Here is a 52640-nt window from a genome sequence, read left to right on the forward strand (position 1 = left end):
CTGCGGATTCCCGTATGCCTGTCCCGCAAAAATGCCCGGTGATGGGGGTTTAAACGCTACAGTCGTCGGATGCTCATCGGATATGCCCGCGTCTCGACCTCAGGACAAGACCTCGCAGCACAGCGCGACGGTCTTGCAGCACTCGGTGTTGACGATCAACAGGTGCATGTTGACCACGGCTTGTCGGGGACGACTCGAGCCCGGCCAGGCCTTCGCGAAGCTCTCGCTGCGTGCCGCGCCGGCGACGTCCTCGTAGTGACGAAGCTCGACCGTCTCGCGCGATCGCTGCGAGACGCGACTGACATCGCGGACGAGCTGACGAAGAAGGGTGTCGCGCTGAACCTCGGGGGAGCGGTCTACGACCCCACCGACCCCGTGGGCCGGCTGCTGTTCAACGTCCTCGGAATGGTGGCCGAGTTCGAAGCCGACCTCATCCGTGCCCGCACCCGGGAGGGCATGGCGATCGCCAAGGCCGCCGGCAAGCTCCGCGGCCGCAAGCCCAAACTCACCGCCTCGCAGGAGAAGCACCTGGTGCAGCTGCACCGCACCGGCGCCCACACGACGAGCGAGATCGCCGAGCTCTTCGGCGTCGCCCGATCGACGGTCTACCGAGCTATCCAGCGCGGTGGTTGAGGCCGACGGTAGTGGGCATGAACGTTCGTCGCCGAAGAGACAGAACCGCGCGAGGCATGTCTAGATGGGCAAGCTGTCGATGAAGTCCGTGACCTGGCTCGACACAATGCTGCCTAGCGCTCCGCCAGCGCCGCTCACGAGAATTTGCTGAGCAGCTTCCGCGATGGCTCGCAGGCGTTGGGGTCGAGCGGCGCCCGCGACTTCCTCTTCCAGTTGACTCGCCGCAGCAGACAGCTCTTCGTGCTCGATTCCAGTGGACAGAAGAGAAAGCTGGCGCAAAGCAGCTGCAATTTCACCTGCCCGAGCACCCACGTCGCCCATGTTCTGAGTTTGCGTGAAGTGGCTACTCCCGCTCGCAAATTGCGTTTGTCCGTTGAAGGTGTAGGACGTTGACTCATTGCCCTGAGGAGGTTCCGCATGCACGTCGCGCTCTCGGTCCACGTAATCCTCTCCCTTGGCCGTTAGGAAAGGTCGGAGCGGACTACTGCGTCCCCATGCGCCGCCACCGTCAATGAAGCCCTGCCTCTTTAGCCATACTCCGGCCTCGTGCAATTCCTCGAGCGTGAACAGAGCTCCCAGATAGGAGGCACCGGAATCAATGAAGCTATCGCCATTGGGGGGCCCGCCTTGGCGCCCAGCTTCATGAATCCATCGAAGGTAGTCGTTGCGCAGTCGTCGCCTCCGCTCACGGGGATCATCGCGGCGTCGCTCATATTCCGACCAAGTGTCGCGGCCCGAAACCGTTGGACGGGCAAGCCAAGCTCCATTGAATCTCTCATCCAACCTCAAGAGACCCTCGTCGCTAAGGGCCATGGCATCGGCAGTGACAGCCCGGCGCTCATCCGCATCGCTTCGGTTCTCCGCCAACATGCCTGGCGTTGCCTGCGCTTCTCCAGAGTCAACTATGGCGACGGCTCGCCCGAGTAGACCGAGTCGGCGAAGATCGACGTGACTGAGATTGTCCAGATCCATGATCGAACGCTAGTCGTCACCCCCAACATAATCTCCGGGTCTGGCGCGGCGCTGTTTATGGACTGGCCGCAACGAATGACGAGCCGTTCCGATAGACGATCGTCTAGCGGGGCCCCTCGGGCGGAGCAGGAGTCAGCCGCTGCTGCTCCTCCTCAAAGGCCTTCAGTTTTTTCAGCTTCGCCCATGGGTAGAAGCCGATCCAAGCCACCGAAGCGATGGCGGCTCCCATGATCATCGAGCTCGTGTCCATGGTTCGACGGTAGGCGGGGTTCGATGCTTACGGATCAGCCTCGTGGTGGACTCTGGTCGAATGCGGCCATGGCAACTGGTCTCGATAGCCGATCGCGCACTGAGACGGGGGGTCAGTGAGTAGTGGTGTCGGTCTCGGGAGAGCGGGCTAATCGCCCTATAGGCGCTTAGCTATCGGGCGGCGGTGGTCGATCGTCCACCTGGCTGCGTGCCAGGTGAAGTTCTGCAGGAACGAATGCCTATGGTCGTTGGATAGAGGGCGTCTCTTTTCCGGGGTTGAGTCGTTATGCGGGAAAGGTAACGCCGGTGAGTTCCTCGGACACGGACCACAGGTGGCGCTGTGTCGTCAGGTCGTATGAGGCGGCGCTGGATGTAACCAACTGCGGGTGTCCTCGGGTCTCGCGTATGCGGTCGGGGCCGTAGTACTGGCCGCCGAGCACGCTTGGATCAGTTGCGGCACGCAGTGTGGGGAGTGCGCCTCCAGCAGCGCTTTGGGCAAGCAAAGGCTTGACGGCGGCCGACGCGATCCGCGCGAGAGCAGGCAAGTTCTGGGTCAACTCGGTGGAAGCGTTGCCTGGGTGCGCGGCGACGGCCATAGTGCTGCCGTACGCCGTGAGGCGGCGCTGCAGCTCGTAGGTGAACATCAAGTTGGCCAGCTTGGCCTGGCCATAGGCGGCAACCCGGTCGTAGCTGCGGTCCCACTGCAGGTCGTCGAAGTAGATAGCCGCGCGAATGCGGTGACCGTAGCTGCTCACCGTCACGACTCGAGAGCCCGGCACAGGCAGGAGGTGATCGAGCAGCAGCCCGGTCAGCGCGAAGTGACCGAGGTGGTTCACGCCGAACTGCAGGTCGAAACCGTCGGCTGTCTTCTGCTGAGGCGTGTACATCACGCCGGCGTTGTTGATCAGCAGGTCAATCCGCGGGTGCGCCGACCTGAGATCTGTGGCCGCTGCGCGCACGGATTCCAGTGAACCCAGGTCCAGGTTCTGCACGGAGACTTTGGCATTGGGCACATGGGAGGCGATTCTCGACGCGGCCTCCTTGCCCTTGGTGGTGTCGCGGACAGCGAGCACCACGGCCGCGCCATGATCCGCGAGGGCGAGGGCGGTCTCAAAGCCGAGTCCACTACTGCCTCCGGTGATCACAGCGACGCGCCCGTCCTGGCGTGGGATGTCGTTCAAAGTCCATGGCGTGGTCATGTGGCAGCTCCAATGTTTCGTGGTCAACGTCTGGCAAATGCCACTGTAGGGCACATGTGCCACTGAGTGCCACCTATGCCCGTTGCCTTGTAAGCTGGCACATGTGAGCGAGTCCACTCCTATCCCGGTGCGTGAAAGAGCTCGACGAGCCATGCAAACCGAGTTGGCGATGCTGGCCCAGGATCTGTTCGCGGTTAGGGGATACGAGCAGACAACAATCGATGACCTGGTCTCGGCTGCCGGCATCTCCAGGCGAACGTTCTTTCGCTACTTCACCTCGAAAGAGGACGTCATGCTGGGCAAGTACGACGCGTGGTCGCAGATGCTCGCCCAGGCACTCGGTGCACGGCCCGTCGACGAGCCGGTGTGGGAATCGCTACGGCGGGCATTCGACGTCGTCGTCGAGCACTTCGAGGACGAGACACTCGCTGAACGCGCCCTCGCGATCGAAAAGATCATCCATGATAACCCGGCTCTGAGTGCGGGCGAGCTCGAGCGTATCTCGCGGGTCCAGGGCGATCTCGCCGAAATCGTACGGATGCGCCTGGGCCGTTTAGCGGTCACCGACCCGCGCCCGACGGTGATCGCCGGCGCGGCCCTGACCTGCGTGATCGCCGCGAAGGATGTATGGATCACCACGGACCGTGGCCGATCCTTTGGAAGGCTGCTCGACGAGGCCATGGGCGCAATTAAACCCGTCTGATCTCACCCATACGGGGCAGGACTAGTGAGTTCCCAGCGAGCTGGCTCTCGCGATGAGGGCCGAGATTCGCCGTACCCACGCAATCAAGCGCCACACCAAAACCCTGTCCCGCCCACTCGACTGCGAGCCGAGCGTGTTGGTTTGCCGGTTGCGAGGAACGCCCTTGAATGCCAATTGTCTGCGCGAGGGTTCCACCGATCAGAGGCCCTGCGATGGTGCCGGCCATGATGGCGGAGGAGAGGGTGCCCAGCGCCCAAGCGGAGCGGCCTTTAGGGGTCTGAGCGGCGACGAGGATGGTTGGTCCGGAGGCGTAGCCGCCGAGGAGGCCGACCAGCAGCCGCAGCAGTACGAGTTGAGTGACGTCTTGGGCGACCCCGATGAGCGACATCGCGATCGCCATGACGAGGCTCGCGCGGATCAGCATCGGTTTCCGGCCGAAGTGGTCCCCGAGATAACCCCACAGCGGTGCTGTCAAGGCCGCGGTCAGAAACGTCGCGGCGTAGGCGATGCCGGACCAGAGAGTTACCGCGGCCGGATCCCCAACGCCAAGGTCTCGGACGTAGAGAGGAAGGATCGGCAGAATCAGGGTCATGCCAATGATCGTCGTGAACGAGCCAAGCGCGCACACGAGGAGATTCCGCCGGACCACTGCTCGACGTCGGTCAGCGCAGGAGCCAGAACGGCAGCGACGCGACCAATGCGCCGAGCAGGATCAACACGACCGCGACGAAGGGGGACGCCTTCACCTCGCCGGTACCGAATCGGGCAGTGACACGCATGAGCAGCGCACGCGTCCGACGGCGCGCGAGGCTTCCCACCAAGAGCAATACGAGGCACGGGACGCAGTAGACCACCGCGTACCCGGCGAGGACGAGCAGGCCCTCCGCTGGCGTGACCTGCGCGTCTAGGAGGCGCTCGATCGCAATGAAGTACGGGAACGCATTCGGTAGGTCGGCCCCGGTTAGCAGCGCCCCGAACGGGAGCGCAGTCCAGGGTGTGAACCACGATGGCAACCCGATCGGCTTCCTGGGTCGCGTGTGGAAGCGTCGTATCCCGGAGCGGACCAGGACGACGCCCGCGGCGGCGAAGGCGACGTAGCGGATACCCTGCACAATCCCGTCGACGGCACCAGCTGCCGCGCCCGCGCCGAGGAAGAGCGCGGCGCCGACCGCGAACACGGTGAGTGCCGCCCCAAGCACCGTGACGAGTGCCATCAGCGCGGGACGCCGCGGGGCGGCGAGAAGGATCAAGGTCACCGCGACGATCGTGGCCGGGTTCAGCGAGTCAAGCGCAGCGAGGCCCGCGATCGCCAGCAGCAGCTGCGCGGTCACCGCCCGCCCCTCCCACCCGCGGGCAAGAGAGAACCGAGGAGAGCGTCGAGCTCCGCGGCCGTGGGTGCCGGCTCGATGCCGGCGATGACGTTGGCGAACAAGCCGTCGCCGACAAGCCGGATCACCCGTGCGCGGCCGGCGTCACCCACCTCGTCGCGGATCATCGCCTCCCATCGGGCTATGGCCTCCTGGGATGCAGTCGCCACCGCATCACCCGGCGCCTCGACCGCCCGGTGCGCAATGGCCATCGCTCGGAAGACCGCGACGTCCTCCCCCGTGGGGACCGACATGCGCAACCAGGTCTCCGCCGCACTCCCCTCGCCCGCCGCTGCGGTCATGGCCGTGTCGACCTCCTCGAGCGCTGCCATCGCCAGCCCCTGCACCAGCGCCGCACGCGTCGGGAAGTGGTGCACCAACCCGCCCTTGGATACGCCCGCCGCGGCGGCGGTCTCGTTTAACGACGGAATGACCCCGCGTGCGAGCGCGAGCTCGCGGGCGGCGGCAAGGACGAGTGCGCGGCGATCCATGACCACACCATAACAGGCAAACCGACCGGCCGGTCGGTTTGTGAACAGACAGAACGCGGCAGAAGCGTCTCGATAGCCGATCGCTGGCCGGCACATCGGCGCCGGTGTTGGGCAGACGCACTAGCGTCTGAGCATGTGCGCTGACTCGCTGTCGATCACCGTCGCATCGGTGTCCTCCGCGGAGGGACTGTGGTGCGCGCTTACGGACGAGCGCGACTCCTGGTGGCCTGAGCTGGTGCTGACTCCCGAGGTCGGCTCGGTCGTGCGCGAGACCTGGACCGAGGGCGGCCGCGAGCACTTCGCTGACGGTCGCGTGACGGAAGCAGTACCGCCGAGGCGGCTGGCCTTCGTGTGGCAGCAGCCGGAATGGCCGTCGCCACTTATGGTCCGCTTCGACATCCGTAGTGACGGCGAGCGGAGCACGGTCACGCTGACGGAACGACGTTTTGGGCAGCTCGTAGATGGCGACGGACTTCGAGCCGCACACGAGGAGGGGTGGAACTACCATCTCGCAAACCTGCTCAGGGCGGCGTCCCGATAGACGATCCTCTACCGAGGAACCACCTCGATCTCTGCGTCGGGTGTCGGCGGGACGGACAGCGCCCAGGCGTTCATCGACTCAAGCACGGGCCGGAGCCCCTGCCCCGTCGGGGTGAGCTCGTAGACGACGCGCGGCGGGATCTCGGAGTACGCCGTCCTGGTGACGAGGCCCGACGTCTCGAACTTCCGGAGGCGGTTGGTGAGGGTGTGCGCACTGATGCCGGGCAGCGCCTCCTTTAGCTCGGTGAAACGAGCCGGGCCCTCGAGGAGCTCTCGCACGATGAGCGTTGCCCAGGGGCCGTCGAGCAGTGTCAGGAACTTCGCGATGCCGCACTCGGGCCAGATCTCCCCACAGAAAGCCATGAACATGGACAGTACGCCATTGGTGCAGTTGACGTAACTGGTGCACCAGATGCATTGATAGCTTCATGACCTATCTCATCCACGGCGCTACTGGCGCCCAGGGCTCCCCCGTCGTCGCATCCCTTCTCGCTTCCGGCGCCGCCGTCACCGCGGCGGTCCGCGACCCGTCCGCCTATGAGGGAGGCGGCGCGCCCGTCGCCGTCGACCTGATGTCGGTCGCGTCCCTCGCGGCGGCCTACGCGGGCGTCGACGGCGTCTTCGTGCACCTTCCGGTCGGCGACGCCGCCCAGCAGCTCGCGCATGCCCGGACGGTCGTCGCAGCCGTCGAGCAGGCACGGCCGGCCCGGGTGGTCGTCTCGACCAGCGGGTACCCGACGGAGGGCGACGGTGCGGCTGAGAGTCCCGTCGGCTTCCTCACTGCCGGTCTGCGGGCGACCGGGGTCTCCGTCGCCGTCGCGGCCCCGCGCCTCTTCCTCGAGAACCTGCTGCTGCCGCCGGTCGCCGCGGGCGTGGAGCAGGAGGGCGTCCTCCGCTACCCGATCCGTGACGACTACGCCGTGTCGTGGAGCTCGCACCTCGACGTGGCCGACGTCGTCGCGCGACTGCTGCAGGACGGCTCCGTGACCGGTGTCGTCGGGGTCGGTGCGCTGCCCGGCCTCGTGGGCTCCGACCTCGCGGCTGGCTTCGCCGCAGCCTCGGGCACGAGCGTGCGGTTCGAGGCGCAGGACGTCGACGACTTCGGCCGCGTCATCGAGCCCCTCTTCGGCTCAGCCGGAGCGGACCCTGTCGTGGCCTCGTACCGGTGGCGGGCCACCCTGCCCTCCGAGCTCATCGACCCTGCCACGAGCGCACAGCAGCAGCTCGGGCTGAGCCCGCGCACGGTCGAGCAGTGGCTCAAGGACCTCCGGGCCTGACCCGTTCGCTGTACGACAGCAAGGGCTGCTCCCCGACCAAGGCGATCTTCAGTTGGGGAGCGGTTCTGATCTGGCCAGGGCCCGCTCGTGGTGTTCGTCGGCGCTAGTCACAAACGATCGTTTCTGCATGCCCGATAGGGGATCCATGACGGGGAACCCGGGCGAACCCAGGAACCCCGCCATTCACAGCGGGGGTCTGGGCTGCCCTCGCAACGTAGCCGTATGTCGGCCGAGCATCTAGTGCCCGGTGAAGGATCGTCCAGAGGGCAGGTCCCTATGCCGCGGATGCGGTCAGCTTCTCTGCGGCGTAACGGGACCATGCCGCCTGCAGAACGGCGAACGTCCCTACGGCGACGACGAGGAGGAGGAAGGTCGCGCCGCCTGCTATCCAGAGCCCCTGCCACTGAGACGGTTCGAGGAGCGCTGCGACGATGACCGGGAGTGGTGATATCAGCCAGAGTCCCACGGCCAGGGCTAGAGAGGTGCCCCGCTGGCGTCGGTGGGTCTCTTCGAGGCTTTCCGCCCACTGCTGGGCTCCGAAACTGGAGCTCAGGCGCTTCTGGCGGATAAGCGGAAATGGCGAGAACGTGTTCGACGCCCGAACGAGGTGGGCTGCCCCGGCTGCGGCGACCAAGAAAAGAGCACCTAGGCCGATAGCTATGGCGACTTCCACACTTGTCGGGATGACGCCTGCGTCTGCCCCCGCGATCAGCAGCACCACGGGGATGGGTGACGTGACGAACAATGCCACGGCGAAGGCGATGTGGCGCCAGGCGATTCGCGCCGCATCCGAGAAGCTTCTCGCCTCGGTCTCGCTCAGTGCGGACATGGCTTTTCCGTACTCGCTCTTTGGGGCTTCCATGAAGAGGTCTCGCACCGGCACGCCCAATGCCGTGCCCAGCCGGGAGAGCGTGTCGAGGCTGACGTCGTTCCCCGCCTCGAGTCGTTGAACGGTGCGAACGGTCACCCCGCTGATTTCTGCAAGGCGCTCCTGGGGCCACCCTCGTTGAGTTCGTAGTTCGAGTATTCGTGTCTCGCTCATGTTGTCCACAGTATGAAGGGCGCTTGAACGGGTCCATGTCAGGGCCCCGACAAGCAGGCGACAACCACCCGACAGTGCACAGTTCGCGGCTGATTTCCCTGCGACGTCCGCCCTGACCACGATGTTCCGATAGGGGATCGGTGATCGGGCGAGCAGGACGGCGTGCATCGCGAGGCGGGCCCGCCTTAGAACGCGGGATCGGCACGCAATCGCGCGAGCGTCTTCGGAGCGGCGTGAGGGGCGAAGGAGTACCCGGGCAGCCCGCCCCATGCGATGGAGAGTCGGAGGTACTGGACCAGGGTGATGCCAAGGCGCCCTGCGATCCCCGTGATGACCGGATCCGGCAGGTGCGAGGAGAACGAGATGGTGTGTTCGCCGCCACTGATGTTCGCCTTGTGGAGCTCATCCGGAGCGAACCCGAAGGGCAGCAGCGGGGCCGACGCATCCAGAGCGACCTCCTCCAGATGCTCGCGCACTTCGAATTCCAGGTAATCGACGTCGGAGATGACGAGAGGGTCGGCGAACGGCGGGCCGGGTGGCATCGTCCGCGGCCTCTTTCCTGCGTCGTACGAGAGCCCCAGTCGTGGCAGGTCTCCCATGAGGCTCACCCCGCCGACGTGTGTCATCAGGGCTCGCAGTGCGGCGGGCAGCTGGCCAGTAGTCCTCTCGAGCACCGCGAGCCTCCCGACGACATCCGGTGGCGGAGGCGTGCGGACGGGGATGCCGCCAGCGCTCCTCAGTCCCAGGTCCACGAACCGCGACGCGAGATCGTCGATCTGTGTCCTCGCCCGCTGCATCGTCGCCGAGGCGACGTCGTCGACGTCTGCTGCGACGAGCTCCGAGGAGGCCGTGGTCCGGATCTCGTGCCAGACGGCATCCCAGTCCCCGGCCTGGTATCGCGCAGAGAGAGAAGCCACATCCTCACCGTACGACGAGACGAGCGTCTACTCAGACCCAGCTCGAGGTCGGGCCAGGGCTAAGCGGTCTGGAATCTCTATCAGTGGCGAGAAGTCGCCTTTAAAGATGTCGAGCTCGAAGAGCAGGCCTTCGGGATCGAGGTTCAGTGTTGCTGAGACCCACACTCCGTCGTTGTCGTGGAAAGTCACTTCAGACAGCTGCTGAGCCATGCGCGCTGATCGACTGCTGAGGAACTTCAGAGATCCCATGCCGCCGTCGTCCATCTCCTCGACATCCAAGGCCTCAAGATGTTCGCGGGAGAATGCGTTGTCGAGGTGGTCAGCAAGAAGAGCCTCCACGAGGCCGACCTCGCGTGGGGTCATCTTCCGGGTCGTAGTCATGGCCGCAGGTTATCGGCGTCCCCAGGGGGAAGCTGAAGCGCAAGCGGCGGGCTGTTCCAGCATGGTGCTGCTAGCGCCGGGACCACCAGGCCGAGATCGCCCGGTAGGGGATCGCCTAGCGGTGAACGTGACAGACGATCGTTGACGTGTTCAGGGCACTGAGTTGGTGCTCTTCAACTTGGCGAGCCGGCCGGCTGCAGCTGCGTTCGAATGGTGTCTACCTGGTGGGATTGCAGGCCGAGCTGCAGAGGGCCTTGGTCTGTGTCGATGTCGATCACGTGGAGGGACGGGTTGACGGACCACAACTGCTTCTTGGACGGACGCTTCCCGGAATCGAGTCCGACTGTGTGGACGGCGAAGTCGACAGGGTCGCCTGAAACGAAGCGGATCTGCCACTTGTAGCGATGGAAGCGCAGGCGACCCGGGGAGGCTTCAACCCTCCCGTGCCGCCACTTCGTCTCCGTTGCTGGGCGTAGCGCAAGCTCGAGGCGCTGGCCGAAGACCTTGCGCCCCAGTAAGAGACCCACCGCGGTAGCGGCCACGGCGATGACCAAGCCGAAGCTGATGCCGATCAGGAAGCCCGATGAAAGTGGCTCGTCTGAGGTGACAGCCTGTGTGACGACCACGGCGATGAGGCCGATGACGAGTCCGACGCCGATGCTGGCTAGTCGGAAGCCTTGACCCTTGAAAAACGGCGGCTTTTGGCTCACGGTGGTCTCCTTCAAACACGCCGGCGTCGGGTACGCCTCGGCCGAGACTAGTGAGAGTTTTGGGCGTGTAGCCGCCGTATTGCCGTGTGAGTACATTGACCGATCGTGACTCGAGCAAGCCGGGTCAGGGCCAAGGCGGCGAGCATCCCGATAGGGGATCGTTCACAGGGCCTGTTCGCCTACTCGGCTGCCAGGGTGATGGGCAGTCCAGCTACAGCCCCTTCGCCGGTGGAGGACGTCACGGCGAGAACTGCATCTCCAGCGGGGATGTCGGCCGGAAGCGGAAACGTGCCAGCAGCAGTGAAGCTCGGGCCGGTAGCACTCTCGATCGTCCCGAGTGGGCGGGAATCAGAACTCGCCGTTGGTGTGATCGTGACCTCGATGCTCTCGGCGGGCTGGTTCGTCCCGCCCGTGTCCTCGCACCTCGCGGTCATCCAATCCACGCTGAGCTTGATCTTGCCGCCCGGTCTCAGGTCTGAGCTGCCGAGGACGATCTCCTTGACGGCGCAGGAGCCTGAGGCGGTGCCGCCCGTCACAGGTGCGCAGCCAGTGACGATCACGAGCAGCAGCGTTGTCCCGCCCACAGATCGCAGCGCCCTCGCCGTGAAGCCCTTCTGATCGTTCATGTCCGCAGCTAAACATGACTGAGGTGCCGCCCGAAAGACGATCGTTCACCGAGATCAGTTTCGGACTGACCTATCGAGACAGCCGGCTCTCCGTAGCTGCGGGGGAGTGGGTAGTGTCCGCCGATGGTCGGTGACCGATCGGCTATCGGACGGCCAATAGAGTCCCAACAGCGACCATGAGGAGGGCCGGTGACTGTACCCAAGGGCGACTACTTTCAACGACAGGGCGACCCAGACGCAGAGGAAAAGGCCCAGGGTCAAATCGCCGGGCTACTCGAAAACTGGCGAACGACCATGGCCAACCGATCAGGCGTTATGTCCAGAGAGGACGGGTCAGACCTCCGCGGTGACGAGCTTCGAACGCCCGAGTTAAACAACAGCCGCCGCAGCGCCGAGACCCAAGGCCAGCCCCTTGAATTTTCGACGGTGCCCGATCAGGCAGACCATGCAATCGTGGCTTTTCACAACCTCATGAATGGCCTCGACGCCATGATGATCAACGACGCCCGCGATGAGCTACTGCTTCACCTAACCGCGGAGTTTGTCATGATCCGTGCTCTCATTGAGGCAGCGACCACGGCGCTCTGGCTGCTCGGCCCACAGGACAGTGACACCCGCGTCGCCCGGGCCCTTCGTCTTCGCAACGACGAATTGATCCACTCTCTGCATTTGGCGAAGAATTATTCGACTTTCGCCGGCACGCTGGGTGGAGAGGAATACCGTGCGCAAGAGCGGTTTGTGAAAGCTCAAATCACCGACCTAGAGACCGTCGCGGCCGACGCCAAGGTGCCTTGGTCGACGGTCAAGAAGAGCTTAACTCAGAGCGCAATAGCCAATGAGGGTGGAGCCTTTGTGCCGGAGCTAGGTGGACCTTTGACTTATTGGTACTGGTCGACGGCCAGCTCACTCGCCCACGGTGAGCCCAGCAATTTGCGGGGCCTTTCGGACATGAAACTGATTGGCGTCGACCACCGCAACAGACCCGTGGCGCACGTCGAGCCCAGCGCCGTCAGCATCTACCGTCATCTGAAAGTGGCCCTCCAGCTCATATCCAAGGCCCACCAGCTTTGGAACGATCGTGCACGAGGCCACAACTAGCCACAGCGTGGAGGACCCGCGTTAGCCTTCGAGCATGCCCGACCAGACTGCCGTCTTCCGACACCTCTCTGACCAATATTCGGCGCTGCCACCATCGGAGGCGTACGCGGGCTTGTACACGGCAATGCAGCCCCCACTGCCTATCGTCTTCGGCGCTCTCCACGAACGCCTAAATGCGCTTTTCCTCTTCATGAACTCGAAGATGGACCGGGGCCGGCACTTCAATGCGGAGCAGAGCCGTGACCTAATCGACCTCATCGAGGAAATCCGCGAGGTCAGAGGCAGCCTCGGCAAAATCGGAATAGATATTCGCGTGCGTGAGGACTACCAACGTGTCCTTAACGAATGCAGCGCCTTCCTCGTAGTTTCGGGAGGGAGCCCCATCCCGGAATCGTTCGCCAAAATCGATATCGACCGGTTCGATCCTGTTTTCGTCTCGAACGCTTGGCAGCCACCGACCAAGACTTCCACTCCGCCAAAGAAGACCATGGTGGGGGAGGGGTCTTACGCGATCGTCTACAAGTACACGGACGAGACGTACGGTTTTCCGGTTGCCGTGAAGGTGGGTAAGAAGAACCTCGACGAGCGTGAGCTGAGCCGATTCAAGGCCGAGTTTCAGAAGATGAAGGAACTGAACTACCCCTACATCGTGCAGGCGTACCAGTTCGACGAAAGCCACACTTCATTCACGATGGAATTCTGCGACTACGACCTCCGCAACTTCATGCACAAATACAACGGCACGCTTCAGTTTGCGACGCGCAAGAGACTGGCACTCCAATTCCTCTACGCCATGGGCTACCTCCATCGAAGAGGCATCCTCCATCGGGATCTCAGCACTGGAAACGTGCTGATCAAAGAGTACGAAGAGGCCTTCCTCGTCAAGCTCAGCGACTTCGGATTGCATAAGGCAGAGGGGTCGGAGTTCACCAAGTCCGACACGGAAATGAAAGGGTCGATCCGCGATCCCACCCTTGCGAGTCTCAAAAAATTTGCCAAGGTCAACGACATTCACGCCGTCGGGCACATCCTCGCCTTTATGTTCACGGGTCGCAGTTCCATAGCCGGGTGCCCACCGGCGATCCAAGCCATTGTCGACAAGTGCGTGCATAACGACCCCACCCAGCGGTACCAGGACATTTCCGAAGTCATTGCCGATCTAGAGCTGGCAACTGAATAGTCGCTGCTCCTAGCGAGTCTCGCCAACCCATCGGGCACCGGACGCGCTCTCAACTCGGATCACCGAGAATGCGAGCCCATTCGAAGGGTGCTCGTGCCCTGAAGTGGTCGTGCCATCGCTAGGGTCAGGACATGGACGAGGCCGACCGAGAACTGCTCCGCCGGGCTGAGGCCGAAGTGGCAGCGCTGCCCCACCGCGACCCCCTCATCGACCCGCCACCCCGTCTGGGCGGCGGCCCCGCCCCCGAGCCCGAGGCCGAGCCGGCTGGTCGGGCTCGGCTGCTCGCCCCGCTGACCCTCATCCTCTGCTTCGTCACGGCCTGCGCCGAAAGTTCGTGGCTGTGGTTCTCAGCCGCAGACTGGACCACCGTGTTGTGGTTCGCCGTGCCGCTCCTCCTGGTTGCGTCGATCGTGTTCGCACTCATCGCCGGAGCGCTGGGCGGCCGCGCTGGCCGGTGGGCAGGAATCTGTGGCGGCGTCGCCATCGTGCCCCCCGTGTGTTTCGTGGTGTCGCTTCCCCTCGCGCTCTTCACGTAGACCGAAGCGGCATGCGTCGTTCAACGGTCCGACAGCCGCCCGATGGGGGATCGTCTATCGAACGGTTTCATCCATGTCGTCAGAGGGTAATCTGGGATTTCTCCTCAGGAAGAACGTCGCGAGGCCGAGCAGACCTGACGCTGCGGCGAGCACACCAGTGAAAATCACGGCCCCGTCGCCGTCCGCCAACGCAAAGCACAACGTCGCCAAGATCAGGCTTAGAACCGACACAACGACTCCGAGCCATCTCAACCTGCCTGCACTTCTCATGCGCTCAGGCTAGTTGCGGGACCATGCCCCGGTGACCGATCGCTCATCGATGCAAACCGGTCACTCCAGTGAGAAGCTGAACCCGTGACCAACCCTATTCGTGACGAGGAAAACGCCGTCGAAGGCGTCGAGCTCCGAGCGAAGGAGCGCCGGTCAGCCCAGGACGCTCGTGACCGCGACACGAACAAGACGATCAAGGTGCAGCTCGTGGGAGCGCTCTGGGGCATCTGCTTGCTGTCGCCCACCCTTCTTTTCCCCGCCGGCTGGATTCGATACACATGGATCGTCATCGCAGTCCTGGTCACCTGCGCTGTGGTCACCCGCGTTTACCTGCAAGAACGTAAAAAGTGACGAAGGCGAGACAGCGCCCGTAAGACGATCGCTCAGCGGCCGGCATGAGCCTGAAGTGTGATGGCCGGGCTGGGTCTTGATGCCGCAGGATGAAGTCATGGCACCGGCCCCCGACGACGTCATCGCGAGGTTCGAGTTGTTCGCCACTCGCGCCGGCGAGGAGTTCGGTAGCGCCGTCGGGGCGAGATCGCTCGATATCGGCAGCTCGATGCTGCCGATGCTCCAGGTCGGCCCGTTCTCGGTCGTCGCGGCTGGTGGGCTGGTGATCGACATCGCCCCGACCTCAGGCATGCCCGCCCGGCGGTGGGAGCTGGGCTGGGACGAGGGTGACTTCGTAGAGGCTTGGTTCCTTCTTACGGACCATCTCCTGTCCGGGCGCCTCGAGCCTGGCAGTCTCGACGCCTTCGTCGCCCGGGTCGTAGCACTGGTCGGCCAGGCTGGCGACGTCGAGGTCTCCACCGTTCAGGCCGAGTTCGACCGTGTGGTGACCGTGACTCCGCACCGGCATGGAGCCTTGCCTTTCGAGGTCCTGGTGATCAAGGACGACTCGGTCGTCGTCAGGGGTGACGACTTCGGCTGGTGGGATCTGGGCGGCGACGGTGATGACGGCCTGGTCGAGGCGCTCCGCGTCGTAACGCAGTTCGTGGTCAGAGGCGGCACCGTTCGGAGCACGTGGCGGACGTGTGACCTGCTGGACGTCGACGGCGCTGTCGTCGGCGGCTCGTATCGGGACGGAGTGCATCGGCTGCGTCCCCGTCAGCTGCACTTTCTCCCTTACCTGCCCGGCCGCGCTATTGAGACCGGGCACCCGTCTCGCTAGAGGACCGGCCAAGGATCGCGGTTGTCGTCTGTCAGGATCTGCCCATGATCTCGCGCATAGCCATCGTCCCCGTCGTGCTCTTTGTCGGCATCGCTGGTTTTGCCCTGGACTGGAACGGATGGGTTGTGGGAGCTCTTGGCTTGCTCTTCGGTGTTGCTGCGGTCGCGGGCGACTCTCTTGTAGAGCGCTCACGCCGGCGGCGAGTGGACGAGGCGTCTGATGCGCCTCGTGTTGGCGCCCATTAGGGGATCGTCCACTGGCCACCTCAGGCCTTGGCCTCTGCCGCTTCGGTGCTGGCTTCCCGAAGTGGTCTCAGCGTCCGGCTGGTCACGAACAGGCACGCGCACAGAAGCGCCCACCCGAGAAATGCTGGTTCGAGCGCGACTGTCGCTAGCAGTCCGAGTCCGAGCAGGGCCGCGCCGACGACATCGGGCAGCGGCCCACGCGACAGCGTGGCAATCAGTACCCCGAGAACAGCTACGGCGACTCCGGGCGCGAGGGGCAGCACTGTCACGGCGATCAGGGACACTGCGGGGTACTCGGCGCCGCTCGCCGAGAGGGACCAGGTCGCAGCGAGGATCAGCGCGATGACGGGAGTCACCGCCGCGAGGCCGGCGACCTGGTGACTTCTCGGCCGCGTCGTCCAGCTCTCGTTCCCGACGAAAGACCGGTGCCAGCCAGCGAGCGAGACCAGGAGCGCCGCGACCGCAGACAAGAAGGCAGGCGCAACGACAGCGGACCCATCGATGCTGACACCGTGCTGCTCCGCGGTCTCTCGTACGACAACGACCGGACCAGCGGCGAGGACGACACCCGTCAGGGTGCCTGCGACCAGGAGAGCTCCGGAGATGCGGGCCCGAGTGTTATCGCTGGTCATGAGGCAAGTGGATCAGACCACTACGCGAACCGCATCGTCCGCGAGGCTCTAGACGCAGTGCCCGGTAGACGATCGATCATTGCGATCCGCACGGCCGTGGTGTCGGTCTAGAAGATGGCTTGGGGGTTCACGGGCACGCCGGTGAGGCCGTGTAGGCGGGGCGGGGCGATGCTGAGCAGGAAAGCGTGTCGGCCGAGCTCGGCGCAGGTCGCGGCGAGGTCGTCGGTGGCGACGCTGTCGACCAGGGGCATGCCCAGGCGGGCCAGTCCGACCATGTGCATCGGCATGGGCATCTCCGGGTCGCTCGGCGGGAAGGAGTCGCTGATGTCGCCGGCGTAGAGCGAGACGCCGCGGTGGTGCATCCACGTGACTGCGTCGACGGTCATGCCCGGCGCCTGGGTCTCGGCGTCCCAGCTGAACCCCCAGCCGCTCCGGACCACCACGGCGTCACCGGGCAGCACCTCGACCCCGCCCCGCGCCTCGGCCGCGTCGAGATCTGCCGCGGTGACGGGGTGCGCAGATGGCAGCCGCGCCTCCGGCGCCAGGTCGAGCAGGACTCCCCGCGTCGTGATCCCCGCGGCGAAGGCGGTCGTGGAACCGTGCAAGACGCCTCCGGCCGTGACGGTCTCCTCAAGGGGGCGACCCGGGTACACAGTGCCGTCGATCGGCATGTGGGTGAAAGCATCGATGTGCGTCAGCGCCGGGTGATGCGGCGTCACGACGAGGACTTCGGACATCCCCATGGGCGGCGTGCCCGTGTAGGGCAGCGCCTGCTGCACCGGGGGCGACGGCGGTGCCTTGGGAGCGAACGGTCCGCCGAGCATCGAGGCGGGCTCGACCGGGTACGCGAGCGACACGCTCAGGCCGACCCGCACCTCCTCAGCGGCCCGGGCCCTCGCGGCGTCGTCGATCAGGTTCAGCGTGCCGAGTTCGTCGTCGGCGCCCCAGCGGCCTCGGTCGTCGGGGAGTGCGGGTGTCGTCATGGTGCCTGTCCTGTCCTGTCATGTCGGTTCGGTGTCGCGTGGGCGGGTGGTGCACACTGCAAGGAGGGCCTGAGAAGCAGGTTCCTGCACCATAGCCTTAAAACAGGATCCTGTTTATCTAGATGGGCGACGAGGAGGCACGCATGAGTGACGATGGAGGTCGCGGGCTCGAGTCCGTGCTGGGCTGGAACGCGGTGAAGGTCGCGCGCATCATCGGATCCCAGATCACCGCGGGGATGGCGGAGCACGACGTGAGCCTCGTGCAGTTCGGCGTGCTGTCGTGCCTGGCGGACGGTGCTGAGCTCACGTCGGCGGAGATCGCTCGGGCCGTCTTCGTCCGCCCGCAGAGCATGTCGGACGTGCTCGACGGGATGGAGCGTCGCGGTCTCGTCCGCCGGGTGGGCGTCCGCGCCCGCGGCCGGAGGAACCCCGCCGCGATCACACCGGCCGGCCACGCCGTGCTCGACGCGGTGCAGAAGGTGGCCCTGGCGACGAACGACCTCAGCTCGCTCGGGCTGGACGCGTCGCGGAGCGCACAGCTCAACGCACTGCTGCTCGCCGTCATCGAGGGTGCGGAAGCCGCACCCGGCGTCGGCGACGGTTCTTGATGAATGCCCGATGGGGGATCGTCCAGCGGCCGCGGCATGGCTGGTGGACCCGCGACAGGTCCGGCCATGACGGCGGGTGGGCTGGGGGTCTGGGTGCCATAGGGGTCTCTTAGCCAGGCCATCGGGTGCTGAGGGCGGTGTTTCTTACCGTGTTCCTCGTCCTGATCCCCGCACCGAGGAGAACCGTGTTCCTGACCTACCTGCTCAGAGAGCTGAGCAACAGACGCAAGCAGACCGTGATCATCGCGGCGGGCATGGCCCTGGCCATCGCCCTCGTGATGATCGTGAGCGGGGTGGCGGCCGGTGTCAAGAACGCCCAGTCGACCGTCCTCGAGTCGGTCTACGGCGTCGGCACCGACGTCACGATCACGCAGACCGCCGAGCCGGGCGCCGACGGGCCCGGCCAGCAGTTCGCCTTCGGCTCCGGCGACGGCACCACCACCGACGACGGCAGCACCGAGGTCGCCCAGAGCACCCTGTCCGCCGCGCGCGGCACTGCGACCTTCGACTCGTCGGCCCTGACCACCGTCGAGGGCGTCGACGGCGTCTCCGCCGCGACCGCGACCCTGAGCCTGCAGGCCTCCAGCTTCTCGGGCACGGTGCCCGACTTCTCCCAGGGGGGTGCAGGAGGCGCGGGTGCCGACGGTGCGACCGGTGACGGCACCGGCGCGGGCACGCAGGCCGCGCCTCCCACCGGCGGGGCCGACGGCGCGGGCGGCAGCGCGTTCGACGTCGACCAGTTCTCGGTCACCGGCCTCGACCCCGCGACGAACGCGGTCGGACCGCTCAGCAGCGCCTCGCTCGTCGACGGCCGCAGCTTCACCGCCGCCGACGCGGGGGCCGACGTCGTCGTGCTCGACCAGACGTACGCCACGAGCGCCGATCTCGCCGTCGGCGACACGCTCGCGATCGGCGGCACCGACTTCACGGTCGTCGGGATCGTGGCGTCCACGTCGTCGGACGCCGCCACCGCCTCCGACACGTACGTGCCCCTCGACACCGCTCAGGCACTCAGCGGCCTGACGGACCAGATCAGCGACGTGTACGTCACGGCGTCGAGCGCCAGCGGCGTCGACGCCCTGAAGTCCGACCTGCAGGCCGCATTGCCGGACGCCACGGTGAGCACCCAGTCCGACCTGGCGTCGAGCGTGTCCGGCTCGCTGTCGACCGCGTCCGACCTGATCGGGAGGCTCGGCACCTGGCTCTCCGTGGCGGTGCTCGCCGCGGCGTTCCTCATGGCGATCCTCTTCACCGTCTCGGGCGTCGGTCGACGCACCCGCGAGTTCGGCACGCTCAAGGCCATCGGCTGGAGCGGCTCCCGCATCACCCGGCAGGTCGCGGGGGAGTCCCTCGTGCAGGGCCTGATCGGCGGAGTCGTCGGAGTCGCGGTCGGCCTCCTCGGGATCCTGGTCGTGAACCTCGTGGCACCGACCCTGTCCGCCGCGGCCACCGCCCAGGCGGCAGGGCCCGGCGCCGGCGGCCCCGGATCAGCGGGCGGAGGCGGCGTCGGCCAGCAGGTGGCGCAGGCCGCCACCGACGTCGCCCTGACCGTGCCCGTGACCGCGTCGATCGTCGTCCTCGCGGTGGGCCTGGCCGTCGTGGGCGGCCTGCTCGCCGGAGCCGCCGGGGGATGGCGCGCCTCGCGCCTGCGCCCCGCCGAGGCCCTGAGGAGCGTCGCGTGACCGACCTCCACGAAGCAACGGACCCGATCCCCCGGCCGGCTGCGGCCGGCGAGACCACCACCATCGCCTCTGGAGGCACGCCGCCCATGTACACGCTCACCGCCGTCACCAAGACCTACCAGCAGAAGAAGCGCACGGTGACGGCCCTCGCCGGCGTCGACCTCGTCATCCCCACAGGGCAGATGGTCGCGATCCAGGGGCCCACCGGCGGAGGCAAGTCCACCCTGCTCCAGATGCTCGGCGCGCTCGACCGGCCCACGAGCGGCACGGTCCGACTCGGTGACTCCGAGCTCTCGGCGGCGGGCGACCACGCCCTGGCGGCGGCACGGGCCCGCGAGATCGGCTTCGTCTTCCAGGGCTTCAACCTCATCCCGACCCTGACGGCCGCGGAGAACGTCGAGACGGCCTTCGCGGACGGCTCGACGCCCCGGGCGGAGCGCCGGGAGAAGGCGAGGGCGGCGCTGGCGTCCGTGGGGCTCGCCGAACGAGCCGACCACCTGCCGAGCGAGCTCTCGGGCGGACAGCAGCAGCGGGTGGCCATCGCGCGGGCGCTCGTCAAGGAACCGAGCGTGCTGCTCGCGGACGAGCCGACGGGCTCGCTGGACGAGGCCACCCGCGACGAGATCATGGACCTGCTCGAGGGCGTCTGGCGTGACCGCGGGCTCACGGTGGTCATCGTCACGCACGACTCGGCCGTGGCCCGGCGCGCACAACGCCGCCTTCGCATCGCGGGCGGAGAGCTCACGGAGCTGGGGCCGGCTGCCTGACCTCTCGCACCATGGCCGACGGTCAGATGACCGGGTGGCAGGTCGATCACGGAGCGGGCTCACCTCGATGATCGCAGCTCAGGCCCGGGGACGGTCGAGGGAGGCTGAGAGGTGCACCCCCGTGGAGCGTCCTCGCGACGTCAGTGGAACGGGCAGCGGGACGGCGCTCCGGTGGCTCGGATCCGACCGCCTGACGACGGCTTCGTCGGCAGCCGCCGGCGGTCGACCGAGAGCCCCTCGTCGAGGATCGTCAGACGGGGGTCGCTGAGGGCCGTGACCGCGGCGGCGAGGCCCGCGATCGCGAGCTTCTCGACCGGGCACCGGTGGCCGGCGGCCGGGTCTCCGCCACCGTGCGGGACGAACGTCGTGATCGCCTCGTAGTCGTCGACACCGGCGAAGCGCTCCGGATCGAACTCGGAGGCGCGGTGCCAGGACGCGTCGACGGTGTCGGTGCCGAGGATGTCGAGCAGCACCCGGCCCCCGGCCGGCAGTCGCTGGCCATCGAGCTCCACGTCGTCCCGCGCCCAGCCCGGCAGCATCGGCACGAACGGCGCAGTCCTCCGGACTTCCTGCGCGAAGGCGACGGCGAGCGGCCCGCCGGTCAGGGTCCCGCGCTCCGCGCCCTCCGCCGCGATCCGCCCTCGCCACTCGGGGCGGTCGTGCAGTTCCCCCGCCGCGAAGGCGACGAAGCGGGCCACGGCGATCATCGGGCGGATGCTGCTCTGCAGCTCGATCCCCGCCAGCTTCGCGGGCAGCAGCGCACCCTCCGGGTCCCGGTGCCAGGCCCACTCGTGCAGAGCCGTCCCCGGGTCGGGCTCGAGAGCGCCGGCGCGGACGGCCTCCACGAGGCGTCGAGCGTGTCGGTCCGACCACGCGCGGTTCGCAGTCGCGAGCAGGTACTCGGGGGAGTACGGCACGCCGAAGCCGTCGACGATCTGCGCGAGGCGCGCGGACCATCGGGTCCGTGCCGCAGCCGTCCCGGGCAGGCCCGCCCAGGCCATGCTCGCTCGCCCGAACGCTCCGATGGCCGCGTCGTAGGCGGAGCGTCGACCGCCGGCCAGCCACTCGTCGACCTCACGGCGCCACTCGCGATCGAGCAGCGGCGTCAGCCGCGCGACCTCCTCGTCGTCGTAGGCGACGTCGAGGAAGGTCGCCTTCCGGTGCCGGTGCTCCGCCTCGTCGAGGCTGTGGATCGACCCCCGGCCCAACAGCGTCTGCTGGACGACCGCGGGCATGGCTCCGTGCCGTGCGATCCGCTGCTCGTCGTAGAACAGCTCGACGGCCTCGGCGCCGCGCACGAGCAACGCTGGCCGCCCGAGGAGCCGGAGAGGCACGGCACGCGCACCCGAGCGGGTGCGCTCCCACAGTCGGACGCCGAAGCCGTAGCCCCGGGTGAGCACGGAGAGGGAGTCGTCACGCAGCGGGTTCGTCGTGGCAGTCGAGTCGGACATGCGGCCATCGTGCCCCCACTCGCGGATTCAGGACCGGCGAGGCGGCAGCGTGAGGATCTCGGCGCCGTCGTCGGTGACGAGCACCGTGTGCTCGCTGTGCGCCGTGGCGCACCCCGTGGCGCTGCGCAGCGTCCAGCCGTCGGGGTCGGTCACGAACTGGTCGGTGTCGGCCATCACCCACGGCTCGAGGGCGAGCAGCAGGCCTGGTCGGAGGCGGTAGCCGCGACCGGGGCGGCCGTCGTTGGCGACGTGCGGGTCCTGGTGCATCGTCGATCCGATGCCGTGCCCGCCGAACTCGAGGTTGACGGCGTAGCCGGCGTCGGTCAGGACGGTGCCGATCGCGTGGGAGAGGTCGCCCACCCGGGCACCGGGGCGGACGGCCGCGATGCCGGCGGCGAGTGCCCGCTCGGTCGCCTCGATCAGCGCGGTGGCCTCGGGTGCGGCCTGGCCGACGACGAAGCTCACCGCGGAGTCGGCGGCGACGCCGTCGAGGGAGACCGCGAGGTCGAGGGTCACCAGGTCGCCGTCGACGATCCGCTGCGCCCGGGGCCTGCCGTGCAGCACGGCGTCGCCGACGGAGGTGCAGAGGTGGTGCCCGAAGGGGCCGCTGCCGAACGAGGGGGCGTAGTCGACGTAGCAGGAGTCGGCGCCGGCTCGGTCGACGAGCTCGCGAGCCAAGGCATCGAGCTCGAGGAGGTCGGTGCCCACCTCGGCCCGGGAGCGGAGGGTGTCGAGGATGCTGCCGACCAGGGCCCCGCTCCGACGGGCTCGGTCGATCTCGGCCGGGGCGAGGATCTCGATCACGGAGGCTCCCAGGGGTCAGGCCGTCGAGGTGGGAAGGGCGCACCGTCCACGGCGGTATTGTTATCCCGGTAAGACTATCCCGTCCCGCGGACCGTCGGCTACCATCGCCCCATGGTCCGCCTCCCGCTCACGCCCGCTGAGATCGAGCGTGGCCGCCGACTCGGTGCCGTGCTGCGCCGCAGGAGGGGCGAGCGCCCCCTCCTCGAGACCGCCCTGGCCGCGGGGATCTCGCCGGAGACCCTGCGCAAGATCGAGTCCGGTCGTGTCGCGACGCCGTCGTTCGCGACGATCGCCTCCGTCGCTCGGATCCTGGGGTTGTCACTCGACGCACTCTGGGCCGACGTCGAACTGCCGGACGCCGAGGCGCCAGGCAGCTTCCTCGGCAGCAAGACCCCCGGCAGTCACCCGGCCCTCGCCTCCTGACGTCGTCACGGCGCTCGGCGACGGAGAGGCTCGACGTCGACGTCGACGTCGACGTCACCGAGCTCGTCGTGCGCCCTGCCGTGCAGCGCTGAGCCGCTCGTCGACGCGGCGTCGACCCGCCGTCAGGGGAGGACGACCACCTTGCCCACGATGCGCCCCGTCTCCGCCTCGGCGTGCAGCGCGGGCAGCTCGGACAGGGGGATGTGCCTGGTCACCTCGACCGTCAGCTCGCCGGCGTCGACGAGCGCGACGAGCTGCTCGAGGCGGTCGCGGTCAGGTCGCACGAACACCGTCGCGGCCCGGACGCGGCGGGACGCGTCGCCGGGCGTGGCGATGAAGGCGGTCGTGCTCACGACGACGCCGCCGTCGCGCACCGCGGCGACGTCGGCCTCGAACTGCGCGGGGTCGAGCGGCGCCAGGTTGAGCAGGACGTCGACCTGGCCCGCGAGAGCACCGAGCACGTCGGTCGCGGTGTGGTCGATGACCTGGTCGGCGCCGGCGGAACGGACGGCGTCGGCGCTGCGGGGGCTCGCGGTCGCGACGACGTGGGCGCCGAGTCGCTTCGCGAGCTGGATCGCGTACTTGCCGACGACGCCGCCCGCGCCGATGACGAGGAGGCGCTGGCCGGCCCGCAGCTCGCCGTCGTCGACGAGGGCCTGCCACGCCGTCAACGCCACCGACGGCAGGGCCGCCGCGTCGGCCAGCGGGATGGTCGTCGGGGCGGTGACGAGGGCGTCGGCCGGGGCGACGACGAACTCCGCCGCGCCTCCGTCCCGTTCCATCGGCAGGAAGCCGACGACCTCGTCGCCGACCGCCAGGCCGTCGACGCCGTCGCCGAGCGCCTCGACCGTGCCCGAGACGTCGTAGCCGGGCACGTGCGGGAGCACCACGGGGATCGGGAGGAAGCCGCCGCGCATGCCCGCGTCGGCCGCGCTGTAGGCGGACGCCGCGACGCGCACGAGGACCTCCCCCGCCGCGGGGGTCGGCCGCTCGACGTCGCCGTACTCGAGGACCTCGGGTCCGCCTACCTGGTCGAAACGCACTGCCTTCATGGTGTTCTCCTCCGTCATGTGCTTCGAGTTCGAAGCAATGTCCAGAACGTAGCACTGCTTCGAACTGGAAGCAACGGGTAGGCTCGGACTCATGACCCACTCTCCGAGCGCCCTGACGTCGGCGCAGCTCGCCGCATACTTCGCGTTCACCGAGGTCAGCGCTCTGCTCCGGCCGTCGGTCGAGGCGCAGCTGCGGGAGGCGGGCGGGCTGAGCTACGTCCAGTTCCAGCTGCTCGCCCGCCTCGGCGATCACCCGGACGGGCGACAGCGCATGACCGACCTCGCCGACGGGGTGGTCCACAGCCGGAGCGGACTGACCTACCAGGCGCAGCTGCTCGAGCACCGCGGCCTGGTCGTGCGCTCCCCGTCGCCCGACGACGAGCGCAGCACGGTCGTGACCATCACGGGTGCGGGCCGAGACGTGCTCGCCGCCGTCTTCCCGGGGCACATCGAGACCGTTCGTGGCCTCCTCTTCGCCCCCGTGACGGACGACGACGCCGAGCAGCTCGCCCGCATCCTCGGCCTCGTCACCGCGCACCTGCGTGCGGCCCCGCCGCGCTCGGCGCGGAGGCGCGCGTCGAGCTGAGCCATCGGACAGGGATCACGCGAGCCGCGTGCTCCTCGGCGACGGCGGCCACCGGGGGATCGCCACGGAGACGACATGCGACCGCCCCGCGTGGTGACCACTGACGTCGTGGTCGCCTCGCGGGGCGGTCGTGTGCTGATGCGGGGCTACTCGGTCGGGGCGACCGCCAGGCTGCGGCGGTGACGGGCGGCGACCAGCAGGCCGCCTCCGACGAGGAGCAGGAGAGCTGCGCCGATGACGCCCTGGCCGGCCTCTGCGCCGGTGTAGGCGAGACCCGTCGGCCGGGCGACGGGCGCCGCCGGGGTCACGACGGGCGGCACCACGGCGGCGGGGGCTGCGACGAGGGTGAAGGCGACGACGTTCGAGAACTCGGACACGCCTCCCGCCTCGTCGACGGCGCCGTCGGACGTGAGCTCGGCGGCGACGGCCTGGGCCACGTAGTCACCCGGCAGCAGCGAGACCGTGATCGTCCAGTTGCCGGCGTCGTCGACCAGGATCGGGTCGGCGAGGTCGGTGAGGTAGAACCGGCCCTCGGCAGGGGACTCGAGGTCCGTGCCGTCGAAGAACGACTGCTCGGCGACGGTCAGGACGATGCCCGAGCCGACCGGACCGGTGCCGGAGACGGTGACCGTCCCGCCCGAGACGACCTGCCCCTCCGTCGGGCTGGTGATGACCGGCGTCGGTGTCAGGACGACGACCTCGTCGACGACGGTGACCTCGGCGGCCAGGACGATGCCGGAGCGCACGCCGGTGAGGGTGATCGTGTAGTCGTCGGGAGCGACGGCGTCCGTGAACACCAGGGTGTCGGCGTAGGCGCCGAGGTCGTTCTCCGCGTAGTAGTTCAGGTCACGGTCGGCGAGCTCGACGGCGGCTCCGTCGGAGTCCGTGACGACCGTCCGCACCTCTTCGCCGGGGCTGAAGCCCGTCGCGGCGACCGTGATCCCGGTCGTCGTGGCCTCCTCGACGGTCACCTCGTCCGGGGTCGCGGTCACTGTCTGTGCGATGGCGGGCACGGGAGGCTGCGCGAAGGTGAAGGCGATCGAGAGACGACCGACCTGAGCGTCCGGGTTCGTCTGGGTGACGGTGGCGCCCGACCCGAGCGAACCGGGCGCGAGGTCGAGGAAGGTCGTGGGCACCGAGTACGCCCCGCTCGTGTCCGCGACGGCGGTGCCGGCGACCGAGTTGCCGAGGGCCTTGTTGCTGTAGGTGACCGTGACCGTGCTGCCGGGCTGCGCCGTGCCGGTGAAGACCGGAGTCGTCGTGTCGACGACCTCACCGGTGCCGGGCGAGGTCACGGTGAAGGGGAACGAGGGGTTCGGCGCGACCGCGAGCTCGAACGTGTACGCCGACGGCGTCACCTCGGGGTCGGCGACGCCGGACTGCGAGTCGGCGCCGGAGACGGTCGCCACGACGGTCGTCTCACCGGGGGGCAGCTGTCCGAAGTTGGCGTTGGCGGAGAACGACCCGTCAGCGTTGTGGGTCGTGCCGCTGAACAGGGCCTGGGCGGCCGTGCCCGTGCCGATGTCGTACGTGAGCACGAGGTCGTCGGCCGTGGGGAGGCCCGTCCCCGTGATCGGCACGACCTGGGGGAGGCCTGCCGAGTTGTCGTAGGTGGATCCGGGAGCCGGCGACGTGATCGTCACGGGAGCCGCGGCGGAGGCGGGGCCCGCGGCGAGCAGGACACCTCCGAGTGCGAGTGCGAGGGCCGTCGGCACAGCGACGAGGCCCCTGGTGGCTGATGAGCGCAAAGGAGTGCTTTCTGTCGGAACGGATACATGCGTCATTGCAAGTCCGTCGGGGCCCAGCACCTCGACGAGCAGAAGAGGGCCTCGGCCCCCGTCGAGAAGCTATCAGTTGCTCACGTTCTTGAGGAGACGAGTTCTGTCTCCCGGTCGCCGCAGCTACCGGCGGCTCGTCAGCTCCACCCGGTCGTGCGTCTCGACGGCGAAGTGCTGCCCCGGGTAGCGGAGGCCGGCGAAGTACATGTTCGTGTGGGCGACGATCTGCTCGCCGGTGATGACGACGCCGTCGTGCTCGGCGTCGGTGGTCGTGTGCGCGTCCGAGACGAGGGTCACGTCGAAGCCCCGCACGGCCGCCGCCTGCGTCGTCGTCCGGACGCAGTAGTCGGTCTGGGCGCCGGCGACGACGAGGTGCTCCGCGCCCAGTCGCTCGAGCACCGCGGTGAGGTCGGTGCCGACGAACGAGTCGCGGCGGTCCTTCCGGACGAGCGGCTCGTCGCCCGCCCGGGCGAGCGGCGGAGCCAGCTGCCAGTCGTCCGTGCCCTCGGGGAAGTCGTCGTGGTCCTGCACCCAGACCACGGGCACGCCCTCCGCCCTCGCCCGGTCGACGAGACGGGCGGTCCGCTCGAGGACCGCGTCGGCGTCGACGCACCCGACGACGACGCCGCGTTGGAGGTCGATGACGAGCAGGGCCGTGGCGGAGGTCATGCCGCGAGCATCCCAGCGTGGGCCGGTGCGCCGCAACGTCGCCGCGGGCGGCTCGGCAGGCCGGCGGGCCTGCGAGACTGCACGCATGCACCCCGTCGTCGTCACCGAGGCCCCCTCGGGTCCGCTGGCGTGACCGACTACGTGCGTCCGGCGTTCGCCGAGACCGTCTTCTCCCCGCGGGCGTCCGACCCCGACCTCGGCGACGACCCGTCGTACGCCGACCCGGAGACCTACCGCCCCGTCGCCGCCGTCGCCCAGGCGCTCGTCGAACACGTCGCCCGCGAGTACGACGTCGTCGTCGACGCGCCGCTGGAGGTCCCCTCGGCGCACGGACGGTGGCTGCCCGAGCCGCTCTCACGCATCGTCCGGATCTCTCCTCGGCACCCCGGCGAGGTGACGGTGTGGATCATGGTCGGCACCGAGCCCGGCGTCGTCGGCGTGGCCGCCGGCGCCTTCAGTTCGTTCGCCTTCCCGTTCTGCAGCTGCCAGCTCTGCGACGAGCCGTGGCAGCACGTGGCCGACGGTCTGGAGGAGGTCGTGCTGGCGCTCGCCCGCGACGGCGTCCGCGAGACCGTCGAGGCGGGGAGGCGCGGTCAGGTGGAGTGGTCGCTCTCGCGGACGCGTCACGCCTGGTCGGGCAGGACCCCGACGCGCGGCGTCCGTCGGGCCGAGCTCCGACGGTGGGAGGACGCGCTCGCCGGGCTGCCCGACGGCCGCTGGGCGGGCTGGACGCCCCGCCGGCACGACGGCTGACCCGAGCCCTCGCGGGGTCGCACCAGAGCGCCCGACCTACTCCGCGGGCGGAGCCGCCTCGAGAGGCGCTTCGACCAGACGCGCCGTGACGCTGACGACGACCTCATGGGCACCGGCGCCGAGCTCCGCGACGGTCTGACGGACCACGTCGGCGGCCCGGGCGAGAATCTGCGGGGTGGGCACCGCCACGTCGGTGGCGACGTGCGCGGCGACGGAGAGCAGGCCGCCGGAGCGGTCGACGTCGACGAGGCCGGTGGGCTCCGCGAGCTCGAGCCCCTCGGCGACCAGGGTGACCGCCGCCTCGACGACGGGGTGGGCGTCGAAGACGTCGACGACGCCGGGCGTGCCGCGCAGGGCCCGGGTCAGGGCGCGCGACAGGGCCTGGTCGGTCTCGGCCGTCTCGGGGGCGTCCACCATCTCGTCGGTCATCTCCGCGCCTCCTCTGTTCCGGTGCCGGTGTGGGGGCCGGCGCCGGGGCCGGTGCCGCGGTCGCCCGGCAGCCACACGTCGTCGACGGTGACGTCGATCGCGGTCACGGCGAGCTCGGTGTGCAGCCCGAGCGTCGTGGCCACGCGGTCGCGCAGCTGGTCGGCCACGGCGTTGAGGTCGAGCCCGTAGCGCACCGCGGCCGTGACGCGCACGACGACGGGCGCTCCCGCCGTGTCGACGTCGCCGTCGAACGAGGTCGAGCTGAGCAGGACCCCGTCGAGGTCGTCGCCGGCGCGGCGCACGAGCCCGCGCGCCGCGGCCTCGGTGACGCTGAGCTTCGTCGCCGGGTCGGGGTGCCCGACCGGGATGTCGCGGCCGCCCACGACCTCGTGGCGGATCGTCTCGAGGAGGCCGGTGATCCAGGTGTCGTCGCGGTCGGGCTCACGCTCGGCCTCGCGCTCGAGGGAGGCGTGCGAGAGTCGCGTCACCCGGTCGAGCGCCTGCAGGTACAGACGGCACTCGGCGGACCCCTCGATGCGCGGGTCGCGCGGCGTCCGGCCTCGGTCGAGGTAGTCGGCGAGCTCGTCGACGGGCACGCCGTCCACCAGCTCTGCCGCGTCGAGGGGCGCGGAGTCGTCGATCGGTGTCATCGCCATGCCTCCATCTCGCCCATCAGGAAGATCCGTGCCCGGGCGATCTGCCCGCGCACGGTCGAGGTCGGCAGGTCGAGGGCCTGCGCGATCTCGGCGTACGAGTAGCCCGCGGTCTCGCGCAGCAACCAGCAGCGTCGCTGGTCGAGGGGGAGCTTGTCGAGGGCCGACCACATCGCGTCGAGCTGGAGGCGCGTCTCGACCTGTCGGTCGGGGGCCTCCGAGCGCGGCGCCGGGCGCTCGTACGCGTCGACGTCGTCGTGGTCGCGGCGCACCCGCAGCCGGTCGATGCTCCGGTTGCCGACGATGCGCATCAGCCAGGCCCGGAGGGTGCCCGGGTCGTCGAGGTCGCCGAGCCGCCGCCAGGCGACGAGGAAGGCCTCCTGCACGACGTCGTCGGTCTCGACGTCGGAGCCGAGCAGCCGGCCGGCCAGCACGCGCATCAGGGGGCCGTGACGCCGGGCGATCACCTCGAAGGCGTGCACGTCGCCGTCCCGGGCACGCGTCGCGAGCGTGCCGTCCGAGGCGTCGAGGAGCGGGTCGTCGGCGATGGTGTCGACCTCCCGGGCGATCGGGCGGGGTGCGGCGCACCTCGCCGGGCGGAGCGTCGTGCCCGCGGCGGAGCGCGGGTGGGTGACCCGCGCTGCTGTCGTTGCTACCACGGCGGGCTGGGCGGGCGGCGCGTCCTGGCCGCTGGTCGAGTCCGGGGGCCTCGTGATCCGCGCCTCCCGGCCCACGCTCCCCGGACCGCGCTCCCGCCCCGCGCCTCCTCACGGCGCGCCGGGGCGACGGGCCGACGGGGCGGACGACCCTGTCGGCCCGTCTTCTGGGGTGCCGACGCGACCCGTCGAACCCGTCCGCAGACACGAATCATCCTCACTGCACGACGGATCCGTGACGAACCTGCCACGTCGCACGTCCTGTCAGTGGTGCCCGCCCGAGGGCGTGCGCACCGGAGAGGAACCGAGCATGACCACGTACCAGACGCTCGCCGTCGCCCCCGCCCCCGCCGACGGCACGGCAGTCTCCGACCGACCCCGCCGGGCCAGCGCCTCCGGCACCGATCCCGACGAGGCCTGCCTGCACTACGAGCAGGTCTGGGGCGGCCGCGGCTTCCGGGCCGAGGCCGTCGACGACGCGTTCACGTACCGCTGCTCGTCCGTCGACGACGGGCGCGTCACCCTCCTCACGTCGACCTTCGGCGGGCGGCTGCACGGCGAGGTGCCGTGGCCCGACCGCTACGCCGTCGGCTGGTTCCGCGAGGGGGCCGGGTCCGTCGACCACCGCCGGGGCGGCCACCGCAGCCGCGCCTCCGACCCGTTCCCCCTGCCCACCGAGCTGCCCTACGAGCTGCGGCTGTCGCCGCACGTGCAGCACGTGGTGCAGGTCGAGCCCGGCTTCCTGGAGGAGACCGCCCGCGAGCGACACGGCGGCCCGGCCCAGCTCGTCGTGCTCGACGGCTCGGCGACGCCCGCGCCCGAGGCGGTGCAGGGATGGAGGCGCGCCCTGGCCGCCGTCACCGGCCCGCTCGTCGAGATGGGCACGTCGCCCCTCCTCCGCGCCGAGGCGCAGCTCGTGCTCGTCCACGCGATCCTCGACCTCTTCCCCTGGAGCGTCTCGGACGTGCCCGCGACCGTCCGGTCCGTCGGCCCGGGCCGCCTGCGCGACGCCGTGGACTTCGTCCACGAGCACGCCCACGAGCCCATCACGCCGTCCGACGTCGCGGCGGCGGCGGGGCTGCACCCCCGCACCCTGCAGCAGTCGATGAGCCGCCAGCTCGGCGCCTCGCCCGCGGCCTACGTGCGGCAGGTCCGCCTCGACCGCGTCCACGCCGAGCTGCTCCGCGCCGCCCCGCGGGAGGTCCACGTCGCCGACGTCGCGACCCGCTGGGGCTTCGGCAACCTGGGCCGGTTCTCGGCCTCCTACGCCCGCCGGTTCGGCGAGCAGCCGCGGGAGACCCTGCGGCGATGACGGATGCGCGGGCGGGATGTCCGGGAAGTGAGTGTCCTCAGCACGCTTCCTGACAGCCGCCTGAACCACCGTGACACCTGACCACGTCGATGCGTCTGAATGATGAGTCCCACCGACGGGAACACCGCACCACCACCCGGTGGGGCGCCACCAGCACGAGAAGGAGACAGACCATGACCAACGTCACCCCCGCCACCAGCACCAGCACCGCTGCCGCCAAGCACACCGGCGACGCCGCCGGCAAGAACACCATCGCCGAGGGCGTCGTCTCGAAGGTCGCCGGCATCGCGGCCCGCGAGGTCCCCGGCGTGCACGACCTGGGCAACGGCGCCGCGCGTGCCATCGGCGCGATCCGCAACGCCATCAACCAGCAGGACCGCGGCCAGGGCGTCTCGGTCGAGGTCGGCGAGAAGCAGGTCGCGGCCGACATCGTCATCGTCGCCGAGTACCCCGTCGAGCTCCAGAAGGTCGCCGACGACGTCCGCAAGTCGGTCACCGACGCCATCTCGCAGGTCGTCGGCATGGAGGTCACCGAGGTCAACGTGACCGTCTCCGACGTCTACATCCCGTCGGACGACGCCGACGACGCCGACGACAGCCGCGTCCAGTGACCGCCACCACCCGAGGCATGCTCGTCGGCGCGGTCCTCGCGCTGACGGCCCTGCAGTTCGGCTTCGGAGGTCTCCTCCTGGTCGCCCTCGCACTCGTGATCGGCTACTTCGTCGGTCGCTTCACCGAGGGCAAGCTGGACGTCCGCGGTGTCGCGGACGCCCTCCGCGGGCGGCGGTCCTCGTGACCGCGGCGGTGACGGCCGACCAGGCCCTCCACGGCCGCACCGTGATCACGTCGCGCGCCGTGCGCCGTGTGGTGTCGGCCGTCACCGCGGAGGCACTGGACGCGAAGGCGTCCGACGTGTCCGTGGAGCTGTCCGACCGTGACGGCGGGCTCACCCTCGTCGCCAAGGCCCCCGTGCGGCTCACCCCGCTCGGCGTGCCGAACCGCACGGCGGGCACCCTGCTGGACCGGCTCACGTCGGCCCAGTCCACCATCCGGCAGCGCGTCCTGCAGCTGACCGGCACCGAAGTCGAACGCGTCGACCTGCAGATCACCGGCGCCGAGCTCAGCCAGAGGAGGCGGGTCTCATGAGCACCAGCAGCACCTACCGCCGCGTCCTCCGGCGGGAGACGCACTCGTCGAGGTCGGGCGTCGCCGTGACCCTGGCCGTCCTGCTCGTCCTGGTCTTCGCCTGGATCGGCACGGAGTCCGTGCTCGCGGCCCTCGGCACCGCGCCCCTGCTCGTCGCCCCGGCGGACGCCGCCTCGGCCGTGCTCGGCGCGGCCGGCGCCCCGGTCGGAGCGCTCACCGCGATCGGTGCCGTCGTCGCGATCGTCGGCCTCGTGCTGATCGTCGTGTCGCTCGCCCCCGGCCGTCGCGGTCGCCGCGCCGCCACGGCGGACCGCACCGCCGCCGTGGTCGACGACCGGGTCATCGCCCGGTCGCTCGCCCGCACGGCCAGCTTCGCCGGCGACGTCCACCCCGACCGGGTGAGCGTCAGCGTGGGCAAGAAGGTCGCGCTCGTCGAGATCGACCCCGTGTCGGGCCGCACCGCCGACCTGCGCAGCATCGAGGAGGCCGTCCGCGGCGAGATCTCGAGCTACGACTACTCGCCGACGCTCCGCCCCCGCGTGAAGCTGTCCAAGAAGAAGGGGAAGGTCGGTCGATGAACGACACCAACCGCGCTCTCAACCGCATCGTCGTCTTCGTCGTCGGCCTCGTGCTCCTCCTCGCCGGCGCCGCCGTCGCGGTCGGCGCGCTGTGGCCCGACGTGCAGCAGACGGTCTCCGACGGCGCGTCCGACGCGACCGGCCCGGTCACGGACGCCCTCTCGGGCGGCCAGGTCTGGATCCTCTGGGTGACGGCCGCGGCCTGCCTCGTGCTGGCCCTCCTGCTCGTCGTGTTCATCGTCCGTCAGGGCGGCGGGCGCACCAGCACCCTGCTCGACCTCTCCGAGGCCGAGGGCAGCCACTCGCCGACCGGCGGCCACGTCGTCGTCGACGCGCGGGTCGCTGCCGACGTGCTGGAGGAGGCGCTGTCCAGCACGCCCGGCGTCCTCGCCGCCGACGTCGTCGCCTTCCGCGTCAAGGGCGAGAACGTGCTCCGCGTGACCGTCGACGCCCGCCGCGGCGCCTCGCCGGTCGACCTCCGTCGCGCCGTCGACGAGGCCGTGGCCCGCTGGGACGAGCTGCTCGGCACGGTCACCCCCGTCGTCGTGCAGATCAACGGCGGCCTCCGCACGCAGATGTCCGGAGCGACGCGGCTCGACTGAGCACCGCCCGGCACGACGCACCCGCACCACCGACGCGGCCCTCGACCTCGACCGAGGGCGAGGGCCGCTTCTCGGTCGCACGACCTTCCCACCCGCACTCCACTCCGAGCCGCCCGCGCGGCCGACCGCCCGAGAAGGGGCCGCACCATGAGCACCAGCACCAGCACCAGCACCAGCGCCAGCACCAGCACCAGCACCAGCGCCACCCACCACGTCACCCGGATCGACCTCGACTCCCTCGGGCCCGTCGACGCCTCGTCGCCCGAGGCCGCCCTCGAGCGCACCATCGCGCTCACCGTGCTCGGCACGACGGGCGTCCACGCGCTCGGCACTCCCTCGGCGCGCCTCGTCGGCGTCGTCCGGTCGCGCCTCGGCGCGGGCGGCGTGACCGGCGTGACCGTGACGCAGGCGTCGACCGGCCTGCAGGTCGACATCGCCCTCGTGGCCGAGTACCCGACCAACGTCACGGAGCTCGCCGACGAGGTGCGCACGCAGGTCGGCCACGCTGTCGGCCAGCTCGACGGCGAGCCGGTCTCGGTCGACGTGTCGGTGGTCGACGTGCACGGCCCGTTCGACGACGTCGCCCCCGCCGACGACGCGTCGCCCGACGCTGACGACGCGGAGCCGCGCCGTGGGGCGGACAACGAGGAGTCGCGGGTCGAGGACGGCGCACCGGCCGACGACCCGAGGTCGCTCGGTGAGCGCGCCTCCGACCTCGCCGACTCGGCGCGGACCGCGATCGCGGACGCCATCGACGGCACGGCCGACGCGGTGGACGACGCGTCCGGCGAGGCCCGCGACGCCGCGGCCCGTGACGCCTCCGCCCGTGACCCGAAGGCGGAGCCGGTCACGCACGACGCCGCCGCCGCCGTCGAGTGGGAGCGCGCGGCCGACGGTCACGGCGACGACGGCGACCGCACCGGCCCCGTCGACGCCGAGCGCGACGCCGCGGACGCGGCCGTCGACGCCGCCGAGGCGGCTGCCCGCGCCGCGGAGGCCGCGGCCGACGCCGCCCGCGCCGCCGCCGCCGACGACGACGCCCGCCGGGCCTGACCCGGCCCCCGCCCCGCCCCGCCCCGGCACGCCCTGACCGACCCGCCCTGACCCGACCGCACGCAGGAGATACGACGATGTTCGGACGACGCACCACGACCAGCCGCCGACCGCACCGCCCCCGGGCGGTCTGGTGGGCCCTCGCCACCGGCCTGGTGGTCTGCCTGCTCGTCGTCGGCGGGGTCTTCGTGCCCGTGCTCGCCCTGATCGGCGCGGCCGACGGCGGCACCGCTGGTGCGCTCGACGTGCCCGTCGGGTCGATCGCGGGCGCGGCGGCGGTGGGCTTCCTGCTCGCTCTGGCGCTGCTCGGCCTGGTGTTCCTCTCCCGCCACGGCGCCCTCGCCTGGGTGCTGGCGGTGGCGGCGGTCGTCTCGACGCTGCTCGTGTCGCTCTGGCCGCTCTTCGCCACCGCCCTCGCCGGGGTCGATCAGGCTCGCGACGTGTGGCCCTTCATCCAGGACCTCGTGGCGCGGGCGGGCGTCGGCGGCTGACCCGCGCCTCCCGCACCGGCCTCGAGTGGTCGCGATCTGCTCCTGCCCGCCCCGGGGGAGAGCAGATCGCGACCACTCGGTCGTGGGGCGGGGGTCAGGTCGTGAGGCGGAGGAGGGCGACCACGACGACGACGACCGCGCCGAGGCCCGCGACCGCGGCGACGACCCGCGCGCGCACGACGCCGGCGGCGGCCGCCGGCACCGTCCACAGCATCGGGACGAGCACCCAGTCGAGCAGGCGGAGATCGGCGGCCGGCCCGGTGAGCAGCCCCGACCCCGCCCCGGCGACCAGGGCCGCCTGGGCGACGAGGAGCACCGCGAGGGCGGCGGAGAAGACGCCCGAGAAGCGGCTGCCCCGCTGGCGCGTCCGGACGAACGCCCTGACGACGAGGGCAGCGACCAGGCAGGCGACGAGGATGCCGCCGGCGAGGGCCAGGAGGACGATGCCGAGCCCCTCCCAGCCGCTCGGCGACGCGATGACGGCCACGACGAGCACGACGACGACGGTCGCGAGGCCGGCGAGGACGCCCGAGGCCACGGCGGCGAGCGACCGCCCGACCGTCAGCGGGGCGGCGCCGACGGTGCCGCGCCAGCCGCCGCCGCGGAGGGCGGGCGGGAGAGTCGAGAGGTCGGGGAGGCCGTCCCGGTCGTCGTCGGTCATCTGCTGCTCCCTGCTGTCGGGCCCCCGGCCCGTCGCCCCGACGCTAGCGCAGCGGCGCCGAGTGGTCACGATCTGCTCCGCCCCGATCCGGATCGGAGCAGATCGTGACCGCTCGATCGTGGGGAGGGCGGGTCAGGAGTCGCGGGGCGGCCGAGCGAGGTCGGCCAGCGCCGTCACCGTCGGCGTGCCGCCCGGCGGTCTGCCCACCAGCCAGCGGCGGCGACTCCTTCGTGGTGCTGGAACGCCCTCAGGCTCGGCATCCCCTCGGGTGACGGTCGCCGGGCCTTGTCGAAGAACGACCCGGCGACGGCGGCGAGCACGGCGTCGACGTCGTCGGCGGGCACGTCGGCCAGCAGGGGGTGCGACCGGAGGACGGCCTCGACGTCGACGCGCTCGCCGCGCACGAGCACGTCGAGGAGGTAGAGGACGCCGTCGATCCAGCGGGCGCCGATCGCGGCCCACGGCCAGTCGACGAGCCACGCGGTGCCGTCGGCGTCGACGAGCACGTTGTCGGCGCGGCCGTCCAGGTGCAGCAGGTGGTCGCCCGCGGCGGCCTCGGCGGCCCGCGCGGCCGCCGCACGGAGCTCCGGGAGGTCGCGGCGCACCTCGTCCGGGAGCGCGTCGAGCGCACCGTCCGCCTCGAGCCGGTCCCAGCCGGCCGCCTCGCCGCCGAGTTCGTCGGCGGCCTCGGGCAGGCCCTCGAACGCGATCGACCCCCGGGCCACGGGCAGCGTCGCGAACGCGTCCAGGACGGCGTCGACGTCGGAGCCGTCGCGCGCCTCCCCGGGGTGCCGCCCCTCGACGTCGTCGAGGACGAGCGCGACCCAGTCGTCGGAGACCCACGACCCCAGCAGGGCGGGGGCCCGCACGCTGGCGGGCAGCGCCTCGGCGACGGCCAGCTCTCGTCGGTGCAGGTCGGCCGTCTCGGGGCTGCGGCGCCGGTCGGCCGTCTTGACGAAAGCTCGGCGGCCGTCCGCGGCGACGACGCGGTCGGCGCTGCCCGGTGAGAACCCGGCGACCTGGCTGACGGCGGTCACGACGGGGCTGCCGAGCACCCCGGCGACCGCCTCTCGCAGCTCGACGGGCAGGTCGTCCCAGCGGGCACGTGAGGGCGTGGAGTCCATCGGCCCACGCTAGCGCGCAGCGAGCGGCGGGCCGGCGGGTCAGGAGTCGCGGGGTGGCCGGGCGAGGTCGGCCAGCGCCTCGAGCGCCTCGCGGATCGCGGCGTCGGGTCGTTCGTCGTCGCTCTCGACGGCCCACCACCGGAGGGCGGCGTACGTGGCGGCGCTCAGCGCGTCGGCGAGGACGACGATCCGGACCGTCCCGACGAGGTCGGGGCGGCGCTCGGCGATGAACGCCGCGAGCGTCGTCGAGCGGCTGCCCATCCGCGAGCCCACCTGCGTCAACAGCTCGGGGTGCGCCGCGATGATGCGCAGCCGGGCCCGCGTCGCGGCGAGGTCGAGCGCCGGCACCGCGAGGCCCGCGACGAACGCGTCGCCGTAGGCCCCGAGGAGGTCGTCGCCGGGCGGGCTCGACCGGAGCCTGCGCTGCATCTCGTCGCCGACCGGCTCGGCGCCGTCCCAGACGAGGTCGGCCTTGGTGGGGAAGTAGCGGAACAGGCTGCGACGCCCGATGCCGGCCGCCTCGGCGACGTCGGCCATGCTGACCGCGTCGTAGCCGCGCTCCTCGAAGAGGGCGACCGCGGTGCGGGCGAGCGCCGCGGGGTCGATCTCGGCGGGGCGGCCCCGGGTCGGCCGGTCGCCCGCGGAGGCGGGGGCGTCGGCGTCGGCGGTCGGGGGCACGGTCCGAGGGTACCGGCGGTGCGGACGGTCCCGGTGATCAGCTCGCGGAAAGTACTTGCTAAAGTGGAAAGTACTTGCCTAGTGTGGAGGCAGACGGACGGGCACCGAGGCCCGGCCACCACCGAAGGAGCCCCGTCATGAACACCGAGACCCCCGCCTCCGCCCCCAGCCCCGACGAGGCCCGCCGCCTGCTCGCCGAGGCCCGCGCCACCGGCCGGCTCACGACCGCCGCGGCCGGCTGGCCCGCCGTCGCCGTGATGCTCTCGCTCGGCACCGCCGTCTCGATGGGCACCCTCGCGATGGGCCTGACGGCCGGCGCGAACTACCTCGTCGCCCTCGTCGGCCTCCTCGCGTGGGTGCTCGTCGTCGTCGTCTTCCAGCTCGCGGTGATGCGCTCGACCGCCGCCGGCGCCTCCCGCCGCTGGATCGGCTTCATCGTCGCCCTCTTCGTCGTCTACGTGCCGGCGATGATCGTCGTCGCGGGCTCCCAGGGGGAGGCGGTCGTCGCGACGTGCCTGCTGGCCGCGGCCCTCATGGCGATCACCGTGGGCTTCGCGGCCGTCGAGGCCCGGGAGGCCCGGCGATGAGCGATCCGCACCCGCGACTCCGCCTCTCCGAGGTGCTGCACCAGCCGGTGCGCTTCTCGATCACCGCCGCGCTGGCGGCCGCCGACCAGCTCGACTTCGGCGACCTCCGCGACGCCGTGCAGGTGACCGACTCCGCCCTCAGCAAGCAGATCAGCACGCTCGAGACGGCCGGCTTCGTCAGGGTCAAGAAGGGCTTCGTCGGCAAGCGGCCGCGCACGACGCTGTCGCTCACCGCGGCGGGGCGGACGGCGTGGGCCGAGCACCTGGCGACCCTCCGCGAGATCGCCGCCGGCTGAGCCGACCGCCCGAGTCTCGACCGACCGCCCGCGCCTCGACCGCCCGCGGGTGCACGATGGGGCGGCGGCGCCCTCGCCGCCCCGACGGAAGGACCACCCCGTGCAGATCGACCTCACCGGCAAGGCCGCCCTCGTGACGGGCTCGACCCAGGGCATCGGCCGCGCGATCGCGCTCGGCCTCGCCCGCTCGGGCGCGACGGTCGCGGTGAACGGGCGCACCGCCTCCCGCGTGGACGACGCGATCGCGGGGCTCCTCGACGACGCACCGGGCGCCTCCTTCACGGCCGCCCCCGGCGACGTCTCGACGGCGGAGGGCGCGCTCGCGGTGCAGGGCCTCGTGCCCGAGGTCGACGTGCTCGTCAACAACCTCGGCGTCTTCGGCTCGGCCGACCCGCTCTCGATCGACGACGACGAGTGGCGGCGCTACTTCGAGGTGAACGTGCTGTCGGCCGTGCGCCTGACCCGCCTCTACCTGCCCGGCATGACCGGCGCCGGCTGGGGCCGCGTGCTGAACATCGCGAGCGACTCGGCGATCGTGACGCCGGCCGAGATGATCCACTACGGCATGTCGAAGACGTCGCTGCTCGCCGTGTCGCGCGGCTTCGCGAAGGCCGCGGCGGGCACGGGCGTCACCGTCAACTCGGTCATCGCCGGGCCGACCCACACCGACGGCGTCGAGGACTTCGTCTACGAGCTCGTGCCCCGCGACCTGCCGTGGGAGGAGGCGCAGCACCGCTTCATGGTCGAGCACCGGCCGCAGTCGCTGCTGCAGCGGCTGATCGAGCCGGAGGAGATCGCGAACATGGTGGTGTACCTCGCGTCGCCGCTCGCCTCGGCCACGACGGGCGGGGCGCTGCGGGTCGACGGCGGGTACGTCGACTCGATCCTGCCCTGAGGCGGGGGCGGGGCGTCGAGGTGACGCGTCCTGCGCCCTCGGCGGGCGTCGGGGCCCAGGACGGGTCACCTCGGCGTCTGCTCGGCGCCGCCGCCGCAGCCGCCGGCCGCTCTGCGGCGCCGCCGCGGCTCAGTGCACGCGCCGCCCGTCGACCAGGTGCACCACGGCCACGTCGGGCCCGCGCAGCGACGCGTCGTGCGTCGCCTCGACGACCGTCGCCCCGCGCGCCAGCTCCGCGGCGACCGCCCGCCGGATCGCCGCCGTCGCCGCCGCGTCGACCCCCGCGGTCGGCTCGTCGAGCAGCAGCAGCTCGGCTCGCCGGGCCAGCCCCTGCGCGACCAGTGCGCGCTGGCGCTGACCGCCCGAGAGGCTCGCGAGCGGCCGCCCGGCGAGCCCGACGATGTCGAGCGCCTCGAGGCTCTCGTCGACGATCGCGCGGTCGCTCCGGCGCAGCGGGCGCCAGGCGCCGCGGTCGGCCCAGCGCCCCATCGACACGGTCTCGCGCACCGTGATCGGCAGTCGGTCGGTGACGGCGCTCCGCTGCACGACGACCGCCGTCGTCCGCCCGCGGGGCCGCTCGACGGTGCCCGACAGGTCGTCGTGCGTGCTGGCCAGCACGCTCAGCAGCGTCGACTTGCCCGAGCCGTTCGGCCCGACGAGCACGGTCAGCCGCCCCCGCGGCACGTCGACCGACACGTCGTCGAGCGCCACCGCCCCGTCGTGCCGGGCCGTCACGCCGACCAGACGAGCCAGGGGAGGGGCGTCGGGGCCGAGGGAGGCGCGGGTCGGGTCGAGGAGGGCGTCGGCGAGATCTGAGGCAGTCACATGAGAATCATAACGAGAATCGTTTTCATGTAGGGTCGCCGGGTGATGTTCCTCCTCGAGCCCTTCTCCACGGCCTTCCTGCTGCGCGCCCTCGTCGGCGGCGTGCTGGTCGCCGCGCTGTGCGGAGTCGTGGGCACCTGGGTCGTCGTCCGCGGCGCGGCCTTCCTCGGCGAGGCCATGGCCCACGGGGTGCTGCCCGGCGTCGCGACCGCCGCCCTGCTCGGCCTGCCGCCGGTGCTCGGCGCCGCCGTCAGCGCGAGCGTCATGACCGCCGGGGTGAGCATCGCCTCCCGCCGCTCGCGGGTCTCGCCCGACACGGCCATCGGCCTGCTCTACGTCGCCCTGCTCAGCCTCGGCGTCGTGATCGTCTCGCGCTCCCGGTCGTTCGCCACCGACCTCACCGCCGTGCTCTTCGGCGACGTGCTCGCGATCGACGCCGGCGACCTGGGCTTCCTGGCCGTCGCCCTCGTCGTCGCGGTCGCGGTCGTCGTCGCCTTCCACCGACCGTTCGTCGCCCTCGCCTTCGACCCCCGCGTGGCGCGCACCTCGGGCCTCCGGCCGCAGCTCGCCCAGGTGGTGCTGATCGGGCTGGTCACGCTCGTCGTGGTGGCGTCGTACCAGGCCGTCGGCAGCCTGCTCGTCGTCGGCCTGCTGCTCGGCCCCGCGGTCGCGGCCGGCCACTGGATGCGCCGCATCCCGACGACGATGCTGCTCGCCGCCGCCCTCGGCGCCGTCGCCGTCGTCGTGGGGCTCCTCGTCTCGTGGCACGCCTCCACGGCGGCCGGCGCGAGCATCGCGTTCGTCGCGGTGGCCCTCACGGCCGTGTCGGCGGCGGTCCGCGCGACGGCCACGCGCCTCCGGCGCCCCTCCTCCACCTCCGACGCGCACGGCGTTCCTGACGCACCGGCCTCGCCCGACGCGCACGACGCGCACGGCGCGTCGACCGCCCTGCCCGCCCCGACCCCGAAGGAGACGGTCCACCCGTGACCTCGCGCCCCGCCCGCACCTCCCGCCGCCCCGCCCGCTCGTCGACCGTCGGTCGCCGTGCCCTCCTCCTGCCCGTGGCCGTCGCGTCCGCGCTCGCGCTCGCCGCGTGCGGCAGCGGCCCGGCGGCCGACACCGACGACGCCGCCGACCCCGACGCCGCCGCGACCGCCACCACGGGGGCCGGCCACGGCTTCGTGGAGGGCGCCGACGAGCTCCAGGAGCCGCAGCTCCGCCTCGTGGCCCTCGCCGACGGCGCCCTGACCGCCTTCGACCCGGCCACCGAGCAGAGCGTCACCCTCGCCGAGGGGGTCGACGCGACCCGGCTCGGCACCGACGGCCGGTACGTCCTGGCGTCGACCGACGACGGCGCCGTGACCCTGGTCGACGGCGGGGCGTGGACGGTGCCGCACGGCGACCACTCCCACTACTACCTGGCCGACCCGCGCGTCGTCGCGGAGCCCGGCGAGATCGACGGCGGCGACGGAGCGGGGGAGGCGCGGATCGCCTCGAGCGCCTCGCTCACGGCCGTCGCCTTCGACGGCTCGGGGACGGGCGTCGTGCTCGACGGCGAGGCGCTGGCCGACGGCGAGCTCGACGAGCGGGCGCGCGTCGAGGGCCTCGGGGCCGAGGGCGTGCTCGTGCCGCTCGGCGGCCTGCTGGTCGCGAGCACCGCGACGGGCGCCGCCGGCGAGGACGTGGCCGACGCCGTCCGGGTCCTCACGGCCGACGGCGACGAGGTCGACGGCGCTCTCGCCTCCTGCCCCGACCTGCGCGGCGCCGCCGCGACCCGGGTCGGCGTCGTCGTGGGCTGCTCCGACGGCGCCGTGCTGGTGACCGAGGGCGACGACGGCTCGTCCGCGGCGGTCGAGCGCGTCCCGTACCCCGCGGGCACCGCCCCCGCCGACGTCGCGACCGCGTTCGAGCAGCGCCCCGGGCGACCCGCCCTCGCGGCCGTCGCCGGCACCCGCGGTGCCTGGCTGCTCGACGCGCGGGCCCGTGCCTGGACCCTGATCGAGACCCCCGAACCGTTGCTGCGCGCGACCGCGGTCGGCGACCCCGACGACACGGTCGTCGGGGTCGACGCCTCCGGGCGCGTGGTCGTCCTGTCGCCCGACGGGCTCGTGGCGCAGACCGAGCCGCTGCTCGCCGGCGACCTCGTCGACGGCGCCCTGCCCGAGGGCGTCCGGCTCGAGGTCGACGCCTCGCGCAGCTACGTGGCCTCGCCGTCGACCGGCCAGGTGCACGAGATCGACCACGCCGACGCGGCCCGCGTCGCGCGCAGCTTCGCCCTGCCGGCGAGCCTCCTGGTGGAGACGGGCCGATGAGCGCCGCGCGCACCGCCCTGGCCGCCGCCGTCGCGGCGGGTGCCCTGCTCGCCGCCGCCGGCTGCACGGCCGCCGGCCCGGGCACCGCCGGCACCGGCGACCGGCCGCGCGTCGTCGTGACGACGAACATCCTCGGCGACGTCGTCGGCGAGCTCGTCGGCGACCAGGTCGACGTCGTCACCCTGATGCCCCCGGGCGCCGACCCGCACTCCGTCGAGATCTCCGCCCGCGAGGCGGCCGAGATGCTCGACGCCGACCTCGTCGTCTCGAACGGTCTGGGCCTCGAGGAGGGGCTGCAGCAGCACGTCGACGCGGCCGGGGCGGCGGGCGTGCCGGTCGTCGAGGCGGGCGACCTGATCGAGCCGCTCGCCTATGTCGACGGCGACGCGGAGGGCGAGCCCGACCCGCACCTCTGGACCGACACGGGGCGCGTGCTCGACGTCGTCGACGGGCTCGAGCCCGTGCTGGCGACCGAGGTCGACGGGATCGACGTCGACCGCCTGACCGCCGCCACCGCCTCCTACCGGTCCGAGCTCGAGACGCTCGACGCGGAGCTGACCGCGACGTTCGCGGCGATCCCGGCCGAGCGCCGCGCGCTCGTGACGAACCACCACGTCTTCGGCTACCTCGCCGAGCGCTGGGGCTTCCGGGTCGTCGGGGCGGTGCTGCCGAGCGGCACGACCCTGGCGGCGCCGAGCGCCTCTGACCTCGACGACCTCACCGACGCGATCGAGGAGGCGGGGGTCGCCACGATCTTCGCCGACTCGTCCCAGCCCGACCGGCTGGTGCAGGTGCTCGCCGACGAGGCCGACGTCGACGTCGAGGTCGTCGCCCTGCACACCGAGTCGCTCAGCGCCCCCGGCGGGGGCGCCGCCACGTACCTCGAGATGATGCGCTCGAACGAGCAGCTCATCTCGCACGGCCTGTCTCCCTGACCGGCCGCCACCCCGAAGGAAGGACCCCATGACCCAGCGACACCAGCGACACCCGCGACGCCGTCGAGGCCTGGCCGGGCTCGCGCTCACGGCCGGCGCGGCCCTCGCCCTCACCGCCTGCTCGGGAGGCGCGGGCACCGACGCCGAGGCCGGCGCGGGCTCCGAGGCCGGCGGCACCACCGCCTCCGCCGCGCAGCCCCGCGTGGCCCTCACCTACGACGGCGGGCTGCTCGTGCTCGACGCCGACACCCTCGAGCAGCGGGCCGACATCGAGCTGGCCGGCTTCAACCGCGTCAACTCGTCCGGCGACGGGCGCCACGTGCTCGTCTCCACCACCGACGGCTTCCAGGTGCTCGACACGGGCGCCTGGACCACGGCCGACGGCGAGCACCGCGTCGCCGAGCCCGAGCTGACCGACCTCGTCTTCGACGCTCCGACCCCCGGCCACGTGGTGCGCCACGGCGACAAGACGATCCTCTTCTCCGACGGCACGGGCGAGACGACGGTCTTCGACACCGCCGACCTGCTCGACGCCTCGTCGACCGGCGAGCTGCCCGAGACCGAGCAGATCCCGGCGCCCGAGGCCCACCACGGCGTCTCGATCGAGCTCGAGGACGGCACCCTGCTGACGACCATCGGCGACAGCGAGGGCCGCACCGGCGTGCGGGCGCTCGACGCCGACCGCGACGAGATCGCGCGCAGCGAGGAGTGCCCGTCGGTGCACGGCGAGGGCACGACGGCCGACGAGGTGGCCGTGTTCGGCTGCAGCGACGGCGTGCTGGTCTACGACGACGGCACGTTCACCAAGCTGCCCGCCGCGGACGCCTACGGCCGCACGGGCAACGCGTACGTCACCGACTCGTCGCCGGTGATGTTCGGCGACTACAACTCGGACCCCGACTCCGAGGGCTACGAGCTCACGCAGCTGACCATGGTCGACACCGCGGCGAAGTCGTCGAGCGTGGTCGACCTGCCCGAGGGCGTCGCCTACACCTGGAAGGGCGTCGCCCGCACCGCCGACGACGACGTGCTCGTGCTCGGCACCGACGGGGCGCTGCACCGCCTCGACGGCGAGACCGGCGAGGCCACCGACTCGTGGCCGGTCATCGACCCGTGGACGGGCCCGGCCGAGTGGCAGGACTCGCACCCGAGCCTGACCGTGGTCGGCGACTCGGCGTGGGTCACCGACGCGGCGACGCGCTCGATCCACCGCGTCGACGCGGCGACCGGCGAGGTGCTGGCCTCGGCCGAGCTGCCGGCCGCGCCGAACGAGATCGCCGTCGTCACGGGCTGACGCCCGAGCGACGAGTCGACGCCCCGGGGAGGCGCGGTGCCGGTGCGACCGGCAGCGCGCCTCCCCGGGGTCCGTCCGTCTGGAGCGCCCGCGCCTCAGGCCGTCGGCTCGGCGACGACGTGGTGCCGCCCGAGCGGGAGCATCATCGGCGCGCCCGTCGTGGGGTCGGCGACCACACGGCTGTCGAGGCCGAACACGGCTCGGACGCAGTCCTCCGTCAGCACCTCGGCGGGGGCGCCCGCCGCGTGCACGCGGCCCGCCGCCAGGGCGACGAGGTGGTCGGCGTAGCGCGCCGCGAGGTTGAGGTCGTGCAGCACCATGACGATCGTCGTGCCGCGACGGCGGTTGAGGTCGGTCAACAGGTCGAGCACCTCGACCTGGTGGCTGACGTCGAGGAAGGTCGTCGGCTCGTCGAGCAGCAGCACGTCGGTCTGCTGGGCGAGCGCCATGGCGATCCAGACGCGCTGGCGCTGGCCGCCCGAGAGCTCGTCGACCGACCGGTCGGCGAGGGCGGTCGTCTCGGTGGCCTCGAGCGCCTCGGCGACGGCGCGGTCGTCGTCGCTGCTCCAGCGCGAGAGGAGGCCCTGGTGCGGGTGGCGGCCGCGGCCGACGAGGTCTGCGACGGTGATGCCCTCCGGCGCGACGGGCGACTGCGGCAGCAGGCCGAGGGTGCGGGCGAGCTGGCGCGCCGGGGTGCGGTGCACCTCGCGCCCGTCGAGCACGACCTGGCCCGACCGGGGCTTGAGGAGGCGCGACATCGACCGCAGGAGCGTCGACTTGCCGCAGGCGTTGGCCCCCACGATGGCGGTGATCCGCCCGGGCGGCACGACGAGGCTGAGGTCGTCGACGACGGTGAGCTCGCCGTAGCCGAGGGTGAGGTGCTCGGCGTCGAGCGTGTGGTCGGCGGTCACAGGGAGCCTCCCGATCGGTTGGTGCGGACGATGAGCCAGATCAGGTACGGAGCGCCCAGCACGCCCGTGACGACCCCGACGGGGAAGCGCGTGCCGAGCGCGTACTGCCCGACGACATCGGCGACGAGCACGAGCAGGGCGCCCACCAGGGCCGACGGCACGAGCAGCGAGCCGCTCGGCCCGACCAGGCGGGCCGCGATCGGCCCGGAGAGGAAGGCCACGAACGCGATCGGCCCGCAGGCGGCCGTCGCGAACGAGATGAGCCCGACCGCGGCGACGATGACCACGAGGCGCGTGCGGTCGACCCGCACGCCGAGCGCCGACGCAGCGTCGTCGCCGAGCTGCGTCGCCGCGAGGTCGCGCGACCGGCTGAGCAGCAGCGGCGTCAGCACGACCAGGGCCACGAGCACGGGCACGACCTGGGGCCAGCTGCTGCCGTTGAGGCTGCCGGTGAGCCAGCGGGTCGCCTCCTGCAGGTCCCACTGCGCGGCGTTCGACAGCACGTACGCCGTCAGGCTGTCGAGCATCGCGGCGACGCCGATGCCGACGAGCACGAGCCGCGTGCCGGCGACCCCGCCGCGCTTCGACAGCAGGTAGACGAGCACCGCGACCGCCAGGCCGGCGGCGATGGCGAAGGCCGAGACCTGGCCGTCGTCGAGCGACAGCGTCACGATGGCGAAGGCGGCGGCGGCGCTGGCCCCCGAGCTGATGCCGATGATGTCGGGGCTCGCGAGCGGGTTTCGGAGCATCGTCTGGAAGGTCACGCCGCCGAGGCCGAAGCAGAGGCCCGCGGCGACGGCGAGCACCGCGCGGGGGAGGCGCAGGCGCCCGACCGTGAAGGTCGCGCCGGGCACGTCCTGCCCGAGCACCACGCCCAGCACCTCGCCGGGGCCGTAGAAGGTGCGGCCGACCATGAGGCTCAGCACGAAGACGACGACGAGGGCGGCGACGAGCACGCCGACCACGGCCCGACGCCGGCGGCCCCGCCGGGCACGGCCTGCGGCGACCGACGCGGCGACGGCGTCGAGGCGGCTCGAGCCGGGGCGGGCGGGCTCGCCGCCGGGCCCGCGGGGCGGCACGGGCGTCGACGCCCGGAGGTCGGTCGGCGCGCTCACAGGGCCTTCACCTTCGAGCGTCGGACGATCCAGATGAACACGGGCGCTCCGATCAGGGCGGTGACGATCCCGACGTCGATCTCGGCCGGGCGGGCCACGACGCGGCCGACGACGTCGGCGCCCGTGAGCAGCACGGCGCCGGCGACGGCCGAGAAGGGCAGCAGCCAGCGGTGGTCGACGCCGGTGAGCAGCCTGCAGGCGTGCGGCACGACGAGGCCGACGAAGCCGATCGGGCCGGTGACGGCGGTGGCCGCCCCGCAGAGCACGACGGCGCCGAGCGCGGCGGCCCCGCGGGCGACGGCGACGCGCTCGCCGAGGCCGGCCGCGAGGTCGTCGCCGAGGGCGAGGGAGTTGAGGGCCTTGGCCGAGAGCAGGCAGACGACGACGCCCACGACGAGGAAGGGCGCGACCTGCTCGAGGCTCGCCCAGGTGCCGCCGCCGACCCCGCCGATCTGCCACGAGCGGATGCTCGACGCGATGTCGCCCCGGGGCAGCGCGATCGCGGTGATGAACGAGGCCAGGGCCGCCGAGGTGGCCGCGCCGGCGAGCGCGAGCTTGAGCGGCGTCGCCCCGCCCCGGCCGAGCGAGCCGATCGCGTAGACGACGAGCGCCGTGGCGCCGGCGCCCGCGACGGCGACCCAGATCGTCGTGGTCGAGGCGCTGAGGCCGAAGAACGCGATGCCCGCGACGACGGCGAGGGAGGCGCCGGTGTTGACCCCGAGGATCCCCGGGTCGGCCAGGGGGTTGCGTGTCACGCCCTGCATCACGGCGCCGGAGACGGCGAGGGCCGCGCCCGCCGCGACGGCGAGCACGGTGCGCGGCACCCGTTTCGCGACCGACGCGCGGTCGAAGCCGTCGGTCGCGCCGCCGAGGGCCGCCCACACGTCGGCGAGCGACACGTCGCGCGAGCCGACCGTCACGCTGAGCAGCACCACGCCGACCAGCACGGCCACCAGCACGAGCAGCCAGACGGCGCGCAGACGCCGCGGGCGTCGCACGACGGCGACGCCCGCGGCGGGCAGCGGGGGGGCTGTGGTCACTACGACTTCGCGGCGGCCTGCGAGAGGAGGTCGACGTAGTCGTCGAGGATCCACGAGATCGACAGCGGCGTCGGGTTGGCAGCCGTGCCGAGCGGGGTGGTGCCGGGCAGGGCGACGATGGCGCCGTTCTTCACCGCGGGCATCTGCGAGAGCACCGGGTCGGCCTCGAGGGCGTCGACGAGGGTCTCGTCGCCGTAGGTGACGATCACGTCGACGTCGTCGAACGCGTCGGCCTGCTCGGCGCTCTGCGTCAGCGAGAACAGCTCGGTCGCGTCGCTGGCCTCGGTGATGCTGCCGGGCTGCTCGAGGCCGAGGTCGTCGAAGAACTGCACGCGGGTGTCGTGCGTCGTGTAGAAGCTGACCTCGCTGAGGTCGCCGGTGTCGACGTGGGTGAGGAACATCGCCGAGGTGCCGGCGAGCTCGGGGTGGGCGTCGGCGGTGTCGCTGATCTCGGACTCGAGGTCGCTGACCAGCTGCTCGCCCTCGTCGGCCATGCCCATGGCCTCGCTGTTGAGCTCGATCATGTCGCGCCAGGCGGTGCCCCACGCGGTCTCGGGGTAGGCGACGACGGGCGCGATCTCGCTGAGGGTGTCGTAGTCCTCCTGCGTCAGGCCCGAGTACGCGGCGAGGATGACGTCGGGGTCGGTGTCGGCCACGGCCTCGAAGTCGATGCCGTCGGTCTCGTCGAAGAGCACGGGGGTCTCGGCGTCGAGCTCGGTGAGCTTCTCCTCGACCCAGGGCAGCAGGCCGTCGCCGTCGTCGTCGCCGAAGTTCGCGGCGGCCATCCCGACGGGCACGACGCCGAGGGCCAGCGGCACCTCGTGGTTCGCCCAGGCGACCGTGGCGACGCGCTCGGGCTTCGTCTCGATCGTCGTCGTGCCGAGGGCGTGCTCGATCGTGATCGGCGTGAACCCGGACGACCCCGAGGAGGCGTCGGTCGAGTCGCCGGCGTCGGCGGAGCACCCGGCGAGGCCGAGGGCGAGGGCGGATGCTGCGCTGATCGCGAGCAGGCGCGTGGTGCGGGGCATGGGTGTCCTTCCGGGACGGGTGCAGGGGCCCGGCTCGACGCTCCGGGAGGGCGTGCTCGGGAGCACGCCGCGTCGCAGGGGCGCTCGTGATCGGAGCGACCCGTGGTCGGCCTTAGGTGAGCCTTACCTTAGCAGTGGCCCCGTCGCGATCGGCAAGCCGGTCGTTCGGCGTCGAGTGATCGTCAAGATCGTGCACGACCCGCAGAGAAGGGCGGCATCATCCCGATGACCTTCTCGCAGGCCTCGACGAGGGCGAGGGAGTCCTGGAGGTTGTCGCGGACATCGTCCGGGTGGAGATCGGTGAGCGTGTAGTCGCCCTCGTGCCGCAGTCGCCTGACGACGTCGTAGACCCCCAGCAGCCCTCTCCCGCCGCCGAGCATCGACTGGACGGCTCGACGAGGGGCGATGTGCCCGCCCTTCTTGGTGGATCTGAGACCGCGGTCGAGGAGCACGGCCTCCAGCGCCTTCCTGTTGCCGGCGTGCAGGGCGTCGGCGGCGATCTCCGTGTCGTCGTCGATCAACGACCGCGCTGTCTCCACGTGTCGGCGGGCCTTGGTCAGCAGCGCTCTCGCGCCCGCGGCATCGGCGGGACAGGCCTCCAGGTCTCCGTCGGAGACCATCGCTTCGAGATCGGCCTGCCCGTAGCTCACGGGAGCAGCTCCAGCCTCGGCTCGCCGAGGATCCTCGTCACGATCTCGTCCTCAGCAGCGTCCCAGCGGTCATCGCTCAAGAATGTCACATTCACCTCGCGTCGCAGGGCCTGGTCGAGCGGGTCGAGGGCGTCGTAGACATCGCGACGGACCGGGCTCCCGACGATGAGCAGGTCGATGTCGTCCGGCGCCGCTCCCGGGGCTCCCGTGGACCGCGCGGCGAACGACCCGAAGATGAGGGCCCGGCTGATGCCGGGGACATCCGCGAGTGCCGTCGTGATCAGGGCCTGCGGGCCGCGCGACAGGGTGATGAGCGTCCGCAGCGGCGCGACGGCAGGGTTCGCCTCGTCGGGAGCGAACAGTGCGCTGCGGCCGACCGTGGTGCGCACGAGCAGCCCTGCGTCGACGAGCCTCGTCAGCTCGCGGTGGAGAGTCGGCTGGCTCGCGCCCGTCGCGGTGATGATCTCCCGCGTCGAGAGCGGCCGATCGCTCAGCAGGAGTGCTTCGAGCGCAGCAGCCTGTGCCTCCGTCTTGAAGATCGGGAGGGTGCCGTCGTTCCTATTCATGATGTGGATCATGCTATTCATTTTCTGCATGAACGTGGGAATGTCCGTGTCGGAGGTGGCGGGTAGACAAGGGGCGATGACTCCCTCGCCGCTGCTCGACGTCCGTCGCATCTACGCCGAGCCCGAGGCGGCGGCGTCGCCCCGCGGGCAGGAGATCATCGGGCGCTGGCCCGAGGCCACCGTCGTGCCGGTCGAGTCGCACTGGCGGATCCCCGAGGTGCACGGCGACGAGGCGAACGTGCGCCGGTGGGTGCGCATCAAGACCGAGGCCCTCGTGCTCGGCGTCAAGAAGAGCGTCGTCACCCGGCCGAACGGGCGCTCGGCCGACTTCATCGCCCCGTCGCTGGCGAACGGCTGCGCGATGGCCTGCGTCTACTGCTACGTGCCGCGGCGCAAGGGCTACAGCAACCCGGTCACGCTCTTCACGAACGTCGAGCAGATCTCGCGGCACCTCGCGCGTCACGTGCAGAAGCAGGGCCCGAAGACCGAGCCGAACCAGTGCGACCCCGAGGCGTGGGTCTACGACATCGGCGAGAACAGCGACTGCTCGGTCGACGCGCTGCTCGCCGAGAACGTGCGCGACGTCTGCGAGCTCTTCCGCATGACGCCGACGGCCAAGGCCTCGTTCGCCACGAAGTACGTCAACCGCGACCTGCTCGACTGGGACCCCCAGGGCCGCTCGCGCATCCGTTTCTCGCTGATGCCGGCGGAGGTCGCCAAGGTCACCGACCTCCGCACGAGCCCGATGAGCGAGCGGATCGCCGCGGTGAACGACTTCGTCGCGGCGGGGTGGGAGGTGCACCTCAACTTCTCGCCGGTGATCATGACGCCGGGGTGGCTCGACGACTGGCGCGAGCTGCTGCGGGAGGTCGACGACGTGCTGTCGCCGGCGGCCAAGGAGCAGGCGGCGGCGGAGATGATCTTCCTGACGCACAACGCCGCCCTGCACGAGGTGAACGAGCGCTGGCACCCGAGGGGCGAGGAGCTGATCTGGCGCCCTGACCTCCAGGAGGCCAAGACCTCCGAGAACGGGGCGGAGAACCTGCGCTACCGGTACGACCTCAAGGCACAGGGGGTCGCCGCCCTCACGGCGCTCGTCGCCGAGGTCGCGCCGTGGTGCCGCATCCGGTACGCCTTCTGACCGGAGAGGTACCCTTGTCGTCGTGTCCGCCTCCCTCAGTTCGTCGTCGTGCCGTCGTGCGCGCGTGCGGGCTCAGGCGTTCCCCAACCGCCTGGTGCTGACGAAGCGCACCTGCGGCACGAACGGCTGGATGAGCCTCTGGGGCAGCAACGCCCACGGCGAGATCGCCGGCTGCCCGCCGCCAGCGGCGTAGACCTGCGGGCCCCGAGCCCGGCAGGTCGCCCCCCGACCCGTCACCGCTCGACTCGACCCCTCTAGGACACCGTGCCCGACTCCGCCACGCCCGCCCCCGCCTCCTCGACGCCGCCCTCGCCCTCGGCGGCGCCCGCCTCCCGGGCCCAGCGCCTCTCGCGCTTCGTCAGCCGTGACACCACGGGCGGCCTGCTGCTGCTCGGGGCGACCGTGCTCGCCCTGGTCATCGCGAACAGCCCGGCCGGCTCGTTCTACGCGCAGGTCCGTGACACCACCTTCGGCCCCGAGGCGCTGCACCTCCACCTCAGCGTCGGCACCTGGGCCGCCGACGGCCTGCTCGCGATCTTCTTCTTCGTCGTCGGCCTCGAGCTCAAGCAGGAGTTCGTCGCCGGCTCGCTGCGCGACCCCCGGGTGGCCACCCTGCCGATCGCCGCGGCCGTGGGCGGCGTCGCCCTGCCGGCGCTGATCTTCACCGCGATCAACATCGGTGCCGGGCCCGACGCGCTGCAGGGCTGGGCCATCCCCGCCGCCACCGACATCGCCTTCGCGGTGGCCGTCGTCGCGGTCGTGGGCAAGCGGCTGCCCCCGGCGCTCCGCACCTTCCTGCTCACCCTGGCCGTGGTGGACGACCTCATCGCCATCACGATCATCGCGATCTTCTACACGGCGGGCATCGCGGTCGTGCCGCTCCTGCTCGCCCTGCTGCCGCTCGCCGCGTTCGCCGTGCTCGTGCGCCGCGGGGTCCGCTCGTGGTGGCTGCTCATCCCGCTCGGCGTCGTCGCGTGGGCCCTCGTGCACGCTTCGGGCATCCACGCCACGATCGCGGGCGTCGCGCTGGGCCTGCTGGTGCCGGCGATCGCCACCCGGCGGGCCGGCGTGACGCACGTCGACGCCGACGGCCACGAGGAGCGCCACGCGCTCACGCACCACTTCGCCGAGCGTTGGAGCCCGATCTCGTCGGGCGTCGCCGTGCCGATCTTCGCCTTCTTCTCGGCGGGCGTCTCGGTGGGCGGCTTCTCGGGCCTCACCGAGTCGCTCCGCGACAGCGTCGCGATCGGCATCGTCGTCGCCCTCGTGGTGGGCAAGTCGGTCGGCATAACGGGGGCATCGCTGCTGGTGACGCGCCTCCCCGGCATCAAGCTCGACCCGAGCCTCCGCTGGCCCGACGTCGTCGGCCTCTCGCTCGTCGCGGGCATCGGGTTCACCGTCTCGTTGCTCGTCGGCGAGCTCGCCTACGGCACCGGCAGCGAGCAGGACGACGTGGTCAAGGTCGGCGTGCTCGTCGGGTCGCTCATCTCAGCCGTGCTCGGCGGCGTCGTGCTGTCGGCGCGCGGCCGCTGGCACGAGCGCCACCGGACCGAGCAGGGCGTCACCGCCCCGTAGCCTGGCCCGATGAACGAGCGCGACGACGACGTCCGCCGCCGGATGGCGGCCCACGAGCTGTACACCGACGGGGGCCCGGGCCTGGAGGACCTCGCCGAGCGGCGCGTGCGCGGCAAGGAGCTCGCGTACGACTACAACGCGACGCGGCCGCGGGAGACCGAGCGTCGCCGCGAGATCCTCGACGAGATGCTCGGCTCGGTCGGCACCGGGGTCTGGGTCGAGCCCCCGCTGCACGTGGCCTACGGCGACAACGTCGTGCTCGGCGACGAGGTCTACGTGAACTTCGGCCTGA

Annotated in this window: 66 protein-coding genes (1 of these 66 running past the window's edge); 34 read left to right on the forward strand and 32 right to left on the reverse strand. The window is 71.2% G+C overall.

The genetic code is table 11. The features are described 5' to 3' along the window. Positions 1-69 precede the first annotated feature (69 nt). Positions 70-633: a recombinase family protein gene (locus F1C15_RS11915; RefSeq protein WP_185231407.1), complete on the forward strand. Its 564-nt coding sequence runs from the start codon at positions 70-72 to the stop codon at positions 631-633. 60 nt (positions 634-693) lie between these two features. On the opposite strand, the gene F1C15_RS11920 is transcribed toward F1C15_RS11915, so the two are convergent. The 3 genes from F1C15_RS11920 to F1C15_RS11930 form a co-directional block, all read right to left on the reverse strand. Beyond that, positions 694-1605, reverse strand: a complete 912-nt coding sequence (locus F1C15_RS11920) for a hypothetical protein (RefSeq protein WP_185231409.1) — start codon at positions 1603-1605, stop codon at positions 694-696. 103 nt (positions 1606-1708) lie between these two features. Next, complete coding sequence (locus F1C15_RS11925; RefSeq protein WP_185231411.1) at positions 1709-1855, reverse strand: hypothetical protein; 147 nt, start codon at positions 1853-1855, stop codon at positions 1709-1711. A gap of 283 nt (positions 1856-2138) precedes the next feature. Beyond that, on the reverse strand, positions 2139-3053 hold the full coding sequence (locus F1C15_RS11930) for an SDR family NAD(P)-dependent oxidoreductase (protein ID WP_043595611.1): 915 nt from the start codon (positions 3051-3053) through the stop codon (positions 2139-2141). Between the two features lie 103 nt (positions 3054-3156). Between F1C15_RS11930 and F1C15_RS11935 the strand changes: the two genes are divergently transcribed. Further along, positions 3157-3756 (forward strand): TetR family transcriptional regulator, encoded by a 600-nt coding sequence (locus tag F1C15_RS11935; RefSeq protein ID WP_157485537.1) that lies wholly within the window; start codon positions 3157-3159, stop codon positions 3754-3756. On the opposite strand, the gene F1C15_RS11940 is transcribed toward F1C15_RS11935, so the two are convergent. From F1C15_RS11940 to F1C15_RS11950, 3 genes are all read right to left on the reverse strand, one after another. Then, complete coding sequence (locus F1C15_RS11940) at positions 3743-4348, reverse strand: MFS transporter (RefSeq protein ID WP_156155571.1); 606 nt, start codon at positions 4346-4348, stop codon at positions 3743-3745. The two genes, F1C15_RS11935 and F1C15_RS11940, sit on opposite strands and share 14 nt — an antisense overlap. Before the next feature lie 70 nt (positions 4349-4418). Then, complete coding sequence (locus F1C15_RS11945) at positions 4419-5087, reverse strand: GAP family protein (RefSeq protein ID WP_043595608.1); 669 nt, start codon at positions 5085-5087, stop codon at positions 4419-4421. Continuing rightward, complete coding sequence (locus F1C15_RS11950) at positions 5084-5614, reverse strand: TetR/AcrR family transcriptional regulator (protein WP_157485535.1); 531 nt, start codon at positions 5612-5614, stop codon at positions 5084-5086. The genes F1C15_RS11945 and F1C15_RS11950 overlap by 4 nt, the downstream gene beginning before the upstream one ends. A gap of 133 nt (positions 5615-5747) precedes the next feature. On the opposite strand from F1C15_RS11950, the gene F1C15_RS11955 reads away from it, so the two are divergent. Then, positions 5748-6155: an SRPBCC domain-containing protein gene (locus F1C15_RS11955; protein WP_185231413.1), complete on the forward strand. Its 408-nt coding sequence runs from the start codon at positions 5748-5750 to the stop codon at positions 6153-6155. 8 nt (positions 6156-6163) lie between these two features. Here F1C15_RS11955 and F1C15_RS11960 read toward each other — a convergent pair whose 3' ends face one another. Next, positions 6164-6517: a helix-turn-helix domain-containing protein gene (locus F1C15_RS11960; protein WP_043595645.1), complete on the reverse strand. Its 354-nt coding sequence runs from the start codon at positions 6515-6517 to the stop codon at positions 6164-6166. Between the two features lie 65 nt (positions 6518-6582). Here F1C15_RS11960 and F1C15_RS11965 point away from each other — a divergent pair, with 65 nt between their 5' ends. Then, entirely contained in the window at positions 6583-7431 is an 849-nt protein-coding gene (locus tag F1C15_RS11965; RefSeq protein ID WP_043595604.1) for an SDR family oxidoreductase, read from the forward strand. 274 nt (positions 7432-7705) lie between these two features. Here F1C15_RS11965 and F1C15_RS11970 read toward each other — a convergent pair whose 3' ends face one another. From F1C15_RS11970 to F1C15_RS11990, 5 genes are all read right to left on the reverse strand, one after another. Next, positions 7706-8473, reverse strand: coding sequence for a helix-turn-helix domain-containing protein (locus F1C15_RS11970; protein WP_185231415.1), 768 nt, complete (start codon positions 8471-8473; stop codon positions 7706-7708). 185 nt (positions 8474-8658) lie between these two features. Next, positions 8659-9390: a hypothetical protein gene (locus F1C15_RS11975; RefSeq protein WP_185231417.1), complete on the reverse strand. Its 732-nt coding sequence runs from the start codon at positions 9388-9390 to the stop codon at positions 8659-8661. A gap of 27 nt (positions 9391-9417) precedes the next feature. Further along, positions 9418-9771, reverse strand: a complete 354-nt coding sequence (locus F1C15_RS11980; protein WP_185231418.1) for a hypothetical protein — start codon at positions 9769-9771, stop codon at positions 9418-9420. Between the two features lie 173 nt (positions 9772-9944). Next, positions 9945-10481, reverse strand: coding sequence for a hypothetical protein (locus F1C15_RS11985; RefSeq protein WP_185231420.1), 537 nt, complete (start codon positions 10479-10481; stop codon positions 9945-9947). A 179-nt stretch (positions 10482-10660) separates the two neighbouring features. After that, entirely contained in the window at positions 10661-11107 is a 447-nt protein-coding gene (locus F1C15_RS11990) for a hypothetical protein (RefSeq protein ID WP_185231422.1), read from the reverse strand. A gap of 189 nt (positions 11108-11296) precedes the next feature. On the opposite strand from F1C15_RS11990, the gene F1C15_RS11995 reads away from it, so the two are divergent. The 5 genes from F1C15_RS11995 to F1C15_RS12015 all read left to right on the forward strand — a co-directional run bounded on the left by F1C15_RS11995 (position 11297) and on the right by F1C15_RS12015 (position 15362). Then, positions 11297-12205, forward strand: a complete 909-nt coding sequence (locus F1C15_RS11995) for a hypothetical protein (protein ID WP_185231424.1) — start codon at positions 11297-11299, stop codon at positions 12203-12205. A gap of 34 nt (positions 12206-12239) precedes the next feature. Then, positions 12240-13385 carry a serine/threonine-protein kinase gene (locus F1C15_RS12000; RefSeq protein WP_185231426.1) on the forward strand — a complete coding sequence of 382 codons (1146 nt, stop codon included), beginning with the start codon at positions 12240-12242 and terminating at the stop codon, positions 13383-13385. Positions 13386-13516: 131 nt separating this feature from the next. Next, positions 13517-13921 carry a hypothetical protein gene (locus F1C15_RS12005; RefSeq protein WP_185231428.1) on the forward strand — a complete coding sequence of 135 codons (405 nt, stop codon included), beginning with the start codon at positions 13517-13519 and terminating at the stop codon, positions 13919-13921. Positions 13922-14275: 354 nt separating this feature from the next. Next, on the forward strand, positions 14276-14542 hold the full coding sequence (locus tag F1C15_RS12010) for a hypothetical protein (RefSeq protein WP_185231430.1): 267 nt from the start codon (positions 14276-14278) through the stop codon (positions 14540-14542). Positions 14543-14639: 97 nt separating this feature from the next. Next, on the forward strand, positions 14640-15362 hold the full coding sequence (locus F1C15_RS12015; protein ID WP_185231432.1) for a hypothetical protein: 723 nt from the start codon (positions 14640-14642) through the stop codon (positions 15360-15362). A gap of 265 nt (positions 15363-15627) precedes the next feature. Here F1C15_RS12015 and F1C15_RS12020 read toward each other — a convergent pair whose 3' ends face one another. Then, entirely contained in the window at positions 15628-16239 is a 612-nt protein-coding gene (locus F1C15_RS12020) for a hypothetical protein (protein WP_185231434.1), read from the reverse strand. 107 nt (positions 16240-16346) lie between these two features. Then, complete coding sequence (locus tag F1C15_RS12025; RefSeq protein WP_185231436.1) at positions 16347-17222, reverse strand: cyclase family protein; 876 nt, start codon at positions 17220-17222, stop codon at positions 16347-16349. A gap of 143 nt (positions 17223-17365) precedes the next feature. Here F1C15_RS12025 and F1C15_RS12030 point away from each other — a divergent pair, with 143 nt between their 5' ends. The 3 genes from F1C15_RS12030 (at position 17366) to F1C15_RS12040 (ending at position 20279) form a co-directional block, all read left to right on the forward strand. Beyond that, complete coding sequence (locus F1C15_RS12030; RefSeq protein WP_185231438.1) at positions 17366-17830, forward strand: MarR family winged helix-turn-helix transcriptional regulator; 465 nt, start codon at positions 17366-17368, stop codon at positions 17828-17830. A 185-nt stretch (positions 17831-18015) separates the two neighbouring features. Beyond that, positions 18016-19512, forward strand: coding sequence for an ABC transporter permease (locus F1C15_RS12035; protein WP_185231440.1), 1497 nt, complete (start codon positions 18016-18018; stop codon positions 19510-19512). 86 nt (positions 19513-19598) lie between these two features. Continuing rightward, a complete protein-coding gene (locus F1C15_RS12040; RefSeq protein ID WP_185234315.1) occupies positions 19599-20279 on the forward strand; it encodes an ABC transporter ATP-binding protein in 681 nt (226 codons plus the stop codon). Positions 20280-20419: 140 nt separating this feature from the next. Here F1C15_RS12040 and F1C15_RS12045 read toward each other — a convergent pair whose 3' ends face one another. Both F1C15_RS12045 and map read right to left on the reverse strand, forming a co-directional pair. Continuing rightward, the gene (locus F1C15_RS12045; protein WP_185231442.1) at positions 20420-21730 is read right to left on the reverse strand and encodes a cytochrome P450; all 1311 of its coding nucleotides are present in this window, start codon (positions 21728-21730) and stop codon (positions 20420-20422) included. 27 nt (positions 21731-21757) lie between these two features. Then, positions 21758-22534: a type I methionyl aminopeptidase gene (gene map, locus F1C15_RS12050; protein ID WP_185231444.1), complete on the reverse strand. Its 777-nt coding sequence runs from the start codon at positions 22532-22534 to the stop codon at positions 21758-21760. A gap of 111 nt (positions 22535-22645) precedes the next feature. On the opposite strand from map, the gene F1C15_RS12055 reads away from it, so the two are divergent. Continuing rightward, on the forward strand, positions 22646-22957 hold the full coding sequence (locus F1C15_RS12055; RefSeq protein WP_185231446.1) for a helix-turn-helix domain-containing protein: 312 nt from the start codon (positions 22646-22648) through the stop codon (positions 22955-22957). A 122-nt stretch (positions 22958-23079) separates the two neighbouring features. On the opposite strand, the gene F1C15_RS12060 is transcribed toward F1C15_RS12055, so the two are convergent. After that, complete coding sequence (locus tag F1C15_RS12060; RefSeq protein ID WP_185231448.1) at positions 23080-24009, reverse strand: NADP-dependent oxidoreductase; 930 nt, start codon at positions 24007-24009, stop codon at positions 23080-23082. A 91-nt stretch (positions 24010-24100) separates the two neighbouring features. Between F1C15_RS12060 and F1C15_RS12065 the strand changes: the two genes are divergently transcribed. Beyond that, positions 24101-24595 (forward strand): MarR family winged helix-turn-helix transcriptional regulator, encoded by a 495-nt coding sequence (locus F1C15_RS12065; RefSeq protein ID WP_185231450.1) that lies wholly within the window; start codon positions 24101-24103, stop codon positions 24593-24595. 146 nt (positions 24596-24741) lie between these two features. On the opposite strand, the gene F1C15_RS12070 is transcribed toward F1C15_RS12065, so the two are convergent. Continuing rightward, positions 24742-26310, reverse strand: a complete 1569-nt coding sequence (locus F1C15_RS12070; protein ID WP_185231452.1) for a hypothetical protein — start codon at positions 26308-26310, stop codon at positions 24742-24744. A gap of 186 nt (positions 26311-26496) precedes the next feature. Continuing rightward, positions 26497-27042 carry a cysteine hydrolase family protein gene (locus F1C15_RS12075; protein ID WP_185231454.1) on the reverse strand — a complete coding sequence of 182 codons (546 nt, stop codon included), beginning with the start codon at positions 27040-27042 and terminating at the stop codon, positions 26497-26499. A 129-nt stretch (positions 27043-27171) separates the two neighbouring features. Here F1C15_RS12075 and F1C15_RS12080 point away from each other — a divergent pair, with 129 nt between their 5' ends. After that, positions 27172-27795, forward strand: coding sequence for a DUF6226 family protein (locus tag F1C15_RS12080; protein ID WP_185231456.1), 624 nt, complete (start codon positions 27172-27174; stop codon positions 27793-27795). A 36-nt stretch (positions 27796-27831) separates the two neighbouring features. Here the strand turns inward: F1C15_RS12080 and F1C15_RS12085 are convergent, their stop codons facing one another. The 3 genes from F1C15_RS12085 to F1C15_RS12095 are packed head-to-tail and all read right to left on the reverse strand — an operon-like array spanning position 27832 to position 29536. Next, positions 27832-28224 (reverse strand): hypothetical protein, encoded by a 393-nt coding sequence (locus F1C15_RS12085; RefSeq protein ID WP_185231458.1) that lies wholly within the window; start codon positions 28222-28224, stop codon positions 27832-27834. Next, positions 28221-28874: an Asp23/Gls24 family envelope stress response protein gene (locus tag F1C15_RS12090; protein WP_185231460.1), complete on the reverse strand. Its 654-nt coding sequence runs from the start codon at positions 28872-28874 to the stop codon at positions 28221-28223. The genes F1C15_RS12085 and F1C15_RS12090 overlap by 4 nt, the downstream gene beginning before the upstream one ends. Beyond that, complete coding sequence (locus tag F1C15_RS12095) at positions 28871-29536, reverse strand: RNA polymerase sigma factor (RefSeq protein WP_255465233.1); 666 nt, start codon at positions 29534-29536, stop codon at positions 28871-28873. The genes F1C15_RS12090 and F1C15_RS12095 overlap by 4 nt, the downstream gene beginning before the upstream one ends. A 307-nt stretch (positions 29537-29843) precedes the next feature. Between F1C15_RS12095 and F1C15_RS12100 the strand changes: the two genes are divergently transcribed. The 8 genes from F1C15_RS12100 (at position 29844) to F1C15_RS12135 (ending at position 34715) form a co-directional block, all read left to right on the forward strand. Continuing rightward, entirely contained in the window at positions 29844-30845 is a 1002-nt protein-coding gene (locus tag F1C15_RS12100) for a helix-turn-helix transcriptional regulator (protein WP_185231462.1), read from the forward strand. A 173-nt stretch (positions 30846-31018) separates the two neighbouring features. Beyond that, positions 31019-31456: an Asp23/Gls24 family envelope stress response protein gene (locus tag F1C15_RS12105; protein WP_185231464.1), complete on the forward strand. Its 438-nt coding sequence runs from the start codon at positions 31019-31021 to the stop codon at positions 31454-31456. Then, a complete protein-coding gene (locus tag F1C15_RS12110) occupies positions 31453-31641 on the forward strand; it encodes a DUF2273 domain-containing protein (RefSeq protein WP_056052392.1) in 189 nt (62 codons plus the stop codon). The genes F1C15_RS12105 and F1C15_RS12110 overlap by 4 nt, the downstream gene beginning before the upstream one ends. Continuing rightward, on the forward strand, positions 31638-31991 hold the full coding sequence (locus F1C15_RS12115) for a hypothetical protein (RefSeq protein ID WP_056052395.1): 354 nt from the start codon (positions 31638-31640) through the stop codon (positions 31989-31991). Before F1C15_RS12110 ends, F1C15_RS12115 begins: the two co-directional genes overlap by 4 nt. After that, complete coding sequence (locus F1C15_RS12120; RefSeq protein WP_056052398.1) at positions 31988-32569, forward strand: DUF6286 domain-containing protein; 582 nt, start codon at positions 31988-31990, stop codon at positions 32567-32569. Before F1C15_RS12115 ends, F1C15_RS12120 begins: the two co-directional genes overlap by 4 nt. Beyond that, complete coding sequence (locus F1C15_RS12125) at positions 32566-33171, forward strand: hypothetical protein (RefSeq protein WP_056052402.1); 606 nt, start codon at positions 32566-32568, stop codon at positions 33169-33171. Before F1C15_RS12120 ends, F1C15_RS12125 begins: the two co-directional genes overlap by 4 nt. A gap of 147 nt (positions 33172-33318) precedes the next feature. Beyond that, positions 33319-34224, forward strand: a complete 906-nt coding sequence (locus tag F1C15_RS16310) for an Asp23/Gls24 family envelope stress response protein (protein WP_185231466.1) — start codon at positions 33319-33321, stop codon at positions 34222-34224. Positions 34225-34301: 77 nt separating this feature from the next. Then, complete coding sequence (locus F1C15_RS12135) at positions 34302-34715, forward strand: hypothetical protein (protein ID WP_056052408.1); 414 nt, start codon at positions 34302-34304, stop codon at positions 34713-34715. 94 nt (positions 34716-34809) lie between these two features. Here the strand turns inward: F1C15_RS12135 and F1C15_RS12140 are convergent, their stop codons facing one another. The 3 genes from F1C15_RS12140 to F1C15_RS12150 form a co-directional block, all read right to left on the reverse strand. Next, positions 34810-35376, reverse strand: coding sequence for a hypothetical protein (locus tag F1C15_RS12140; RefSeq protein WP_185231468.1), 567 nt, complete (start codon positions 35374-35376; stop codon positions 34810-34812). A gap of 173 nt (positions 35377-35549) precedes the next feature. Next, the gene (locus F1C15_RS12145) at positions 35550-36500 is read right to left on the reverse strand and encodes an aminoglycoside phosphotransferase family protein (protein ID WP_185231470.1); all 951 of its coding nucleotides are present in this window, start codon (positions 36498-36500) and stop codon (positions 35550-35552) included. A gap of 39 nt (positions 36501-36539) precedes the next feature. Beyond that, entirely contained in the window at positions 36540-37178 is a 639-nt protein-coding gene (locus tag F1C15_RS12150; protein ID WP_185231472.1) for a TetR/AcrR family transcriptional regulator, read from the reverse strand. A 137-nt stretch (positions 37179-37315) separates the two neighbouring features. On the opposite strand from F1C15_RS12150, the gene F1C15_RS12155 reads away from it, so the two are divergent. The 3 genes from F1C15_RS12155 (at position 37316) to F1C15_RS12165 (ending at position 38956) form a co-directional block, all read left to right on the forward strand. Then, complete coding sequence (locus F1C15_RS12155) at positions 37316-37765, forward strand: hypothetical protein (protein WP_056052420.1); 450 nt, start codon at positions 37316-37318, stop codon at positions 37763-37765. Then, on the forward strand, positions 37762-38061 hold the full coding sequence (locus tag F1C15_RS12160; RefSeq protein ID WP_056052422.1) for a transcriptional regulator: 300 nt from the start codon (positions 37762-37764) through the stop codon (positions 38059-38061). The genes F1C15_RS12155 and F1C15_RS12160 overlap by 4 nt, the downstream gene beginning before the upstream one ends. Before the next feature lie 100 nt (positions 38062-38161). Continuing rightward, entirely contained in the window at positions 38162-38956 is a 795-nt protein-coding gene (locus F1C15_RS12165; RefSeq protein ID WP_185231474.1) for an SDR family NAD(P)-dependent oxidoreductase, read from the forward strand. A 129-nt stretch (positions 38957-39085) separates the two neighbouring features. Here F1C15_RS12165 and aztA read toward each other — a convergent pair whose 3' ends face one another. Continuing rightward, the gene (gene aztA / locus F1C15_RS12170) at positions 39086-39781 is read right to left on the reverse strand and encodes a zinc ABC transporter ATP-binding protein AztA (protein WP_255465235.1); all 696 of its coding nucleotides are present in this window, start codon (positions 39779-39781) and stop codon (positions 39086-39088) included. Between the two features lie 42 nt (positions 39782-39823). Here aztA and aztB point away from each other — a divergent pair, with 42 nt between their 5' ends. Genes aztB through aztD form a run of 4 tightly spaced genes read left to right on the forward strand, consistent with a single transcriptional unit; the run spans position 39824 to position 44322 of the window. Then, positions 39824-40768, forward strand: a complete 945-nt coding sequence (gene aztB / locus F1C15_RS12175; protein ID WP_185231476.1) for a zinc ABC transporter permease AztB — start codon at positions 39824-39826, stop codon at positions 40766-40768. Continuing rightward, positions 40765-42093 carry an ABC transporter gene (locus F1C15_RS12180; RefSeq protein WP_185231478.1) on the forward strand — a complete coding sequence of 443 codons (1329 nt, stop codon included), beginning with the start codon at positions 40765-40767 and terminating at the stop codon, positions 42091-42093. The genes aztB and F1C15_RS12180 overlap by 4 nt, the downstream gene beginning before the upstream one ends. Beyond that, the gene (aztC, locus tag F1C15_RS12185; RefSeq protein WP_185231480.1) at positions 42090-43028 is read left to right on the forward strand and encodes a zinc ABC transporter substrate-binding protein AztC; all 939 of its coding nucleotides are present in this window, start codon (positions 42090-42092) and stop codon (positions 43026-43028) included. The genes F1C15_RS12180 and aztC overlap by 4 nt, the downstream gene beginning before the upstream one ends. A 28-nt stretch (positions 43029-43056) precedes the next feature. Beyond that, a complete protein-coding gene (gene aztD, locus F1C15_RS12190) occupies positions 43057-44322 on the forward strand; it encodes a zinc metallochaperone AztD (RefSeq protein WP_185231482.1) in 1266 nt (421 codons plus the stop codon). A gap of 95 nt (positions 44323-44417) precedes the next feature. Here the strand turns inward: aztD and F1C15_RS12195 are convergent, their stop codons facing one another. From F1C15_RS12195 to F1C15_RS12220, 6 genes are all read right to left on the reverse strand, one after another. After that, positions 44418-45233 (reverse strand): ABC transporter ATP-binding protein, encoded by an 816-nt coding sequence (locus F1C15_RS12195; RefSeq protein ID WP_056052440.1) that lies wholly within the window; start codon positions 45231-45233, stop codon positions 44418-44420. Next, a complete protein-coding gene (locus tag F1C15_RS12200; protein ID WP_255465237.1) occupies positions 45230-46348 on the reverse strand; it encodes an iron chelate uptake ABC transporter family permease subunit in 1119 nt (372 codons plus the stop codon). The genes F1C15_RS12195 and F1C15_RS12200 overlap by 4 nt, the downstream gene beginning before the upstream one ends. Next, complete coding sequence (locus F1C15_RS12205; protein WP_200931959.1) at positions 46345-47388, reverse strand: iron ABC transporter permease; 1044 nt, start codon at positions 47386-47388, stop codon at positions 46345-46347. Before F1C15_RS12205 ends, F1C15_RS12200 begins: the two co-directional genes overlap by 4 nt. After that, positions 47388-48416 carry an iron-siderophore ABC transporter substrate-binding protein gene (locus F1C15_RS12210; RefSeq protein ID WP_056052442.1) on the reverse strand — a complete coding sequence of 343 codons (1029 nt, stop codon included), beginning with the start codon at positions 48414-48416 and terminating at the stop codon, positions 47388-47390. Before F1C15_RS12210 ends, F1C15_RS12205 begins: the two co-directional genes overlap by 1 nt. A 182-nt stretch (positions 48417-48598) precedes the next feature. Continuing rightward, on the reverse strand, positions 48599-49066 hold the full coding sequence (locus tag F1C15_RS12215) for a hypothetical protein (RefSeq protein ID WP_185231484.1): 468 nt from the start codon (positions 49064-49066) through the stop codon (positions 48599-48601). Continuing rightward, on the reverse strand, positions 49063-49644 hold the full coding sequence (locus F1C15_RS12220) for a MarR family transcriptional regulator (protein ID WP_185231485.1): 582 nt from the start codon (positions 49642-49644) through the stop codon (positions 49063-49065). The genes F1C15_RS12215 and F1C15_RS12220 overlap by 4 nt, the downstream gene beginning before the upstream one ends. Positions 49645-49708: 64 nt before the next feature. On the opposite strand from F1C15_RS12220, the gene F1C15_RS12225 reads away from it, so the two are divergent. The 4 genes from F1C15_RS12225 to F1C15_RS12240 form a co-directional block, all read left to right on the forward strand. Further along, positions 49709-50773, forward strand: a complete 1065-nt coding sequence (locus tag F1C15_RS12225) for a spore photoproduct lyase family protein (protein WP_056052445.1) — start codon at positions 49709-49711, stop codon at positions 50771-50773. Between the two features lie 22 nt (positions 50774-50795). Then, positions 50796-50966: a hypothetical protein gene (locus F1C15_RS12230; protein ID WP_156369882.1), complete on the forward strand. Its 171-nt coding sequence runs from the start codon at positions 50796-50798 to the stop codon at positions 50964-50966. A 71-nt stretch (positions 50967-51037) separates the two neighbouring features. Continuing rightward, a complete protein-coding gene (nhaA, locus tag F1C15_RS12235) occupies positions 51038-52348 on the forward strand; it encodes a Na+/H+ antiporter NhaA (protein WP_185231486.1) in 1311 nt (436 codons plus the stop codon). Positions 52349-52357: 9 nt separating this feature from the next. After that, on the forward strand, positions 52358-52640 hold the beginning of the coding sequence (locus F1C15_RS12240; protein ID WP_056052449.1) for a maltose acetyltransferase domain-containing protein. It continues 338 nt past the right edge of the window; only the first 283 of its 621 coding nucleotides appear in the window; it begins with the start codon at positions 52358-52360; its stop codon lies beyond the right edge, outside the window.

Origin of the sequence: Frigoribacterium sp. NBH87, assembly GCF_014217665.1 — a bacterium.
GTDB lineage: Bacteria > Actinomycetota > Actinomycetes > Actinomycetales > Microbacteriaceae > Frigoribacterium > Frigoribacterium endophyticum.

What these genes read in the sequence shown, in the direction of transcription:
- F1C15_RS12125 (WP_056052402.1), top strand. Translation starts at nt 32,566, where the DNA reads ATGAACGACACCAACCGCGCTCTCAACCGCATCGTCGTCTTCGTCGTC.
- F1C15_RS12045 (WP_185231442.1), bottom strand. Translation starts at nt 21,730, where the DNA reads ATGTCCGACTCGACTGCCACGACGAACCCGCTGCGTGACGACTCCCTC.
- F1C15_RS12225 (WP_056052445.1), top strand. Translation starts at nt 49,709, where the DNA reads ATGACTCCCTCGCCGCTGCTCGACGTCCGTCGCATCTACGCCGAGCCC.
- F1C15_RS11915 (WP_185231407.1), top strand. Translation starts at nt 70, where the DNA reads ATGCTCATCGGATATGCCCGCGTCTCGACCTCAGGACAAGACCTCGCA.
- F1C15_RS12030 (WP_185231438.1), top strand. Translation starts at nt 17,366, where the DNA reads ATGAGTGACGATGGAGGTCGCGGGCTCGAGTCCGTGCTGGGCTGGAAC.
- F1C15_RS12145 (WP_185231470.1), bottom strand. Translation starts at nt 36,500, where the DNA reads ATGGACTCCACGCCCTCACGTGCCCGCTGGGACGACCTGCCCGTCGAG.
- F1C15_RS12105 (WP_185231464.1), top strand. Translation starts at nt 31,019, where the DNA reads ATGACCAACGTCACCCCCGCCACCAGCACCAGCACCGCTGCCGCCAAG.
- F1C15_RS12135 (WP_056052408.1), top strand. Translation starts at nt 34,302, where the DNA reads ATGTTCGGACGACGCACCACGACCAGCCGCCGACCGCACCGCCCCCGG.
- F1C15_RS12210 (WP_056052442.1), bottom strand. Translation starts at nt 48,416, where the DNA reads ATGCCCCGCACCACGCGCCTGCTCGCGATCAGCGCAGCATCCGCCCTC.
- aztC (WP_185231480.1), top strand. Translation starts at nt 42,090, where the DNA reads ATGAGCGCCGCGCGCACCGCCCTGGCCGCCGCCGTCGCGGCGGGTGCC.
- F1C15_RS11940 (WP_156155571.1), bottom strand. Translation starts at nt 4,348, where the DNA reads ATGACCCTGATTCTGCCGATCCTTCCTCTCTACGTCCGAGACCTTGGC.
- F1C15_RS11950 (WP_157485535.1), bottom strand. Translation starts at nt 5,614, where the DNA reads ATGGATCGCCGCGCACTCGTCCTTGCCGCCGCCCGCGAGCTCGCGCTC.
- F1C15_RS12120 (WP_056052398.1), top strand. Translation starts at nt 31,988, where the DNA reads ATGAGCACCAGCAGCACCTACCGCCGCGTCCTCCGGCGGGAGACGCAC.
- F1C15_RS12220 (WP_185231485.1), bottom strand. Translation starts at nt 49,644, where the DNA reads ATGATCCACATCATGAATAGGAACGACGGCACCCTCCCGATCTTCAAG.
- F1C15_RS12015 (WP_185231432.1), top strand. Translation starts at nt 14,640, where the DNA reads ATGGCACCGGCCCCCGACGACGTCATCGCGAGGTTCGAGTTGTTCGCC.
- F1C15_RS11960 (WP_043595645.1), bottom strand. Translation starts at nt 6,517, where the DNA reads ATGGCTTTCTGTGGGGAGATCTGGCCCGAGTGCGGCATCGCGAAGTTC.
- F1C15_RS11920 (WP_185231409.1), bottom strand. Translation starts at nt 1,605, where the DNA reads ATGGATCTGGACAATCTCAGTCACGTCGATCTTCGCCGACTCGGTCTA.
- F1C15_RS12025 (WP_185231436.1), bottom strand. Translation starts at nt 17,222, where the DNA reads ATGACGACACCCGCACTCCCCGACGACCGAGGCCGCTGGGGCGCCGAC.
- F1C15_RS12140 (WP_185231468.1), bottom strand. Translation starts at nt 35,376, where the DNA reads ATGACCGACGACGACCGGGACGGCCTCCCCGACCTCTCGACTCTCCCG.
- F1C15_RS11970 (WP_185231415.1), bottom strand. Translation starts at nt 8,473, where the DNA reads ATGAGCGAGACACGAATACTCGAACTACGAACTCAACGAGGGTGGCCC.
- F1C15_RS12075 (WP_185231454.1), bottom strand. Translation starts at nt 27,042, where the DNA reads ATGACCTCCGCCACGGCCCTGCTCGTCATCGACCTCCAACGCGGCGTC.
- F1C15_RS11930 (WP_043595611.1), bottom strand. Translation starts at nt 3,053, where the DNA reads ATGACCACGCCATGGACTTTGAACGACATCCCACGCCAGGACGGGCGC.
- F1C15_RS16310 (WP_185231466.1), top strand. Translation starts at nt 33,319, where the DNA reads ATGAGCACCAGCACCAGCACCAGCACCAGCGCCAGCACCAGCACCAGC.
- F1C15_RS11965 (WP_043595604.1), top strand. Translation starts at nt 6,583, where the DNA reads ATGACCTATCTCATCCACGGCGCTACTGGCGCCCAGGGCTCCCCCGTC.
- F1C15_RS12055 (WP_185231446.1), top strand. Translation starts at nt 22,646, where the DNA reads ATGGTCCGCCTCCCGCTCACGCCCGCTGAGATCGAGCGTGGCCGCCGA.
- F1C15_RS12155 (WP_056052420.1), top strand. Translation starts at nt 37,316, where the DNA reads ATGAACACCGAGACCCCCGCCTCCGCCCCCAGCCCCGACGAGGCCCGC.
- F1C15_RS12005 (WP_185231428.1), top strand. Translation starts at nt 13,517, where the DNA reads ATGGACGAGGCCGACCGAGAACTGCTCCGCCGGGCTGAGGCCGAAGTG.
- F1C15_RS11955 (WP_185231413.1), top strand. Translation starts at nt 5,748, where the DNA reads ATGTGCGCTGACTCGCTGTCGATCACCGTCGCATCGGTGTCCTCCGCG.
- F1C15_RS12065 (WP_185231450.1), top strand. Translation starts at nt 24,101, where the DNA reads ATGACCCACTCTCCGAGCGCCCTGACGTCGGCGCAGCTCGCCGCATAC.
- F1C15_RS12000 (WP_185231426.1), top strand. Translation starts at nt 12,240, where the DNA reads ATGCCCGACCAGACTGCCGTCTTCCGACACCTCTCTGACCAATATTCG.
- F1C15_RS12160 (WP_056052422.1), top strand. Translation starts at nt 37,762, where the DNA reads ATGAGCGATCCGCACCCGCGACTCCGCCTCTCCGAGGTGCTGCACCAG.
- aztD (WP_185231482.1), top strand. Translation starts at nt 43,057, where the DNA reads ATGACCCAGCGACACCAGCGACACCCGCGACGCCGTCGAGGCCTGGCC.
- F1C15_RS12085 (WP_185231458.1), bottom strand. Translation starts at nt 28,224, where the DNA reads ATGACCGACGAGATGGTGGACGCCCCCGAGACGGCCGAGACCGACCAG.
- F1C15_RS12060 (WP_185231448.1), bottom strand. Translation starts at nt 24,009, where the DNA reads ATGAAGGCAGTGCGTTTCGACCAGGTAGGCGGACCCGAGGTCCTCGAG.
- F1C15_RS12040 (WP_185234315.1), top strand. Translation starts at nt 19,599, where the DNA reads ATGTACACGCTCACCGCCGTCACCAAGACCTACCAGCAGAAGAAGCGC.
- F1C15_RS12100 (WP_185231462.1), top strand. Translation starts at nt 29,844, where the DNA reads ATGACCACGTACCAGACGCTCGCCGTCGCCCCCGCCCCCGCCGACGGC.
- F1C15_RS11990 (WP_185231422.1), bottom strand. Translation starts at nt 11,107, where the DNA reads ATGAACGATCAGAAGGGCTTCACGGCGAGGGCGCTGCGATCTGTGGGC.
- F1C15_RS12020 (WP_185231434.1), bottom strand. Translation starts at nt 16,239, where the DNA reads ATGACCAGCGATAACACTCGGGCCCGCATCTCCGGAGCTCTCCTGGTC.
- F1C15_RS11980 (WP_185231418.1), bottom strand. Translation starts at nt 9,771, where the DNA reads ATGACTACGACCCGGAAGATGACCCCACGCGAGGTCGGCCTCGTGGAG.
- F1C15_RS11925 (WP_185231411.1), bottom strand. Translation starts at nt 1,855, where the DNA reads ATGGACACGAGCTCGATGATCATGGGAGCCGCCATCGCTTCGGTGGCT.
- F1C15_RS12090 (WP_185231460.1), bottom strand. Translation starts at nt 28,874, where the DNA reads ATGACACCGATCGACGACTCCGCGCCCCTCGACGCGGCAGAGCTGGTG.